51 protein-coding genes (2 of these 51 cut by a window edge) are annotated in these 57,671 nt (G+C 43.7%); 25 read left to right on the top strand and 26 right to left on the bottom strand.

Going from position 1 to position 57,671, the window contains the following annotated elements; genetic code table 11:
• Positions 1-828: the 5' portion of a sodium/proton antiporter NhaB gene (gene nhaB, locus C7Y69_RS00280; protein WP_013783451.1), read on the bottom strand. Its footprint begins 756 nt before the window's first position; the window shows 828 of its 1,584 coding nt (coding positions 1-828); its start codon is at positions 826-828; its stop codon lies off the left edge, out of view.
• A gap of 441 nt (positions 829-1,269) precedes the next feature.
• On the opposite strand from nhaB, the gene fadR reads away from it, so the two are divergent.
• From fadR to C7Y69_RS00305, 5 genes are all read left to right on the top strand, one after another.
• Positions 1,270-1,980: a fatty acid metabolism transcriptional regulator FadR gene (fadR, locus tag C7Y69_RS00285; RefSeq protein ID WP_013783452.1), complete on the top strand. Its 711-nt coding sequence runs from the start codon at positions 1,270-1,272 to the stop codon at positions 1,978-1,980.
• 311 nt (positions 1,981-2,291) lie between these two features.
• On the top strand, positions 2,292-4,397 hold the full coding sequence (locus C7Y69_RS00290) for a S9 family peptidase (protein ID WP_126871490.1): 2,106 nt from the start codon (positions 2,292-2,294) through the stop codon (positions 4,395-4,397).
• A 115-nt stretch (positions 4,398-4,512) separates the two neighbouring features.
• Positions 4,513-4,905 (top strand): VOC family protein, encoded by a 393-nt coding sequence (locus C7Y69_RS00295; RefSeq protein ID WP_013783455.1) that lies wholly within the window; start codon positions 4,513-4,515, stop codon positions 4,903-4,905.
• A 91-nt stretch (positions 4,906-4,996) separates the two neighbouring features.
• Positions 4,997-5,356, top strand: a complete 360-nt coding sequence (locus C7Y69_RS00300; RefSeq protein ID WP_013783456.1) for a phasin-related domain-containing protein — start codon at positions 4,997-4,999, stop codon at positions 5,354-5,356.
• Positions 5,357-5,516: 160 nt separating this feature from the next.
• Positions 5,517-6,257: a hypothetical protein gene (locus tag C7Y69_RS00305; protein WP_126871425.1), complete on the top strand. Its 741-nt coding sequence runs from the start codon at positions 5,517-5,519 to the stop codon at positions 6,255-6,257.
• 204 nt (positions 6,258-6,461) lie between these two features.
• On the opposite strand, the gene C7Y69_RS00310 is transcribed toward C7Y69_RS00305, so the two are convergent.
• Both C7Y69_RS00310 and C7Y69_RS00315 read right to left on the bottom strand, forming a co-directional pair.
• On the bottom strand, positions 6,462-7,895 hold the full coding sequence (locus tag C7Y69_RS00310; protein WP_126871426.1) for a hypothetical protein: 1,434 nt from the start codon (positions 7,893-7,895) through the stop codon (positions 6,462-6,464).
• Positions 7,896-7,954: 59 nt separating this feature from the next.
• Positions 7,955-9,415: a DUF3336 domain-containing protein gene (locus C7Y69_RS00315; protein ID WP_126871427.1), complete on the bottom strand. Its 1,461-nt coding sequence runs from the start codon at positions 9,413-9,415 to the stop codon at positions 7,955-7,957.
• Between the two features lie 215 nt (positions 9,416-9,630).
• On the opposite strand from C7Y69_RS00315, the gene C7Y69_RS00320 reads away from it, so the two are divergent.
• From C7Y69_RS00320 to C7Y69_RS00330, 3 genes are read left to right on the top strand one after another with little or no spacing between them, the layout of a single operon-like run.
• Positions 9,631-10,839: a DUF445 domain-containing protein gene (locus tag C7Y69_RS00320; protein ID WP_126871428.1), complete on the top strand. Its 1,209-nt coding sequence runs from the start codon at positions 9,631-9,633 to the stop codon at positions 10,837-10,839.
• Positions 10,840-11,514: a TetR/AcrR family transcriptional regulator gene (locus tag C7Y69_RS00325; RefSeq protein ID WP_126871429.1), complete on the top strand. Its 675-nt coding sequence runs from the start codon at positions 10,840-10,842 to the stop codon at positions 11,512-11,514.
• Positions 11,515-11,517: 3 nt separating this feature from the next.
• Complete coding sequence (locus tag C7Y69_RS00330) at positions 11,518-12,957, top strand: wax ester/triacylglycerol synthase domain-containing protein (protein WP_126871430.1); 1,440 nt, start codon at positions 11,518-11,520, stop codon at positions 12,955-12,957.
• Here the strand turns inward: C7Y69_RS00330 and C7Y69_RS00335 are convergent.
• Positions 12,954-13,667, bottom strand: coding sequence for a DUF1439 domain-containing protein (locus C7Y69_RS00335; RefSeq protein WP_126871431.1), 714 nt, complete (start codon positions 13,665-13,667; stop codon positions 12,954-12,956). The two genes, C7Y69_RS00330 and C7Y69_RS00335, sit on opposite strands and share 4 nt — an antisense overlap.
• 293 nt (positions 13,668-13,960) lie before the next feature.
• Between C7Y69_RS00335 and C7Y69_RS00340 the strand changes: the two genes are divergently transcribed.
• Positions 13,961-15,607 (top strand): GMC family oxidoreductase, encoded by a 1,647-nt coding sequence (locus C7Y69_RS00340; RefSeq protein ID WP_013783463.1) that lies wholly within the window; start codon positions 13,961-13,963, stop codon positions 15,605-15,607.
• Positions 15,608-15,615: 8 nt separating this feature from the next.
• Here the strand turns inward: C7Y69_RS00340 and C7Y69_RS00345 are convergent, their stop codons facing one another.
• Positions 15,616-16,224 (bottom strand): TetR/AcrR family transcriptional regulator, encoded by a 609-nt coding sequence (locus C7Y69_RS00345; RefSeq protein ID WP_013783464.1) that lies wholly within the window; start codon positions 16,222-16,224, stop codon positions 15,616-15,618.
• Positions 16,225-16,348: 124 nt separating this feature from the next.
• Between C7Y69_RS00345 and C7Y69_RS00350 the strand changes: the two genes are divergently transcribed.
• The gene (locus tag C7Y69_RS00350) at positions 16,349-17,215 is read left to right on the top strand and encodes a crotonase/enoyl-CoA hydratase family protein (protein WP_126871432.1); all 867 of its coding nucleotides are present in this window, start codon (positions 16,349-16,351) and stop codon (positions 17,213-17,215) included.
• Positions 17,216-17,304: 89 nt separating this feature from the next.
• A complete protein-coding gene (locus C7Y69_RS00355) occupies positions 17,305-19,347 on the top strand; it encodes an NADPH-dependent 2,4-dienoyl-CoA reductase (RefSeq protein ID WP_013783466.1) in 2,043 nt (680 codons plus the stop codon).
• 317 nt (positions 19,348-19,664) lie between these two features.
• Here the strand turns inward: C7Y69_RS00355 and C7Y69_RS00360 are convergent, their stop codons facing one another.
• From C7Y69_RS00360 to C7Y69_RS00420, 13 genes are all read right to left on the bottom strand, one after another.
• The gene (locus C7Y69_RS00360) at positions 19,665-20,249 is read right to left on the bottom strand and encodes a tetratricopeptide repeat protein (RefSeq protein WP_409513409.1); all 585 of its coding nucleotides are present in this window, start codon (positions 20,247-20,249) and stop codon (positions 19,665-19,667) included.
• Between the two features lie 136 nt (positions 20,250-20,385).
• Positions 20,386-21,234, bottom strand: a complete 849-nt coding sequence (locus C7Y69_RS00365) for an SDR family oxidoreductase (RefSeq protein ID WP_126871434.1) — start codon at positions 21,232-21,234, stop codon at positions 20,386-20,388.
• 43 nt (positions 21,235-21,277) lie between these two features.
• Positions 21,278-21,958: a TenA family transcriptional regulator gene (locus tag C7Y69_RS00370; RefSeq protein WP_013783470.1), complete on the bottom strand. Its 681-nt coding sequence runs from the start codon at positions 21,956-21,958 to the stop codon at positions 21,278-21,280.
• Positions 21,959-21,961: 3 nt separating this feature from the next.
• On the bottom strand, positions 21,962-23,467 hold the full coding sequence (locus tag C7Y69_RS00375) for an AMP-binding protein (RefSeq protein ID WP_126871435.1): 1,506 nt from the start codon (positions 23,465-23,467) through the stop codon (positions 21,962-21,964).
• Positions 23,457-24,209: a thermostable hemolysin gene (locus C7Y69_RS00380; protein WP_013783472.1), complete on the bottom strand. Its 753-nt coding sequence runs from the start codon at positions 24,207-24,209 to the stop codon at positions 23,457-23,459. Before C7Y69_RS00380 ends, C7Y69_RS00375 begins: the two co-directional genes overlap by 11 nt.
• A gap of 181 nt (positions 24,210-24,390) precedes the next feature.
• The gene (locus C7Y69_RS00385; protein ID WP_013783473.1) at positions 24,391-26,079 is read right to left on the bottom strand and encodes an ArnT family glycosyltransferase; all 1,689 of its coding nucleotides are present in this window, start codon (positions 26,077-26,079) and stop codon (positions 24,391-24,393) included.
• Positions 26,076-26,768, bottom strand: coding sequence for a TVP38/TMEM64 family protein (locus tag C7Y69_RS00390; RefSeq protein ID WP_013783474.1), 693 nt, complete (start codon positions 26,766-26,768; stop codon positions 26,076-26,078). Before C7Y69_RS00390 ends, C7Y69_RS00385 begins: the two co-directional genes overlap by 4 nt.
• Positions 26,758-27,495 carry a glycosyltransferase family 2 protein gene (locus tag C7Y69_RS00395; protein WP_013783475.1) on the bottom strand — a complete coding sequence of 246 codons (738 nt, stop codon included), beginning with the start codon at positions 27,493-27,495 and terminating at the stop codon, positions 26,758-26,760. Before C7Y69_RS00395 ends, C7Y69_RS00390 begins: the two co-directional genes overlap by 11 nt.
• Positions 27,496-27,579: 84 nt before the next feature.
• A complete protein-coding gene (locus C7Y69_RS00400; protein WP_126871436.1) occupies positions 27,580-28,275 on the bottom strand; it encodes a hypothetical protein in 696 nt (231 codons plus the stop codon).
• The gene (locus C7Y69_RS00405) at positions 28,272-29,036 is read right to left on the bottom strand and encodes an FTR1 family iron permease (protein ID WP_126871437.1); all 765 of its coding nucleotides are present in this window, start codon (positions 29,034-29,036) and stop codon (positions 28,272-28,274) included. Before C7Y69_RS00405 ends, C7Y69_RS00400 begins: the two co-directional genes overlap by 4 nt.
• Entirely contained in the window at positions 29,026-29,391 is a 366-nt protein-coding gene (locus tag C7Y69_RS00410; protein ID WP_013783478.1) for a cupredoxin domain-containing protein, read from the bottom strand. Before C7Y69_RS00410 ends, C7Y69_RS00405 begins: the two co-directional genes overlap by 11 nt.
• A complete protein-coding gene (locus C7Y69_RS00415; RefSeq protein WP_013783479.1) occupies positions 29,375-30,664 on the bottom strand; it encodes an ATP-binding protein in 1,290 nt (429 codons plus the stop codon). The genes C7Y69_RS00410 and C7Y69_RS00415 overlap by 17 nt, the downstream gene beginning before the upstream one ends.
• Before the next feature lies 1 nt (position 30,665).
• The gene (locus tag C7Y69_RS00420) at positions 30,666-31,331 is read right to left on the bottom strand and encodes a response regulator transcription factor (protein WP_013783480.1); all 666 of its coding nucleotides are present in this window, start codon (positions 31,329-31,331) and stop codon (positions 30,666-30,668) included.
• Positions 31,332-31,854: 523 nt separating this feature from the next.
• Between C7Y69_RS00420 and C7Y69_RS00425 the strand changes: the two genes are divergently transcribed.
• Positions 31,855-32,724, top strand: a complete 870-nt coding sequence (locus tag C7Y69_RS00425) for a DMT family transporter (RefSeq protein WP_013783481.1) — start codon at positions 31,855-31,857, stop codon at positions 32,722-32,724.
• 129 nt (positions 32,725-32,853) lie between these two features.
• Here C7Y69_RS00425 and C7Y69_RS00430 read toward each other — a convergent pair whose 3' ends face one another.
• Positions 32,854-33,885 carry a fatty acid desaturase family protein gene (locus C7Y69_RS00430; protein ID WP_409513410.1) on the bottom strand — a complete coding sequence of 344 codons (1,032 nt, stop codon included), beginning with the start codon at positions 33,883-33,885 and terminating at the stop codon, positions 32,854-32,856.
• Positions 33,886-33,998: 113 nt separating this feature from the next.
• Entirely contained in the window at positions 33,999-35,057 is a 1,059-nt protein-coding gene (locus tag C7Y69_RS00435; RefSeq protein ID WP_244360669.1) for a flavin reductase family protein, read from the bottom strand.
• A gap of 569 nt (positions 35,058-35,626) precedes the next feature.
• Between C7Y69_RS00435 and C7Y69_RS00440 the strand changes: the two genes are divergently transcribed.
• Positions 35,627-37,618: a serine hydrolase gene (locus C7Y69_RS00440; protein ID WP_126871439.1), complete on the top strand. Its 1,992-nt coding sequence runs from the start codon at positions 35,627-35,629 to the stop codon at positions 37,616-37,618.
• A gap of 177 nt (positions 37,619-37,795) precedes the next feature.
• Here C7Y69_RS00440 and C7Y69_RS00445 read toward each other — a convergent pair whose 3' ends face one another.
• Genes C7Y69_RS00445 through C7Y69_RS00455 form a run of 3 tightly spaced genes read right to left on the bottom strand, consistent with a single transcriptional unit; the run spans position 37,796 to position 40,247 of the window.
• Positions 37,796-38,998, bottom strand: coding sequence for a TIGR02281 family clan AA aspartic protease (locus tag C7Y69_RS00445; protein ID WP_126871440.1), 1,203 nt, complete (start codon positions 38,996-38,998; stop codon positions 37,796-37,798).
• A gap of 27 nt (positions 38,999-39,025) precedes the next feature.
• A complete protein-coding gene (locus C7Y69_RS00450) occupies positions 39,026-39,481 on the bottom strand; it encodes an acyl-CoA thioesterase (protein WP_126871441.1) in 456 nt (151 codons plus the stop codon).
• A 49-nt stretch (positions 39,482-39,530) separates the two neighbouring features.
• Positions 39,531-40,247 (bottom strand): FFLEELY motif protein, encoded by a 717-nt coding sequence (locus C7Y69_RS00455; RefSeq protein WP_126871442.1) that lies wholly within the window; start codon positions 40,245-40,247, stop codon positions 39,531-39,533.
• 205 nt (positions 40,248-40,452) lie between these two features.
• On the opposite strand from C7Y69_RS00455, the gene C7Y69_RS00460 reads away from it, so the two are divergent.
• The 7 genes from C7Y69_RS00460 (at position 40,453) to C7Y69_RS00490 (ending at position 45,120) form a co-directional block, all read left to right on the top strand.
• Complete coding sequence (locus C7Y69_RS00460) at positions 40,453-40,977, top strand: elongation factor P hydroxylase (protein ID WP_126871443.1); 525 nt, start codon at positions 40,453-40,455, stop codon at positions 40,975-40,977.
• Positions 40,974-42,104, top strand: coding sequence for an ATP-NAD kinase family protein (locus tag C7Y69_RS00465; RefSeq protein ID WP_013783488.1), 1,131 nt, complete (start codon positions 40,974-40,976; stop codon positions 42,102-42,104). The genes C7Y69_RS00460 and C7Y69_RS00465 overlap by 4 nt, the downstream gene beginning before the upstream one ends.
• A gap of 40 nt (positions 42,105-42,144) precedes the next feature.
• Positions 42,145-42,447, top strand: coding sequence for a YfcL family protein (locus tag C7Y69_RS00470; RefSeq protein ID WP_126871444.1), 303 nt, complete (start codon positions 42,145-42,147; stop codon positions 42,445-42,447).
• 55 nt (positions 42,448-42,502) lie between these two features.
• Positions 42,503-42,685, top strand: a complete 183-nt coding sequence (locus tag C7Y69_RS00475) for a hypothetical protein (protein WP_126871445.1) — start codon at positions 42,503-42,505, stop codon at positions 42,683-42,685.
• A 218-nt stretch (positions 42,686-42,903) separates the two neighbouring features.
• Complete coding sequence (locus C7Y69_RS00480; protein ID WP_126871446.1) at positions 42,904-43,617, top strand: FlgO family outer membrane protein; 714 nt, start codon at positions 42,904-42,906, stop codon at positions 43,615-43,617.
• 4 nt (positions 43,618-43,621) lie between these two features.
• Positions 43,622-44,401 (top strand): FlgO family outer membrane protein, encoded by a 780-nt coding sequence (locus C7Y69_RS00485; RefSeq protein WP_126871447.1) that lies wholly within the window; start codon positions 43,622-43,624, stop codon positions 44,399-44,401.
• 2 nt (positions 44,402-44,403) lie between these two features.
• Complete coding sequence (locus C7Y69_RS00490) at positions 44,404-45,120, top strand: FlgO family outer membrane protein (RefSeq protein WP_013783492.1); 717 nt, start codon at positions 44,404-44,406, stop codon at positions 45,118-45,120.
• 155 nt (positions 45,121-45,275) lie between these two features.
• On the opposite strand, the gene mnmC is transcribed toward C7Y69_RS00490, so the two are convergent.
• The gene (mnmC, locus tag C7Y69_RS00495) at positions 45,276-47,402 is read right to left on the bottom strand and encodes a bifunctional tRNA (5-methylaminomethyl-2-thiouridine)(34)-methyltransferase MnmD/FAD-dependent 5-carboxymethylaminomethyl-2-thiouridine(34) oxidoreductase MnmC (RefSeq protein WP_126871448.1); all 2,127 of its coding nucleotides are present in this window, start codon (positions 47,400-47,402) and stop codon (positions 45,276-45,278) included.
• Between the two features lie 36 nt (positions 47,403-47,438).
• Positions 47,439-48,458 (bottom strand): GGDEF domain-containing protein, encoded by a 1,020-nt coding sequence (locus C7Y69_RS00500; RefSeq protein ID WP_126871449.1) that lies wholly within the window; start codon positions 48,456-48,458, stop codon positions 47,439-47,441.
• Positions 48,459-48,917: 459 nt separating this feature from the next.
• Here C7Y69_RS00500 and fabB point away from each other — a divergent pair, with 459 nt between their 5' ends.
• Positions 48,918-50,132 (top strand): beta-ketoacyl-ACP synthase I, encoded by a 1,215-nt coding sequence (gene fabB / locus C7Y69_RS00505; protein ID WP_126871450.1) that lies wholly within the window; start codon positions 48,918-48,920, stop codon positions 50,130-50,132.
• Between the two features lie 204 nt (positions 50,133-50,336).
• Here the strand turns inward: fabB and C7Y69_RS00510 are convergent, their stop codons facing one another.
• The gene (locus C7Y69_RS00510; protein WP_126871451.1) at positions 50,337-51,035 is read right to left on the bottom strand and encodes a Crp/Fnr family transcriptional regulator; all 699 of its coding nucleotides are present in this window, start codon (positions 51,033-51,035) and stop codon (positions 50,337-50,339) included.
• Between the two features lie 78 nt (positions 51,036-51,113).
• Between C7Y69_RS00510 and C7Y69_RS00515 the strand changes: the two genes are divergently transcribed.
• The 4 genes from C7Y69_RS00515 to C7Y69_RS00530 form a co-directional block, all read left to right on the top strand.
• On the top strand, positions 51,114-51,869 hold the full coding sequence (locus tag C7Y69_RS00515; protein WP_013783497.1) for a class II aldolase/adducin family protein: 756 nt from the start codon (positions 51,114-51,116) through the stop codon (positions 51,867-51,869).
• An 81-nt stretch (positions 51,870-51,950) separates the two neighbouring features.
• A complete protein-coding gene (locus tag C7Y69_RS00520) occupies positions 51,951-53,153 on the top strand; it encodes a 4-phosphoerythronate dehydrogenase (RefSeq protein ID WP_126871452.1) in 1,203 nt (400 codons plus the stop codon).
• Positions 53,154-53,212: 59 nt separating this feature from the next.
• The gene (locus C7Y69_RS00525; RefSeq protein ID WP_126871453.1) at positions 53,213-54,229 is read left to right on the top strand and encodes an aspartate-semialdehyde dehydrogenase; all 1,017 of its coding nucleotides are present in this window, start codon (positions 53,213-53,215) and stop codon (positions 54,227-54,229) included.
• 422 nt (positions 54,230-54,651) lie between these two features.
• On the top strand, positions 54,652-57,671 hold the 5' portion of the coding sequence (locus tag C7Y69_RS00530; protein ID WP_126871454.1) for a FimV/HubP family polar landmark protein. Its footprint extends 1,465 nt past the window's final position; the window shows 3,020 of its 4,485 coding nt (coding positions 1-3,020); the start codon lies at positions 54,652-54,654; its stop codon lies off the right edge, out of view.

A 57,671-nucleotide genomic window follows, 5' to 3' on the forward strand; every position in this document is an offset into this window, starting at 1 on the left:
ATTTGGTAGTTTTGCACCATAAGTAAACCAACCCGTTTTCTCTAGGATCATGGTGGTTAACAAGCCGAAAACGAAAACAGGTAAGCTAACAGGGGCCATGCGGATAAAGAATTCAACGAAATCCCATCCAGCCTTATCAGCAATAATTAGGTTTTGCGGTTCACCTACCATGGTCATCACGCCGCCCAGTGCGGTACCTACCGCAGAGTGCATCATTAGATTACGAAGGAAGGCACGGAAGTTTTCTAGGTCATTACTGCCTAGCGAATCTACACCGTCGTCACTCGTGTGGTCATGATCTGAGTGGAACTCTTTACCTGAAGCGACCTTGTGGTAAATAGAGTAGAAACCTAAACCCACACTGATGATTACTGCCACTACGGTTAGCGCATCAAGAAATGCCGATAAAAAGGCTGATGCAAAGATAAACGACAGTGACAACACCATTTTGTTTTTAACCCCAATCACTAACTTGGTGAATAAAAACATCAGCAGGTCTTTCATAAAGTAGATACCGGCAACCATGAAGACCAGAAGTAATAGTACTTCAAGGTTAACCTCAATTTCGTGCATCATGTGCCCGGGCGTAGTCATCCCAATGAACATAGCCTCAATGAGTAGTAAACCACCTGGCTGCAACGGATAGCATTTGAGCGCCATGGCGAGAGTAAAGATAAATTGGATCACTAATGTCCAACCCGCCAAGTAGGGGTCAACCATAAACAATACTGGGTTGATAATGAGGAAGGCAATTATGGTCTGCTTATACCAATTTGGTGCGTGTCCCAGAAAGTTACTAAAGACCGCCGAGATCATTGAGGTTTGCATGAGTTCCTATTCCTTTTACAACAAAGCCGCTAACATTGCGTCTTTACGTTTTGAATTTCTGGTTATTGCACACATAAACTGACTTTCATCGAGGGCAAGTGATTGCAAGTTGTCGATAATCGGGCAGTTTTGCTGCTTTCATTATAATAGTCCGAAATTAAGCGTACATGATATTACAACCTTGAGAAAGCAATTCACAGACCCCATAAAAGGAAAGTTAGCGGAATTTCTCACGTTAGGTTGTTAATCAACCTAACAATGTAGTTTATTGCGTTGAGTAAGTCTGCTTTTGCGTGATAAAAAACGATTAACGCAAAAGTTTTAGGATTATTTTAATGAAATGTTAACAAATGTTGTTGGCAGGGGATTTTTCATTGTGATAATAAAAGCGCATCTGGTACAATCAGTCGCAGAATAACAATAACGTGCAGGCGATTAGTTATGATTTATAAGGCGCAGAGTCCCGCTGGATTTGCCGAAGAATATATTGTTGAATCGATTTGGAGTGGACGCTTCCCGCCGGGTACAATTTTGCCTGCCGAAAGAGAGCTTTCAGAACTTATTGGTGTAACACGCACAACCTTACGTGAAGTTTTGCAACGTTTGGCTCGTGACGGTTGGTTGACCATTCAGCATGGTAAACCCACAAAAGTGAATAACTTTTGGGAAAGCTGTGGCTTGAACATTCTAGAAACGTTAGCGCGTCTTGATCAAGAAGGCATTCCTGAGCTAGTAGACAACCTCTTAGCGGCACGTACAAATTTAAGTGCTGTGTTTATCCGAGGTGCAATTCGTAACAACCCCAAAGAATCAGCTGAGATTATTGCTCGTTATAAAAACGTGGAAGAAGACGGCGCTGCTTTTGCGCAATTCGATTATCAAATGACCCATGATTTAGCATTGGCATCAAATAATAATGTGTTCGTGTTAATGATGAATGGTTTCAGAGGTATGTATTCGCGTATTGGTGGTTTCTATTTCGATCATGAACAAGCGCGAGATGTGGCTAAAGCTTATTACGCGAAATTGCTTGATGCTGCAGAAAACGAAAGACACGATAAAGTACCTGTTGTAGTAAGAGACTATGGTATTGAAAGTGGTAAAGTTTGGCAGCAAGTACGTGACAGTATGCCTAAAGATATTGTGGATTAGCGCAATGGCTGTAGGGGAAAGCGAATTCACCTTCAAGCTAAAATCGTAGTTATTAACGTATTATCAAAAACGTCCTTTCAGGGCGTTTTTTTGTTTTAAGACACAGCTTGTAACTATTTACTACTCAGTTTGGCTGCATTAGTGCTTTTTAACCCTATATAAACCTTACAAATTACCTATACTTTGGGGTTAAGTTTTGTCACATATCATCTCCCGGAAAAGGAACTATCATGAAATCTTTATGGATAGCATCGTGTATGACGTTGACGGCGAGTCTTTCGCTTGGAGCGTGCAGCGATAATAGCACTAGCATGAAACAATCCTCTCAAATAGAAAAACAGCAAGGCGTTAAATTGATTACTGATACTCCAGCACCGGTTGCACAGAAAATTCCTCATGAGTTAACAGCTCACGGCGTCGTTCGTAATGATGACTATTACTGGATGCGAGATGATAGTCGTGAAGACGAGAAAGTGTTAGCGCACTTAGAAAAAGAAAATGCGTATTTAGAAACTGTTATGGCGCCATTAAAAGATAACAGAGAAACCTTGTACGAAGAGCTGATTGCCCGAATAGAGAAAGATGACACAACGGTTCCCTATTTAAAAAATGATTATTGGTACTTCACCGAATACTCTGGGGAAAATGAATACCCTATTTATCTGCGTAAACCATCGATGGATGCAGAGGAACAGGTATTACTGAATATGAATGTGATGGCCGAAGGCCATGACTACTATAATATTGGCGACTACTCAGTAAGCACCGACAATAACTTACTCGCGTATTCTGAAGATACATTGAGCCGTCGCGTTTATACTATTCTTGTAAAAAATTTAGCCACGGGTGAGTTGCTGTCAGACCAACTGACAGGTACCTCTGGTGCTGTAGAGTGGGCCAACGACAATAAACACCTTTTCTATGTGAAGAAAGATCTGCAAACCTTATTAGGCTTCCAGGTTTATCGTCATGTGCTTGGTACACCCCAAGAAGACGATACGCTAGTGTTTGAGGAAACTGATCCTACGTTTTATACCTACATTAGTAAAAGCAAAGATGATGACATGATTTACATTCATCATAGTCACACAGACAAAAGTGCAGTGACCTTAATAGATGCGAACCAACCTACTAAAGCGCCAATTCCATTCTTGCCTATTAGAGAAGATGAGGAATACAGCATTGAAAAGTCGGGCGATAGCTACTTTGTTCTGACTAACAATGCAGCAACTAATTTTCGAGTTATGAAAGCGCCAGCTTCTGCAACCGATGATATGTCCAAATGGGAAGAGGTGATTAGCCACAACCCTGATGTATTCATTCAAGATATTGAAGTGTTAGGCGACTTTTTGGTAGTAAAAGAGAAGCAAGACGGTGTGTTACGTCTGGTTGCGCATAATCTAAACACTGATAAAGCCACAGTAATACCTACCGATGACCCTATTTACGGCGCTTACTTTACCGGTAACACTCAGCAAAATACCAATACCTTGCGTATTTATTATAGTTCGTTAACTACGCCCGCAAGCATTGTAGATATCGATTTAAACACCTTCGATAAAGAAGTCCTTAAACAAACTAAGGTCTCTGACACATTTTCTTCAGCGGCTTATACCTCTGAACGTGTCATGATTATAGCGCAGGATGGAGCAAGTATTCCCGTTTCGTTGGTTTATCGTAATGATATGTTTAACAAAGATGGCACTAATCCACTGTATCAGTATGCGTATGGTTCTTACGGTGCCACGATTGAGCCAACATTTAGAAGTAGTTGGTTATCGCTAGTAGATAGAGGCTTTGTGGTAGCGATTGCCCATATTCGCGGCGGGCAGATGTTAGGCCGACAGTGGTATGAAGACGGTAAGATGCACAGCAAAATTAATACATTTACCGACTTTATCGACGTATCAAAAGGCTTGATTGAAAAGCAATATGCCGATCCTAATCGTGTGTTCGCGATGGGCGGCAGTGCGGGTGGTTTGTTAATGGGCGCGATTGCGAATATGGCACCTGAACTTTATTTAGGGATTTCTGCTCATGTTCCGTTCGTGGATGTTGTTACTACCATGAGTGACGACTCCATTCCTTTAACCACTGGGGAATATACAGAGTGGGGTAACCCTGCGAATAAAGATGAATTCGACTATATTTTATCTTATTCACCGTACGATCAAGTGAGTGCCCAAGATTACCCTCACATGTTAGTGACAACAGGGCTTCACGACTCACAAGTGCAATACTTTGAGCCGATGAAATGGGTTGCGAAACTACGTGACTACAAAACGAATGATAATTTGTTGTTGTTTCAAACAGATATGGAAGCTGGCCACGGTGGTGCATCTGGTCGGTTCAAACGTTTTGAGTCAACAGCGCTAGAATATGCATTCGTGTTTTACCTGGCAGGTATAGAAATCTAGCTGACGAGATTTAAGCTAGCACCACTATGTTTTACTGACATAACGAACAGGCAAATGCTTCAGCATCTGCCTGTTTTTACATTTGGCATTTGTTAACACTAAAAGGAAACATGCTATGAACAGTAATCCCGTTGGTTGGTTTGAAATTTATGTTGAAGACATGCCTCGCGCGCAGGCTTTCTACGAAAGCGTGCTGACGGTTTCCTTGGAAGCACTGGAAGACCCCTCAGCAGATAAATCTCAAGGCGCATTCAGTATGATGACGTTCCCCTCTGACATGGAACACTATGGCGCCAGTGGTGCATTAGTTCATATGGAGGGTGCCCCAGTAGGTAAAAATAGCACCTTAGTCTATTTTGCATGTGAGGACTGCGCCGTTGAAGCGGGTAGGGTAGTTGACGCAGGAGGCGTTCTTGAGAAAGAAAAAATGGCGATTGGTGAATATGGATTTATTGCGTTAGCCATTGATACAGAAGGGAATATGATTGGGTTTCATTCCCAAGCGTAAACTTTTTACGGTTTTGTTTTTTTATTAGTATGCGGTTTCTAATTGTACTTTGTATAGTGATTCTGTAATCGAACATTCACAGGAGCTGACGATGACAACCACTGATACCATTAAAGGTAAAATTAACGAAGCAGAAGACATGGCTCGCAAAATTTGGCTAGCAGGGCTTGGCGCGTACGGAAAAAGCGTAGAAGAAGCACAAGGTCGTTACGAAAAGCTAAGTGAAGACGCGAACAAAATGTTTGATGACTTAGTAATCAAAGGTGAAACGCTAGAAGACGATGCGCGTAGTAAGTTTAAGTCGACCACCAATGATGTTGAAAACCGTGTGGCAGATGTACGTAAAAAACTGGGCTTAGATACCGACCCCGCCGATCATCGTATTGAAGAGCTTTCAGCAAAAATTGATGCGTTGACGGAAGCCGTAGCTAAGCTAGCGGCGAATAAATAGCACTTAAGTTTTATTGTTGCTATTTTTTAGCAAGGTAGTTGCTGTCGTTTTTTGTAGTCCTGTTACTTACAAAGGTATTAGTGCCAATGCTGGTGCTAATACTGATACTAATAGAACGTAATAACTACCTTGCCCTATTCGTTTTGAAGCGGGAGGTTACATGCCTAATAATCACAAATCATCACCACTATTTGGATGGCTTACAGCGGGTTCTGATTTAATATCAGCGCAACTTGAAAGTACAGCTAGTACAGTAAGTAAAAAAATTGATGATACTCACTCCTCAATTGAGGCTATGCAGCGCAAGGGCGCTGAAGTAGAAGGTGAGTTGAAACGTCGATTTAACCCAGTTTCATTAGTTGATAGCGCACAACAGTTGGTGATGTCTACGCCACTGTTTAGTTTACTTTCTGGTGGGAAAGCACGGGTTGAAAGAGAGCATCAAATAGAGTTACTTTCCGCAAAAGTTGACTTGTTGGTAGAACAAGTAGCATTACTTGCCGCAAAGCGTGCTGCAGAAAAAGCTGCGGGGAAAGCCCAAACGCCAACAAAAACGCCTGCAAAAGCCCCAGCAAAGGCCGCGCCAAAATCTACTGCGAAAGCCACCCCAAAAACAGCGGCAAAAGCTACCCCTAAAGTAGCCTCAAAACCTGCCACCAAAACAACAGCTGCATCAACTAAGGCAAGTGGAACGGCCAGTAAAACCACCACAGCTAAAAAAGCATCTTCCGCGACTAAATCAACCACTACGGCTTCAACTGCATCGAAGCCAGCAGCGACGAAAGCGACCTCGGCTAAGGCTACAGAAGCCAAGCCCCAGGCAGCGCAGTCTTCAACATCAAGCAGCACATCAGCGGCCACCAAAGCCACTGGCGATAGCAAGACCGATAGCGACTCGTAAGTCTGTAGCACGATAGTGTTTTGCAGAGAGATAGTGTTCGGTAGTACGTTGCTGGCTACCCCGTTAGGCGCAATAAAAAAGAGAGTAGGTACTCTCTTTTTTGCAGTCGCACTCGATAGCGTTATCAGTGCTTCGCCACAGGCGTTAATACTTCGCCACAGGCGTTAGTACTTCGCCACGGGCGTTAACGCTTTCGCAACAGGGCTAGCTTGATTTGCTCCACAGATTCTGGTGTTTCTTATAACTAAAATAGTCGTGGGGTTCCCAAAAACTGGGGATCAAATCATCTACCGCGTCTGAGGTGAAATTGCTAGAAAGCTGGCTCATGATTTCTTTCAAGCGCGCTTTATCAACACTCATCAATTTCTTTCTGCTAGCGGGGAAGTAGAGGTTTCTGCCTTTTTCAATCACTTCGATATGACCGCTGCTGATATGCTTTTGATTGCGCGTGGTTACTTTGCAAATTGGCTCGCCAGGTTTAGTTGGATTTAATCCTATCACCACCGCACATTCATATTGGTCTTTTTCTTGGCCGTTTTCATTAACAGGAATGAAAGTAATGCCGAAGCCTTGCGGGAAGTAACCGACCAAGTCAATAAAATCCTCCGCGAGCTTTTTATTTAACGCGCCTTTTTTAGATAGCTGCTCTATAAGTAAGTAGCCTTTAGGCAGGTTTTTACGGCTGTAATCGTTTTTAGTTGAAAAAATCACAGACGCATAAATTTGCGGTATTTTAATTAGCTCACCTAAACCAGTTTTAGACACAAAGGCATCTTTTACCAACTGGCTAACAAAGTCATTGGCCTCATTGTGGGTCTGCACAAATCGGTCACGTTCTTCTTTCACGTTTCCCACATAGGCTGGAATGCCTAACCCTTCAGTAAGGTATTTCATGGTGAAGTGATAGTTAAGCTTCAACAAGTCTTTTCGCTGAGATTCTTCTAGTAATCGGAATTCATCCAACTTATTGTCTGCGCCACGTAATATCGTTAATGCGGCGGGGCTTTGTAAGCCTACATCTTGTAGCAAAGAGGCAGTAATTAATGGTCGCCCTAATTCTATACGCCACTTTTCGCGCCAATAGCGGTTACCACGCATCCGAGAAATCGCATCACGATATTTTGAAAGGTACTTGTGCGCAATGGTGTCGTGATCAAGTAACTTATCAGTAAGTCTTAATACTAAAACGGCTTTATACAAAGGCTTAAAGCGCTGGTGAATGCGGGCAAATTTACCTTCTGGGCCTTGGGTAAGCAACATTAAAGTGCCAAGAAACTTTGCACTTAGCTGCTGAGTTTCTTGCCAGCTATCTCCCTCGCATAGCTTGATAAGCTTAGTGCTCACTTCATCAATTCGAGTAAGCCGCGCCAAGCGTTCCTCTTCAAGCTTTTGACTAGAGTTTTTGATTTGTTTTTTGAGCTGATCTACAAGAACTTCTTTCTTAGTTGAAGCTTTCGCTTTTTTTAGCTGTACCTTCAACTCCTCAACATGGGCTTCTAGCTCAGGGGTTAACGAAAAAAAATGTTTCGCATCTTCAAAGACTGAGCCATAGCCAACCTCTTGCGGGTACACCATGTTTATTAGTTGTTTTACTTGCTGCGTGTAGATGCTGTCAGGGCTTTGAATTTGTGCGCTCACCGATATCCTTTGTGTATGTTTTCAACCCCAATCACAGTCAAATTCCTGCGTTGGGTGGGTTAATAGGCACTGTGTCCTAATTCAACCGCTTCTCTTTGTTTCAATTTACCAAGATAATACCGCAAACTTTCGCTAATTTTGGTATTTTTTTCAATAACATCGAGCTGTGGCCAAGTTGATTTTTCTCCGCTCACTATGAGCGCATTTATACTTTCAAGGCTTGGATTAGCAATAACTTGTGTCAAATTACGAATTTGTTGTTTGGGGAGAATGTTTATGTTTCCTACATATTGTTGATCGATAATAGACTTCACTTTATGAATAGTAAGTTTAGCACCTTTATTGTCAGTCATATTTTCAATAATATCGATGGCAAAAATACTGTTACTTTTTAATAGCTGCCCCACGTGACGCGTTGATAACCCCCACAGTGATTGAGGATTGATACGCGCAGATTGGATGAAGGGCACGGCGAGTGGATTGGTTTGGCTAACAATACTATGGTTAACACCGTACAACCTAGCAAGCCTATCAAAGGGTAAGTCGGCCATTAGCGAGCCGTCAGCGAAACGTCGGTTAGGAATATAGGGAACGATATCACCTGCAGGTGTTTTAGCGCGAAGTTGTACAGGGCTAAATACTACTGGCACGGCACAAGACGCTCTTACCGCTTGGGTGATAATGGCGTTAGGCGAAGTTTTGGCATTTAGTAGCCTAGAATGCTGGTGTAAATCTGCAGGCGATACGGTTACGGTTACATGGCGACGGGTCTTTTTATACGCTTCTTCAAAGGTGGTTAAATCAAAAAGGCTGATTAACGCATTCTCTAACGCAGTGCTATCAAACAAACTATTTTTGCCAAAGCCCGCCCAACTTCGCCATTTTTTGAAGGTTTCATAAATATTTTCAGCGCTTAATGCATCGAGTAGTTCATCATGAGTACGTGTGCCTACCAAGGCTGCAATAATAGAACCCGCACTTGCGCCTGATACAACAGAAGGTAACAGCTCTTTCTCATTTAGCGACTTTACCACCCCGCAATGAAAGAACCCCAACCCAGCTCCTCCCGATAACATGAGGCAGCTGCGCCCGAATGCATGGGCGGTTTCTTCAAAAAATGACAGTTTCTCGTAAAAGTCTACGTCGTCTTCATTCGCTTGGTAAATTTGGTCAAGGGCAAGCTTCACCTCTTCAATGAATTGCACGATAAGATATTTAGTGCCCATCTTGCATTTGCGGCGTATAGCTGGGTTTGCAATATTGCCTAAATTCCCATGCAAGCCTTCATGAATAATTGACATAAGCGCATGCATGTCGCCATTGCCTCTGGCAATTTTCAGGCGTTGTACCCGTTTCTGAATAAGTATGTAGTCGTAATCATCTGATGCATCATCGGCTTTCCACGCTTCTGCACCGGAAATTTCGTCATGCGCTAAGCAAGCTTCTTGGTACGCTTGATAGCTTGAAGCATGGGCAATGTCTTGGTCTAATTTTTTTAAACGTAAGTCAAATAAAGCCATATTTTCAGTGTCTCAAGTGAGCATACAAAAAGTGTACAAAGGAAATTTAGAATGCGCTACCTAACAAAAGTTAATCAAAATTAAGAGGGTTTTATTTGATGTAATCTAATAAATTTCACAAACCTTGGTGCATTTAGAGATAAAACATTGACCAATTCGTAAGCACTCAGTAGCCTGAAAGAGAAGAAAAATAATTCGAGCAAGTTGTTCGCCATATGGAATGGAATTTAGAAACACTGAGTTTGCTGTCAATTCCGCTAATAAGCGCGCTGGTTGGCTGGTTAACGAATTACCTCGCGGTAAAGATGATGTTTTATCCCATCGAGTTTGTCGGGATCAAGCCCATATTTGGTTGGCAGGGTTTAATTCCTGCCAAGCGCAGACAAATGGCGGAAATTGAAGTAGAGCTTGTTTTAGGCAAGTTGTTGAGCGTCGAAGAGCTCGCACAGCGTATCGACCCTAGCGATCTCACCAAAGCAATAGAACGACGGCTTGGGCAAGTTACCCGCAAAGTCGTTAACGACGTTATGTCTGAGTCTGCCCCTCAATTGTGGGCAGCGCTTCCCGTGCAAGGAAAAAACCTTGTATATCAACGTATCGAAAATGATATTCCCAATGTGGTTCACAAGATGGTGGATGACTTTCAGCACAATGTAGCTGAAATTCTCGACATAAAAGAACTTGTGGTTGAGCAACTGGTAAATTCACCTTCGTTAATTAATGAAATTTTTCTTACCGCAGGTAGTAAAGAGTTTCCCTTTATTGTGCGCTCAGGTTTCTATTTTGGTTTCCTGTTCGGGCTACCCACCATGATTTTATGGTACTTCTTTCAAAACTGGTGGATTCTACCCCTCGGTGGGCTTTTAGTGGGCTACGCAACAAATTGGATTGCGATAAAAATTATATTTGAGCCTAAACGCCCCGTTAAATTTGGCCCAATCACCATACAAGGGATGTTTCTTAAACGGCAAAAAGAAGTGTCTGAGGTGTACGCCGAGATTATTGAGCAAAAGTTGATCACGCCTAAAAACATCACCCACGTTATATTGCATGGCTCTGGTTCAGCTCAACTCCTGGAGCTTATAGAGCTACACGTTAACGATGCTATAGAGCGCTATGTCGCTATTACTCAGCCATACTTTGCCCTAGGTGTGGGGTCTGAAAACTATCATAGGATGAAAGCGTTGGCGGTAAAGCAGATATTTGATAACTCTGATAAATATCTGTTGTATGCCTATGATTACGCTAACGATGCTTTGCACGTCGGCCAAGATTTATGCGAACGAATGCAAGCCTTAAGCGCTGAAGAGTTTGAAGGGGTGTTACGCCCCGCTTATCAACAAGACGAGTGGAAGCTCATCGTCACAGGTGCCTTATTAGGCCTACTCGCTGGCTTCGCGCAATTATATTTGGTGTTTTTGTAAATGAAGACATCGCAGCGGATTTTACTGACGGCGCTCACCCTGTTTAATCGGCATGGCGAGAATGGTGTTACCAGTGTAGACATAGCCATGGAGTTAGATATTAGCCCCGGCAATTTGTATTACCACTTCAAGGGCAAAGAAAGCATGGTGAGTGCGCTTATGCGTATGCATGAAAAGCAAATGCAGCGTGTGCTGGTACCCAACGCTTTAGATTCGCTTACCGCCGAAGAGGTAATGTATTACTTGTATCTGCTGGTAGACAGCTTGCACGTATTTCAGTTTTTTTATCGAAGCCCTGCGGATATTGTTGAAAAATATCCGTTAATTGAAAAGCCCCGTAAAAATATTCTTTCAAGTTTACACAAGCAGCTTTCTCAATTACTGACTACATTAAGCCATAAGAAGGTATTGGTCGCATCACCTTCAGATCTGACGTTGCTGGCAGATTTGCTTAGCCTCATCATTACTCAGTCTTGTCAATTTGATGAAACTAACAGCCATATGGATGAAACATCTCAGCGTTATCATGCGCTGTCGCTCATGATGGTGAGCTTACTTCCACGATTAATACTCAGTGAAGCACAACAAAACAGTATTTTAGAGGCGTTGCATTCACATGCATTAGCCAATGTCACAGAGCATGTGCCACAGGATATGTTTAATACAAAGGAATAGTCGATGAGTAAAACACTTAGTTTTCTTGATAAGTCCTTTTGGATAACGGAATCCGACGACAACCCTAAACATGTTGGATGTCTTCAGCTACTAGAGATGCCCGAAGGCGCGAAAAGCCCTGAATATGTACCTGCTATTTATAATGAAATTAAAGGGTTTGCAAAAGGGACGTCACCGTTTAATTGCGTTGTAAAAACCGTGCTAGGCTATCCGGTAGGGCTTTCGCCAGTGAAACATCTGAACATGGATTATCATGTTCAATTGCATCACATTGACGATGTGAGTGACCGACAGAATCTAGATGATTTTGTTGCGCAATTGCACGCTGCACGATTAGACCCTGATAAACCTCTGTGGCAATACCATTTCATCTTCGATACTAACAGTAGTACTTATGCCATTTACGCCAAGGTACACCATATGTATGGCGATGGCGCGACCTTAGTAAGGTGGTTTCAATCTTGTTATGTTTCTGCTTCCAATAATTCTGAATTCACGCCTATTTGGGCGGTGAAACGACTCCGTCATAAACGCAATGATTCCACCAGTTTCTACAAACGCTTAGTGAGTGTAGGAAGCGCCATAAAAACGGGCTTCGATTTACTTATCATTTTAATACGCATTTTTTTAAAACTGTTGAGAGTGAACCCTCATTACATGCCTGTGCCTTTTTCAGGTACGAAAACCGTGCTAACGGGGCAGGTGGTAGCGGGAAGGGTAGTCACTACCACAGATATCGATTTTAAACGGGTAAAAGCCTTAGCTAGACGCACGCGAGCATCAGCCAATGAAATTCTTCTGTGCGCTTTTGATATTGGGGTTCACCGGTTACTTCAGGATCATGGTCAGGTTTTTAAAAAAGCACTGTATACCAATATGCCTATAAACCTTCGAAAACCGGGAGAGAAAACCACAGGCAATAAAATTGCTATTGTGCCGGTACAGCTAGCCCATGGCGATCAAGACCCTTATCTTCGTTTACGCCAGATTATTATTAACCATAGAATCGTAAAACATGCCGCGATGCGAGCCCGCCCAGCTTCCTTTAGTGGCTACACCATCGTGATCCAATCTTTAGCCTTGGTATTTGAATGGCTTAAAATTTCCAATGTGGTTAAACCTATCGCTAATATTTTGGTATCGAACATACCTGGCCCACGAGATACGCGGTATTTAAAAGACAGTAAGTTACTTGCCTGTTATCCCATTTCCACCATGACCCCAGGCGGCGGGGTAAATATCACATTGATGACCTACGCAGGGGTGGCCAATGTAGGTATTGTTTGCTGCAACAAAAATATAAGTACACTGAAGCCGTTAGCCGGTTATGTGCAAGAAGCTTTCGAGATGTTGGAGGCATGCATAGATAACCCTCGGCTGCGCATTACTGATATAGGGGAACATGAAGAGTCGGTGCCTGTGTCGATTGTTAGCGAACACTAAAAATAGAACCGAAGCGAAGATGGTTCGACCCTAACTGTTTTTCCATAGCGTGCAAAAAGTACTTCCCGCCATTGATCTTCGCGCATTATATGGTGAAGAGGAAGTGTAGCCATTTTATCCAATATGGCTTTTTCAATTTGAGGCTTATGGAAATCAAGTACGGCTTGTTTCGAGCCGCTTAAATATAGCTTCAAATATTCTACCGCTTGGTCGGAAGTACCCACGGTTACCAGTGATAATATATTTTTTAACGAGCGACCCAACAGCGAATCTAAATTGCCGGGTACAAAGCGAGAAAGTAAAAATTGGGTGTCTTTTAATAAGGCGTAGTCGTCGTTCACCATAATAATGTTGTCTACCTGCTTATCGATAAAATAAAGGGTAGATTCATGTTTGTTGTAATCCGGTGAGGCACTTAGCGTAATGATAAGGTGGGCACGGTAAATGGTCGTTTCAGCAACGTTAATGGTTATTGACGCTAATAATTGAATGCATAGGCGGTTGTCTGGGGCATTAAAGGTCAATTTACCACTGTTTACCGCCACATGTGCTTGGCCTGCGGGTATGGCTAAGGGGAACGATTGAGGCAGATTTTCAGACAATAAAGCATTGAGCTCATCGGCTGAAAACTGGTCGTAGCGAAGCCTTCCTAGCTTGATTAAAAGCTGGGAAATAAGAAGCATACCTTTGTCGCGTAAACCTAGTTTCATTTTTTCATGCTATGCGTTTATTTACTTAAACGGGGTGTGATGGACTTAACTCGTTATACATAAAACAGTTTTTAAAATATATAACATATCACTTTTGGATGGGCTGTTTATTTTGATAGTCTGGTCTTACCACAATGCTGCATATCATTTTATTTTTGACAATAAGTGACTAATACTAAGCATCTAATAATAAGAGTCGGCACAGCTCAGTCATGCGCCTACAATTCGTAATTGCATAGTAATACAGGCATTAACTGAGTATTTCACCGCGTAAAAGTGTTTTGGAGCAATGCATGAATGAGATTCAGGGTAAGTATGACTATATCATCGTAGGTGGTGGGTCTGCAGGTGCGGTATTAGCGGCACGATTATCTGAAAACCCAGCTCTGAAAATTCTTATGCTAGAAGCCGGTACGAAAGACACTAACCCGCTTATTCATATTCCTTTTGGTTTATCGCTATTAAGCCGATTTGAAGGCATAGGGTGGGGGTATCATACCGCACCACAAAAAGAACTATACGATCGTGAGCTATTTTGGCCTCGAGGAAAAACACTAGGCGGCAGCAGTTCCGTTAATGCTATGTGTTACATTCGTGGTCAAAAAGAAGACTACGATTATTGGGTAGAGCAGGGCGCAGCTGGCTGGGGTTTTGAGGACGTACTACCTTACTTCAAGCGCTCTGAAAACTTCTTCAAAGGTGAAGACGAGTTTCATGGAGAAGGTGGGCCGCTGCATGTTTCTCAACTTAAGCACACCAGTGTGCTTTCCGATGCTTTCGTTGAAGCCGCAAGCCACGCAGATTTTAATGTTGTAGATGATTTCAACCGCGATATACGTGAAGGCATTGGCTATTATCATGTTACCCAAGTCAACGGACAGCGCTGCTCAACCGCAAAAGGCTATTTAAGCCAAGCACTTCACCGCAATAATCTTACTGTACTTACCGGTGTGGCCGCGGAAAAAGTACTATTTGACGACAACAGAGCCATTGGCGTGCAAGTACGAGAAAAAGGCAAAATTGCGCGGTATTCTATTAACCGTGAAGCGGCTAATAGCGAAGTAATACTCTGCGGCGGCGCTATCAACTCTCCCCAACTACTTATGCTTTCCGGTATCGGGCCAAGAAACGAATTGGAAGACAAAGGCATTTATGTCATGAATGACCTGCCAGGGGTGGGGCAAAATTTACAAGACCACCTAGACGCTATTGTTCAATTTACCTGTAAAGCACGAGAAGGTTATGCGATTGCTGCTGGTGCATTACCCTCTTACCTAAAGGCCTCGTACGATTATCTTTTTCACCGTAAGGGAATTTATTCTTCTAATGTGGCTGAAGCGGGTGGTTTTGTAAGTTCAAGCCTTGCTACCCGAGGCCCAGACATTCAATTTCATTTCTTGCCCGCTATATTAGATGATCACGGGCGAAAGTTTGCCTTTGGTTATGGGTACGGCGTGCATGTGTGTTGTTTGTACCCTAAAAGCAGGGGCAGTATTACGCTGCAAAGCAGCCATCCTGCCGATCACCCGCTTATCGATCCAGGTTACCTCACGGAACCTGAAGATAGACAAGTAATGATTGAAGGCATACGAATGGCAAGAAAGCTGTTAGCTGCACCTACGTTTGATAAATTTGAAGGCAGTGAACTGCATCCAGGCACTGATGCTGAGTCTGATGAAGCGCTTCTTGAGTTTCTAAGGGAGCGGGCTGAAACCATTTATCATCCTATCGGTACTTGTAAAATGGGGAGTGACGACGACCCTATGGCCGTGGTCGACAATCAGCTTAAAGTGCGCGGCGTAAAAGGCCTGCGTGTGGTAGATGCCTCTGTGATGCCAAGCCTTATTGGCGGAAATACCAACGCGCCTACCATCATGATTGCAGAACGAGCGGTAGATTTTATTAAAGCTGAGCATGAAGGGCTTACTGCGCCCATTTAACTGATGTCTTAGCTTTTCGATACTTGCATGAACAAATCGGCGGCGCAGTCACACATTTCATCAATGTGGCTGCGATCAGCATATATCCCATCAATTAATAACCGTGCAATACCATGCAAGGTGCCCCATGTTACCTGAGCCATGCGAAGTGCGTCTTGCCCTGCTGGTAGTAGGCCTGTTTGCTGCCAGTATTTTGTCATATCTACTTGGAACTGAAAGCAAGGGTAAGCCACTTCTTTTAGCCCTTGTGTTGCGCCATTGTCGTGCCAAATAGTACGACCAAACATCAGCTCATACATTTGCGGGTTGTCCGCTGCGTAGCCTATATACTCATGAATAAACTGACGAAACCGCGCTTGTGGTGTCACGTCGTGTTGTTCGAAAATTCGCTTGGCGTTGGTATGCCACTGGCTAAAACCTTTGGCCGCAATGGCGCTTAACAAGGCGCTTTTATCTTTAAAGTGATGATAGGGCGCGGTTCGCGACACACCAGCATCTTCCGCAAGCTTTCTAAGTGATAAGCTGTCTATACCGAATTCTGCCACCCGTTTCGTCGCCGCTTCTAATAAAGCGGTGCGCAAATCGCCATGATGATAAGTTTGTGCTGCGTTTGTCATACTGGTGTAAACCAAACCCTATTTTATGGTTGAGACGAATAGATAACGTTTTATCTTGACAGTGTCAACATTGCATTTTATCTTGACGCCGTCTAGTTTGCAAAAATGTTAACAGGAGAGTGAAATGGAAGCCGAGTCAATGTCGCAAGAAAACCCGTATTCTACCCTTGAAGTGATACAAGAAGGGTATATTGCAAAGGTCGTGTTAAACAGGCCAGAAGCCATGAACAGTATGAATCCTGCCTTTTGGACAGAATTCCCCGCTGCCATTCGCGCGATAGACGACGAGGGCACCGCCCGCGTTATTATCATTTCTTCTACCGGAAAGCATTTTTCAGCTGGCATGGACTTGTCGGTATTTTTGAATATGGCGAAAGACTTTAAAGGCGACCCATCAAGGCGTGCAGAGCGCATGCGCCGTATGGTGATGCTATTGCAAGATAGCTTTACGGCGATAGAGCAAGCTCGTATGCCTGTTATTGGGGCAGTACAGGGCGGTGCCATTGGCGGCGCAGTAGATTTGCTTAGCGCCTGTGACATGCGTTATTGCACCAGCGATGCCTTCTTTACTATAAAAGAAACGCAATTAGGCATGACCGCCGACGTAGGTACTTTACAACGTTTACCTAAGCTTATTCCTATTGGTGTTGTGAAAGAGTTGGCGTACACCGGCCGTAATTTTGGCGCCCAAGAAGCCCAGCAGTTAGGCTTTGTGAATAAGGTATTTGATGACCAAGATATCATGCTTAGCGAAGTGACTAAGTTAGCGCAGTCTATCGCGATGAATTCTCCCGTTGCGGTAGCAGGCACTAAAACCATGATTAATTACGCGAACGAGCACACTACTGCTGAGAGCTTAACTTACATGGCAACGTGGCAGGCAGGCATGTTCCAAATGGAAGATGTGATGAAAGCCATGGAAGCACAGAAAACCCAATCGCTTCCTGATTTTGAGCCACTTCATGGCGCAGTAAATAAGATGAAAGACTAGCGTGCAGGCAACCGAATAGCCTACAAGAAACACGCTGTAAAAACAGAATATAGAAGCATTAAGAAACAGGCACTAGTTAAGGATTTATGATGAATACGACCGTTACCGATCATCCTGTATACCCAAGTTTATTTCGCCCGTTAGATTTAGGTTTTACCCAGCTTAAAAACCGTGTGCTAATGGGCTCTATGCATACTGGCTTAGAAGAAATGCCAAAGGGCCATAAGCACATGGCTGCGTTTTATGCAGAGCGTGCCAGAGGCGGTGTCGCCCTTATTGTTACCGGTGGAATTGGCCCGAATGAAGAAGGCTCAACCCACCCTTCAACTCGCCGACTAGATACAGACGAAGCTATCAATCACCATAAAGAAGTGACCGATGCCGTGCATATTGCAGGTGGTAAAATTTGTATGCAAATATTGCATACCGGTCGTTATGCTTATAGCGATAAATTGGTGGCGCCTTCTGCAGTGCAAGCGCCCATTAATCCGTTCAAGCCAAAGGCATTAGAAGACGACGAAATAGAACAGCAAATTAAAGATTTTGTATTTTCAGCCACTCAAGCACAGCGTGCTGGTTACGATGGCGTTGAAATTATGGGCTCTGAAGGTTACTTCTTAAACCAATTTATTGCTAAGCGCACCAACCATAGAGATGATGACTGGGGCGGCGAATATGAAAACCGTATCCGCCTACCTATTGAAGTGGTTCGTCGAGTACGCGAAGCAGTGGGTAAACACTTCATTATTATTTACCGTTTATCAATGCTAGACCTTGTTGAAGGTGGCTCAAACTACGAAGAAGTGGTTCAGCTAGGTAAAGAGATTGAAAAAGCCGGTGCAACTATCATCAATACCGGTATTGGTTGGCATGAAGCCCGAATTCCTACTATTGCGACAAAAGTACCCAGAGCCGCTTTTACCTGGGTAACAGCGAAGTTCCGTGAAGCCTTGAGCATTCCGGTGATAACGTCAAACAGAATTAATACACCGGAAGTGGCGGAAGAAGTGTTGGCGCGCGGCGATGCCGACATGGTGTCGATGGCACGCCCTTTCTTGGCCGATTCGGATTTTGTACGTAAAGCGCAGCAAAATCGCGCAGACGAAATAAACACCTGTATTGGCTGTAACCAAGCCTGCCTTGACCATGTATTTAATGGCAAGTTAACCAGCTGTTTAGTTAACCCTCGTGCGTGTCACGAGTTAGAGCTTAACATTGTGCCGGCCGACACCAAAAAACGCATTGCGGTAGTTGGGGCAGGGCCAGCAGGTTTAGCGTCAGCCGTAACGTCTGCCCAGCGTGGTCACGACGTAGTAATTTACGATAGTGCTAACGAAATTGGTGGTCAATTCAATGTAGCGAAACAAATTCCGGGTAAAGAAGAGTTTTATGAAACCTTGCGTTATTTTGCTCGTCAAATTGAGCTGCATAAAAATATTACGTTAAAGCTAAACACCAGAGTTGATGCAGCCATGCTTAACGACGAAGGCTTTGATGAAGTGATGGTGGCCACCGGTATTAAACCGCGCACGCCTGCCATTGAAGGCGTTGAGCATGAAAAAGTGATGAGCTACTTAGACGTGCTTAAAGCGAAAAAGCCAGTAGGGCAGCGCGTAGCCATTATTGGGGCCGGTGGTATCGGCTTCGATACGGCCGAGTTCTTATCACACGGTAAATCGACCCCAAGCCAGGATATTCCTGCGTTTATGAAAGAGTGGGGTATTGATATGACCTTTACCGCGCGTTCAGGGATTGAAGGGGTCAAGCCACAGCCTGAGCCGTCTAGTCGCGAGATATTCTTGCTACAACGTAAAACCAACAAAGTGGGGGCTGGCTTAGGTAAAACCACGGGCTGGGCTCACCGCGTAGGGTTGTTAGCGAAAGGGGTTAAAATGATTCCAGGCGTAACCTACGACAAAATTGACGATGAAGGCTTACATATTACTGTTAATGGTGAAAGCCAACTACTTCCTGTCGATAACGTAATTATTTGTGCTGGCCAAGAGCCGATGCGCGACATCGTTGAAGGGCTTAATATGCCTTATCACCTAATTGGTGGTGCCGATGAAGCATTAGAACTAGATGCAAAACGTGCTATCGACCAAGGTACGCGAGTGTGTGCTGCGGTTTAAATTGATGTTTGGGATTTTGCAGCAGGGTTAGGAAGATACCTTAATATTTACTAACCCTGATATAGATGCCAACATTGATAATTGTCTAAAAGGCCTATTCCTGCGGGAATAGGCTTTTTTATTTGCTGTGGTATTTTATAGGTAGCTAAGCGCAGTAAGAGCCTTTCGGGGCTATTTTGGTATGCGGCGGTTGTGTACGTAAACCGGACATTTTCACCTTAGGCTTTCTTTTTGAGAACGGTTAGTAACTTTTTTCGTAACAGTGAAAGTAAGCTCGTAACATTTAAATTACGAGCAATATTTAGACGATGAAAGCGTTAGCTCTTTTGAGCTAACTTATCTTCAAGTCGAGAGATTTCTTGCTTTCTTCCCAAGTCGGCAAGCGGGCGTTCTGCTCTGGCAGGAGCTTGTTTCGCTTTTTTTGCATACGCTCGTGCTTGGTCGTACTTACCATTGTCATATAAAAATTCAGCGTAAAAGTAGTTGGGATCAATGCCATTAGGGTTGATTTCAAGGGCATGCTTTAACAGTTTCTCCGCTTTCTTGTCATTGCCAAAGCTTATCGGCCAACCCGGTAGCTTATGATAAAGTACCCCGAGGCTTGTCATGGCTGATCCTGCCAAGGCATTTTCTTCTAATCGCATAGCATGCTCAAAGCTTTTACGCGCGGCTTTAGCGTATTCGAGTGCACCTAACCCGCCTTTAGCCCCTGCTGCGCTAGATTGAATAATGCCTTGCCAAATAATCAACTCAGGATTGTTGGGATTTTTAGTAACGAAAAGCTTCGCTTTTTCCATAAGTGTGACAAAGGCTTTTTCTTTTTGCTTATCCTCCAACTCATAGTTGATATGAGCCCATTCGTGTTGAAGTATGGAAAGAGGAGACTGAATCTCTTGCTGCATCGACGGGGTTGATACTTCGTTTACGGACTGTCTTACGTTATCTTGGGCAAATGTGTAACTTACAAAGCCCAGAGATAATGTAAGTAAAGTAATTCGGGTTACAAAGGCTAAATTTTTCATCATGATCGCTCCGGTACTAAATCAACTTACTAGTTAATTCGTTAGTATTTTGCGCGTTGTCTATGCACGCACTCTGCTCTCTTTTGCTGAATGTGTGGTGTTTAATAATGGGTAGCTTTTTCGCCAACGCGTTATCTACAATGGTGGGAAGAATGCCATTCAATTTGGCAAAGATTCGCTCAGCAAAGCCGATGCTAAAGCGAGTTTTGTTTTGCTCTACTAATTTAATAAGCGCTTGTGCAACAACTTCTGGAGTATCAACTTGATTACCCAGCGCTTTATTGAGTGCAACAGCTCTCTCGTCATTTATTGCCGTTGAGGTCGCTCTTGGAGCCAAATAGTGAAACCGAATGTTGCTGTCGTGATATTCGCGGTGCAGGGCTTCACTCCAACCTTTAAGCGCAAACTTCGTCGCGCAATAAGTACTGTGAGCGGCAAAACCAATGCTACCGAATGCTGACCCAACATTGACGACATGCGCATGAGGACGTTGCGCCAAAATGGGAAGTAAAACTTGGGTAAGCAACATGGGAGACAAAAGGTTAGTTGTCACCACTGACTCAATAGGGGCACTGGTAAATTCACCGACATGGGTTGTACCAGCATTGTTAATCAGCATACTTACCGGTAAACGTTCGCAAATGTGAATAAGCTTTTCTCGACCTACATGGTGCGAAATGTCTGCAGCGACAATAGTATGTTGGTGTTTGAGGGACTGCTGTAACTGTTTAAGCTTTAATTCATCTCTACCAGTTAGAATGAGGTGCGCACCTTTTTCATCAAATGCTTTAGCAACGGCGTGTCCAATGCCACCACTGGCACCTGTTACTAGTATTACTTGATTTTGCCATTGAATATTCATCATACTTTACCTTGTGTTATCCCTACCTAAAACAGTGTTCAACAAGTTACGCAGTTTGTGCAACGGGGCGTAAACCATGTTCTGGCGTAAGTTCGCGAAAAATATCACCATACAAGCGATAAAACATGTTAGCGCTGTGTATGATCATGGCCTGCTCTTGCGGGGCGACTATTTTGTTCATTAACCCCTCAAAGAACACTATATGCTCTTGGTCAAGCGCACCATGTGAAGTCAAATATTTGAAAGCTGACTTGGGGAGCGACAGCTTATCTTTGATTTGCTTTGCCGTAGCATCAGCGAGCGCAATACTTGTGCCTTCCAGTACAAACACCATTCCAAAAAAATAAAGTGGATTTTTACGCGCAATGGCGTCAAACGCATAGGCAACCATAAGTTCAGTAGCAGGTGCAGGCTGGCCGTAGCGAGCTTCGTTCTTATCCACCCCACATGCTGCTAAGTCGTTTAAAATCCACTCTTGGTGTCCCATTTCCTCTTCAATATATTCGCCAATTGCTTCGCGAAGCCATTCTTTGTCTTCGGTTAATTTCGCGCCAGTAGCCATAAGAAGCGGGACGGTGAATTTAACGTGGTGATAGGCCTGTTGAAGGAACGCGATATAATCATCAAGAGAAAAGTCATTATTAAAACAACGTTGAATTATTGGCACTTGTAAAAACGCATTTCTAGCTTGCTCGGTACTTTCTTGAAGTTGTTGATAAAATGACACTATTTACTCTCCAATGTTAATCTTTTGAGACGCACTGTTTCCAGTATGCGAGATAATATGAGGGGGTGAATACAGTGCGCCTAAAGTGCAGCTGTAATGAGTGATTACATCGTCCCGTTTGACCTTACCTGTTTGAGTTAATAACCCATTTTCTGGTGTAAACGGCGCAACGACATCAAAGTTTTCTATTTGTGCATAGTCGGGTAATTGTTGATTAATCAGTTCAACGGCTTTTCTAATTCTGTCCGTTGAGATCTGAGGTGATAAAGGCACTATCAAAGCAACACAGTGGGGGCGAGCTTCACAGAAGACGAGCGCCTGACGCAATAATCCACTCCCCATCAGTAAAGATTCGATCCATTCCGGCGACACGTTTCTACCTGCGCTGTTAACCATAATATTTTTCTTACGGCCACTTAACGTTAGAACGCCATCGTTAATAACACCTAAGTCCCCAGTTCTCACCTCGGGTGGATAAAAACTTTCTGGTTGATTCAAATATCCTAAAAAGTGATTGCCCGCCACGACAACTTCGCCTTTGTCTATATAAAGAGTATTGTGGCCAAGCGCTTTGCCTGCAGAACCAGGCACATTGCAGTTTGGTGTATTGAGTGTCGAGACCGAAACAGCCTCTGACAGGCCATAGCCTTCATAAACCGGTAAGCCTCTGGCTCGTGCTTCAGTCAATAAGAAAGGCGAAACATGAGCACCGCCAACTGCTATAAACGATAACGACGTCGGTGGCAGCCAGCCTTTTGAGCATGCTTCGAGAAGCACCATGAGCAATTCTGGCACTAAGATAATTGATGTTGGCTGAACACTGTCTATGAGCTTTAGTAATGCTTGCGGGTTTACAAGTCGACTACCTTCAAAACCTCTCGCACTTGCAGATGCAAGCTGTACAGTACCGCCATGAAGTAGTGGCGCGTAAATACCCGCTATATTTTCAAGCAATGTGGAAAGAGGCAGTATGCATAAATGATTGACTTCGTCCTGTTGAAAAGCGCTATCAATAGACTTTGCAACTTGCCACTGAGATTCGCTAGAAAGGCACACACCTTTTGGCGTGCCTGTAGACCCTGAGGTAAAAGTAATCTTATTAGTGTCTTTAGGCATATTCACAGATGTTGCGAACGGAGTTAGTGTATATCCAGTAATGTTTAAACTATCACTTAAGGTTTCTTTTTTAGCCGCCGGAAATAAGGTTAATGTTCCGCTCGAAAGTAGGCATTCACACTGACTCTCTTCGATAACATGTCGCTGCTGCGTCTCACTGAAAAACAGTGGAATAGGTACGCAGCAAACTTGTGCTTCTTGGCATGCAAGGTCAGCTACCACCCACGCAAAACTATTGTCAAAGGCGATAGCAATGCGACTCACATTGTTGTTTATGATCCAAGTGGCGAGGTGAGTAACTGCTTCTTTAAGTGCCAAGTACGTCAACGATTTATCATTATGCTTCAGCGCAATAGCTGAGTCGTCACCGTTTAAGTAGTGTTCAAGCAACATGCGAGGCTCCTTTTGGGTAGCAAGCTAAGGCATCGTTTAGTTGTTGTTCGAAATTTGAACCAGTGATGAGTCCAATTGCCTGTTGATAGTATTGACGAAGAAGTACACTGTTCACTACCTGATGAGTAACTTCTTTGAGGGACAGGGCTATTACCTGTGGTGCTGTATCGTAATACGTACCCCAGTTATCTTGACTGGATATCAGTTTTCTTGCATCAGCGGGTGCCAAGAAAATAAGCGAAACACCTGAATTTTGAAGAAGTTTTTTTACCTGTTTCGTCGCACTAAAGACCACGTGCTTTTTACCAAGCTGAGAGAATAAAAAGAACAGTGACAGTAAAAGTGGTAGCGTATATCGCGGTGAACAACTAAATAAGTTACCTACTTCTACAATTTCGTGTCTTTGCGTGCTAATTCCATGACGTAATAATTCTCCCTCAATAGTGCTATCTAAGTACTGCTCGATGAAAAGTGCGTGGTTGGTGCTGTCAGTAGCACTACATCTCGCACCGGCGGCAGCCTTTACTCCGTTAAATTCAAGTGCAAACAACATAGGCATGAATGAAGTGATATGCGCGTTATAGCGAGTAGCGAAGCCATTAGCGATAAAGGTTTCAATTTGTTGCCTTGCTGGGTAAGTAAGATTTGCAGCAACAAAAGCAAGTGATGTGCGCTGTCTTCTGTGCTGAAATGCCACCCCATCGTCGAGGGGGGTTGGTGCTACCGATAAAGTAAGGCTCATACGTACACTCTTGTGTTCTTCGATAGTATGAGTATTACCGCGCTACCTTAAGAGTACCTTAAGTGGGTCACTTTTTTAGAAAAGCTAAATCAAAAACTTGCCGTGCTAAAATAATGCTGGACATTATACTGGCGTTGACGGGCACTCTATCCATAACAGTCGATTTCGTTTTCACTCCTTACTAACGGTAAACAGGAGCGTCTGAAGGTAGACTACATGTCGCATAAGCAGCATCTGAAGAGATAAGTAACCACTCGTCTCGATGTGCAAAACCTAAAGATAATGCCTTTTCTAAATCAACACATTGAAATAGGTAGTCCTTAGGGGCTAACAAAAAACGAGCGGGCCGCGCTTTAAGCCACGCCCAAGCAGTGCCATTCTCTCTTTCTTTTTCGGTATGGTAACCAAAGTGAGCTAGGGGAAATGGTGAATATAGTAAGTATTGTTCCTTAACGTCGACAATGCCCACATCGAAGTTACCAATGCTGGTCGAAAGAAAACTCATCTGCGTTTGAGCACGCACTAACAGTTGTGATGGGGTGCGTATTTCATTGAGTATCCATACGCCCATTGTCGATGGGATGACAGTTATTATCACTAACCACGATACGAGATGTTTAGATAAATTTAAAAACTGTGTGAACAAACCCATCATACCTATTAGAAGGCATATGGCCCCTAACTTGGTAATAGTACTTAAGTCGCTGTGAAAGCGTAAAATTAAGGAGCTTGCTGTTTTTTCATTCAACAAAAGCACGGTGCCAGTAATGAAGACAACTAGCGAAATCACAAGAGTCACAGAACGCGCAAAATTACCAATCGCTTTTGAGATGCCACTTCGAGAGAGTAATAACCCCGAAATCATAGCCACAGCAGGAAGTGCTGGAAGTACATAAACACCGCGCTTCCCAGGGCTAAAACTGAAGAATGCAACGACTAATAATACCCAAACTGCTAGCGCTAAATAGGCAGGGTTGTCGCTTAAGAGACGTTTTATGCCTTTACCTTTAAATGCTAGTACTATGAGGGCGGGGAACCAAAACACTGGAATAACTTTGAAAATATAGTAGTACCATGGCTCAATATGGTGCCAAGCATTTGCATATCGCTGCGCTGTCTGCTTCAGCAAAATATTTGATAAGTACTGCTGAATCGTTGGGTCTTGCTGATGTGCGCCTAAATAAAGCACAGGCCCAAGCCAAACTAAGACCACACCTAGCATAACCAAGGGCCCTAGTAATGCGCGTTTTTTCCATCTTGTTGTGGGGAGTTGTTTTTTGAAGGTTAAAAAAGAAAGGGGGATTAAGATAAAAATAGGCAAAAAACCCACGCCTTTAGTAATAATTCCCAGACCCATTGCGCCCCACGCGATGAAATAGCAGCGCCAGCTTTCGGCTATACAAAAATGGCGAATAAAGCCATAAATGCCAACCCAAATAAAACAAGCAACCAACGCATCTATTTGAGCAAACTTGGCTTGAATTAGAAACTGTGGGCTCAACAATAGCAGCAACATGCTGAGTATAGCTGTTCTCTCATCAGCAAGAGCTCGTGATAAACGATAAGTGACTGTCAACGTTACGAGGCTTGCGATGGCATTAGGTAAAAGCATTGCAACGCTTAAACTGCCAGTCAAAACGTAGAAAAGTGCGATACCCCACATAAATACAGGGGGCTTATCAGGGTAAATCTCTCCCCCACGCATTGGAATCAGCCATTGACCACTTGTCACCATCTCCTTGGCAACTAAAGCAAAACGTGGTTCGTCCGGCGGCCAGGCATCGCGAAAGCCTAAACCACTGAAAATAATGATGGCTGCAACAACAAAAAGTAAGAAAACCTTACGCTCGTGACGAAATATATTTGTCACTTGGCGTTGTCCTTGTGAGTAAAGCGCAACATTGAAAGTATTAGCAAAACGCTAACTACTAGGCCTGCTATATGAATAGGTTTTTCAACGGCATTAATATAACGTGAGCCACCTCCTAGCATTGAGAAAAGTAAGGTTTGCGGAATAAATCCTAGCGCACTTGCCGAAATGAAAGGAATAAAAGGTACTCGAAACGCACCAGCTAAAGCATTGGTCGCAACATTAGAGCCTATTGGAAATAGTCGAACCATGAGTATTGTTCGAAAGCTGCTCTTCACGAGTTTCACGCGCATTTGTGAAAAACGGTTCTCAAAAACTTCTGATTGAATGGCTTTGGCTATGAGCTTTCTAAAAGGACCGCGTACCAATAGATAGGCTGTACTTGCGGAGATACAGGTAAGTAGTAGCGCTATAATACTACCCTCAAATGAGCCAAAACCAACCCCACAAAAAAAGCTAACAGCTTGCCGGGGAATACCCAGTGTCATTAATACAACAAAGGCACTTAATACCAAGAATACTTCTTCCGTGCTGAGTTTCGCTATGTAAGATATCAACCAGTTTGGATCGGCGCTATGTGCAAGAATGTCACTGGTTACTTGAACTGATAGGTAACAAACCACTGCCATCAAACTGGTACTCACCAAGATACTGACAGTACGCATAAGAGGAAAACACTCACTTTTCATGCGTGAATATCTCGTTGATGGAACCGAGTTTATTGCGATACATCAACCACCTGACGCCGAGCATATCTACAACACCAGCCCAACCTCTATTCCAAGCATTGTAATTTGATTGACCTTCATGGCGAGCTCGATGATTCACAGGCACACACACTATATTGCCACCTAGACGTTTTGTGAGGGCAGGTATGTATCGATGCATATGATCAAAATAAGGAAGCAATAGGAAGGTACGTCGTGGAAGCAGCTTTAAACCACAACCCGTATCAGGTGTATCATCATCTAAAACATACTGACGAATGCGATTTGCCACTTTAGATTGCACGCGTTTCCATCTTGTATCTTTTCTTTTTTGTCGATAACCAATGACGCAAAAGTGGGGACTGTTTACTTGTTTAGCTGTTTCGATTAACTTTGGGATATCCGCAGGATCGTTTTGACCATCAGCGTCTAATGTAATAACCCATTTTCCGTGAGCAGCGAGAACGCCGTGATAAACAGAAGTGCTCTGTCCGCAACTGGAGGGATGCACTATTACCCTTAGAGTAAGGGGGAATGATCCTGCCAACGTGGCCAGTAATGTAGATGTGCCGTCATCACTACCGTCATCGACTACGATAACTTCAGTTTGTTCAGGAGTTACTGAATGAGTAATTTCCCATAGCAATGAAGGAAGATTTTTTGCTTCATTTTTTGCAGGAAGAACTACACTAACTTCTATCTGGTGCATATGGCGCGTGTATGAAAGTAAAGATGCGCAGTATTGTATGTAAAAAACCTTAAGGAAAACTTAAGCCCTTAATACGTCTGTGCATTAAAATTCGTATTCCAGTGACATACGCAATGTATGATCTTTACTGTCACCATTGAGCCCTGCGATAAAGCCAAGCTCCCATTTTAACTGCTTTTGCCTGTCGAAGCGTTTAATTCCCATAAAAGCCGGACCAGCACCCACATAGTCCTCTCCTACATATATCTCAATTCCGGGTTGAACCTCTGGGATCCAGCGATAGCGAAATTTCGTTTTGAATTCGCTTTCCCACTCATCGGTAATGGTTTCACCCCATTCATATACTAAGCTTACGTTAGTAGTTAGACTAAACTGGCCAAACTCTTTTTCAGTTAGAATGCCGGCCTTAGCCGCCCAGTCGTCCGTATTGTGTTGCTTTTCTAATTCAAATAAGGCTCCCCAATCAGCCCAATACTTTCCTTGTTCAGTGACCATCCAACGAAGCTCAAGCTCATAAGATTCGATTCCAAAATCTCGGTTTTCATCGCGAGCTCCTACAAGGTAAGCTTCCAGGACTACAAACTCAGAAAGGGCGTGCCCAAACGAATAGCGTTGCATCAATACATTACCGTTGTCATTTTGACGTGAGGTTAATTGCCACTCGAATTCGCGTTCAAAAGGCAATACGTAAGGGTGGTAGACTCTGTCTACTGTAAAATTGTCAGCGCTCACAGAAAACGCAGCAAGAAGAACCAACAATAATAAGATAGCGCGCTTCATTGTGTATCCTCCACTTGTTGCCACAACGCAGGTATGCGCTTCCGTATTGCAGCAATACCATTGGGCACAACTAGGGTAAATATAAATAGCATTATGTAACTCATAGATGGAGTGGCTTCATAGCCAATTAGCGCGTTCAATAAATGCCCATACTCACTGTTGTCATTGATGATCTGACTACTATCCCAAACTTGTTGTGGGGTAGGTAATATATCTATTTGTTCCAGAAGAAGCGCAATGTTTGCAACTTGCGCGGCAACAAAAACTGTAGTGAAAAAAAACGTCGCCTTATGGCTTAAAAAGTGAGTTAGAGCGATATTAAGCAAAATAGCAATGCTGATACTGATCCCCAACCCAATTGTAGTACCAAGAAAAAGCAATGTGCTATCACTGTTACGCGAGAGCTCTGATACAAAGTACACCATAAAATGCAAACTGTTAGGTAACCCAATACCAAGCACAAGCAACGTAATGCCCACACTCACTAAGTAACATCTTGAAAGAGGAAAAATCACAAGCGTACAAATACCTATCCAGGCAGTGACTAATAGCAGTGATTTTAGTAACTCAAAGCCAGCGCCCTCTGCCAGTTGAGAGATAACGCCTAGATAAGAATATGTCATTGCTGCGGTCACTAACAGTGAGGCTATTCGCCATACTAGCGACAATCGTGAAACGCCAGGTAATGCAAGAAGTACACTGAGCAATAGAAAAATAGGTAATGTGTCTCTTAAGAAGAGTACGACCGTATTAATGAGCATCAGGCTTCTCCTCTTGTTCCTTTACGACTACTTTGCCCACTGCACTGTTAGGGTGGAATTCTCCAAAGAAAGGATATTCACCTTGTGTCAGCGGTCCAATGTAAATACTGCCTTTGCTTTTGGCAAAAATCACTTTTTCTCTGTTAAGGGAAAAACTGTCTATTTCCTCGGGGCTATCGTCGAAATTGATGAAAGTAAGACGTACCTTTTTCCCCGCTGGAACCACTACATTCTGCGGGTAAAAAAGATGATCTTTAATTTCTATCACGACTTCAGTTAGTGCAAACGCACGAGGAGAGAAAAATGATAAAAGGCCAATAAAAAGGCCAATAGAAAATTTAAAGTAAGAGTTCATTTTCAAACTCCACCTTCACTTCAAGGCCTCCGATCTTAGCATCATCAAGCACAACATTGGCATTATGCAGAGCAGCAATTTGCAATACTATGGCCAAACCAAGGCCGCTGCCTGTTGTCGTCTTAGCTTGTGCTGCGCGGTTAAATCGCTTTAATACGCTGGCTCGTTCACTTATTGGTATGCCAGGACCCGAGTCCGCGACACTCAAAACTACGTTTGATGCGAGTTGTTCAATTCGAACAACAATTTGTGCCCCTTCAGGGGAATAATTACTGGCGTTGGTAATAAGATTTTGCAATAAGGTGTACAACATAAAATGTACGCTGTTTAACCAAATCTCATCGCCTTCTAAGGATATCTCTTGCTGTTTGGTTTCAATTTTTCCATATAGATCGCTAATCACTTCTTGCGCAACAAAGTGCAGATTAACTGCCTCTTTTTGTTCTACAAATGTCTCCGGACTGGTACGTGTCAGTAACAAAAATTGATTCACCGCGTCAATCATCCGATCGGTGTCGCGTTGAAGCGTTTCAAGTAGTTTACCGCTATCTCCTAATTCTTCAGCAATATTGTGAATATTGATTTTCATCACACTTAGCGGTGTACGCAGTTCATGTGCGGCGTTGGACGCAAACTGCTGTTCTCTTTCAAACGCAGCACTTAGTCGAGAAAACATTGAGTTGAGCGTAGAAACAACAGGTTTAAGTTCACTGGGTTCTCTATCAAGTGCAATGGTAGAAAAGTTATTACCTGTTCGTTTAGCCAATTTTCGAGAAAGCTGTTTTAGGGGGGCAAGCCCCCAGGTTATTCCTAAAAACAAAATTACGACAAGAAGGGGAACACTGACAATAAAAGGAGTAATGGAAGCAACGGTTAATGCATCTGCTAACGTAAAGCGATTACTCAATGGTTGCGCCACCATGTACCAAGAGCCATCATCTTTTACATAAGAGGTATGCACACGCCATCGTGTTCCAAGAGCATTTTTTTCTGAGAAACCGTCTTTAAAGTCAGAGAGTGGGGCCTTTAACACTTTGCTTGAACTTTTTATCAGCTTATCGTCCTGCCAGATTTGAAATAACAAAGCGTGATCTTTACCTGGTGAGCCACCATTGAACGAAGCAACGGCACTACTTAACGCGGTGAGTTCATTGTCTAGTAGCGTAGTTGATATACCTATTGTGGCACGATAGCCGTGGAGCGCCGCACTGAAGACAATAAGGACTAAAGCACTGGTAAGAGTTAAAATAAGAAAGCGACGAATCGACGTCACGTTAATCTCCAGAGTTGGATATGCAATACCCTACGCCTCTAATGGTTCGAATGAAGTTTTCTGGCATCTTTTTTCTTAAATTGCTGATATGCACTTCTATTGTATTGCTTGAAACTTCCTCACCCCATTCATAGAGTTTGCTCTCAAGTTGATGCTTACTCAATATGCGACCCGCGTTTTCAATTAGCGCTTTCAAAAGCATAAGCTCTCTACGCGGAAGATGTACTATGTCACTATCAATAGTCAATGTATGGTGCTTTGTATCAAGGCTGACGTTCTGCACAGTGATCACACTTTCTGAAGACGTACCTAATCTGCGCTCTAAAACCCGTAAGCGCGCCAGCAACTCATCAATTTCAAAGGGTTTGGGGAGGTAATCGTCTGCACCCGCATCTAGCCCTGATATTTTGTCAGAGGTCTTGTCTCTTGCGGTCAGAATTAAGACTGGCAGTACTGGATTAGTTTTTCGAATACTCTTGAGAACGATTAATCCATCCTGGTCTGGTAGACCTAGATCCAAAATGACAATATCATTTTGCGATGGGCGAAGTGTACTTATTGCGCTGGCACCATCGTAGACACAGTCTACAGTATAGTTTGCCTTTCTTAATGAAACTTTAAGCGCGTTGGACAAAGGCTTATCGTCTTCAACTAACAGTATGCGCATAACACTCCCATAATTTCTCAGTAAATTTAAGGATATACAAAAAAACTTAAGAAAACCTTAAGCATTTTTTATTACAGGTCTGAATCGAGCAGGTTTTTTCAGACCTTTCATAGCTTCTAATAATCGTCAAAAATGCTACCACACACTTCCTATGGGCTTTTATGACCTCAACAATTACGTTGGCTACAGAGGAGATATCCGCAATTAGTACAAAACTCAAAAAAGCCAATAATCTGTTTGTCCGATAATTGTCTACAGCAGTCGCTTAATACCTACAAGGGTAATGAAGCGGCTATGAAGTATGTTTCTACAAACTATCTGCCATTCATACAAAACTGTCTAGTAAATGCGTTCTTTAGCTACGCTAACGCTTTCATCTAGTTGAAATAAAATAATCATCAATAAAGCATATAATGAAACAATAGAATCCTAGACATCTATAAATAAAACAGGTTATTAATTTATAGGCGCTGCTTTTTCAATTTAAGCTATTAAATCATTACGAACATGAGATTCATTTATTATGTGGATTGTTTATGCGTTGCTCGCAACATTTTTCTTTGGTTTGCGAGGGATCTTGTATCAATGGACATCGCAGAAAAACTTAAATCGCGATCTACTACTATTTGGTGTTTTCTGTATAGGTTTTATCATCAGCGTAGTAGGGGTACTGTTGTTAAATCAACGATGGTACGGCTGGGCAGATGTCGCTGTTGGTATAGGGCTAGGCTTTGGATCTTTTGCCGCTAATGCTGTTTTACACAAAGGGTTTTCAGTAGGAAAAGCATCACTCATCAGCGTTCTAGCAGGGTTGACGCCTTTGTTTGTCCTCATCTTTGCCTTTTTAATTTGGAATGAGACGTTAACATCTATTCAATTAATTGGGTTTGTTATTATTTTTTGTGGCCTTTGTATTCTTAGATATTCTTCAGATATCTCTATTGATAATTTAAAAGGGGCGCAATGGGGGCTACTTGCTGCATTGTGTTTTACGTTTACAGATTTAATGGGTAAACAGTCCACACTTTTAGAGGCAGATGTTTTTGCGACGTTAACGTCTATGTTCGGCTTTGGAAGTTTTCTTTTTGCCATGAGATGGTTAGCAAAGCGTAAGAAATTTATAGGGTCTCAATATTCAGAGAAAACTAATTGGTCGGAAATAAAAACCTTTTCTTGCGGACTGATAGTAGGGGTCGCAAATGTAAGTGGAATGGTTGCAATAATATCCGCTTTTTCTATTGGTAATACCGGGTTAGTTTCCGCAATTTCAGGAATGAATATTTTACTTATTCTCCTTTATTCTCATATTGTTTTGAAAGAAACATTTAGCCGTCAAGAAGTGCTAGGCTTAACCGCTGCTTTTGTCGGTGTTATCGTGCTTAGATTGAATTAAAACTTTTTTGCCAGTAGCTTTTTCTGCCAGTACCTTTAACTGCAAGCACCTTTTTCTGTAAATACCTTTGCGCGCAAAAATACCAGCGCAATCGCGATGGTCGACTGGTAGGTTTTTGCGCTTAAGGGCTTAAGGAAAAGAGTAGCGAACAATGCGTTTTAGTACGCTAGTGTACTGCTTCCAAAAACTGCCTGTATTGTAGTGCATACCGTGCTGTTTAAATACGGCTTGTACTTTAGGAGCCATTTCTCGGTATCGTCTGGCGGGAATGTCAGGAAATAAATGGTGTTCTACCTGAAAGCTTAAATGCCCAGTAAGTATGTGAAATAAATTTCCGCCCTTGATATTTGATGAGCCTAAGGCCTGACGATAGTACCACTGGCCGCGTGTCTCATTTTTGCAATCCTCTGCTTTAAAGGTTTCCACATCACCGGTAAAGTGCCCGCAAAAGATGATGGTAGATGTCCATAAGTTACGTAGCAAGTTGGCAATAAGGTTGCCTGACAATACCCATAAGAACAGCGGGCCAGCCAGCAAAGGGAAGAGCACATAATCTTTTACCAACTGCCGTGCGCCCTTACTGAAAAAGCGTTTTTTAAGCTCGCTATGGGTTACTTGGTTTTTGCGGTTTTTTTTCTTCTTGCCGAAGAATACGCGCTCTGCGGCCATCTCGTGATACGACACACCCCACTGAAACATTACGCTAAGCAAAATATAGGTAGCGAACTGCCAAAGGTTTTTTACCCGCCATCTAAAATCATTCGATAAGCGAAGTAGGCCATAGCCAAAGTCTCTATCCTTGCCAATAATATTGGTGTAGGTGTGATGTTCGTAGTTGTGCACCCGGTTCCAACTTGCCCCATCGCAGGCAATATCCCACTCATAGCGCTTTGAATTTATATGACTGTCGTTCATCCAGTCATACTGACCGTGCATCACGTTATGGCCAATTTCCATGTTATCCAGTATTTTCGCTGCTGCTAAACTTAGTACGCCAGCTACCCAAAGTAGAGGCTGTAAGAAACCAAGCATTAATAATATGCGGCCACTCCATTCACAAATACGCTGGATAAGTATAATACGTCGAATATAGGCTGCATCTTCAGCGCCGATTTTATCTTTTACTTCCGACTTTATTGCATCAAGTTGAGTTTCCAACATGTCGTAATCGGGTTTGCTTACGCTCTGCGGTGGGGTAGTTGCTTGTTGTAATCGCGCGTCAGTTTTACTAGGCGCTTGTTGTCGTTCCTCGGTATTAATTAAGACGCGAGTGTTCATAGTTGAATCTCCAAATCGGTTACGGCTTGCGATACACACAGCTGAATAAGTTGCTCGGCACTATCGGATAACTCGCCGGTGCGGGTATCGCGCACTACGCCCCGCTTTTTCACACATTGGCATTGATGGCAAATACCCATACCGCAGCCATACGTTACAGGCTGTTTGGCTTCTTGAAGCTGCGAAAGCAGAGATTTCTGATTATTCACCGATAAATGCTGGCCGTTGTGCATCAAAGAAAAGGTTTCTTTTTCGCTCAAACTTCCAATGTTCACAGTGGGCAATGCGGCAAAATGTTCACTGTCTAACGTTGCCCTCACCAGTTTTGCTACTTCACGTACCTGCTCGTACATCGCATTAGGGCCACACACCAACCAGTGGGCATCAGCAAAGTGGGATAGGTAATCCTTTACATCGCCATCTTTTTGTCGAGTCAACACGGCAAAAGTAAAGTTGTTGGCGCGTTTTTGAAGTGCTAGTAATTCGCTTTGCAACACGTGCTCGTTGGGCTTTGCAAAGTAAAGCAGATGAACAGGTGCGCGGTGTATTAGGTTATTTTCAATGGCGTCTTCAAGCATAGCGATAAACGGCGTTATGCCCGATCCGCCCGCAACCATAAGTACGGGTTTATCGGTATTAGGCAAGGTGAAATTCCCCTTAGCCGCCGAAATATTCACCCATGTATTGGGTGTTATCGAGGAAAGAGCCGGGGTAAGTGCACCTTCGTTATTGACCTTAGTGATAAGCCGAATATTTTTCGTCTCGCGGTGAAAGCTTGCCCCGCAAGCAACGGTAAATACGCGGGTAGTAAGCCTTCCATTCACTTCAATGGTTAGCGCGATATGTTGCCCTGCAATATGACTAGGCCAAGCTTTTTCGGGCGTTAGAATAACTTCCAGCATGTCAGAACTAAGATTTCTGACAGCTTCAACTTGCGCTCTGTAATAGCCATCTCGCCACGCAGGTTTAACCTGCTGCACAAGCACTTCCCAATATCCTCTCCATGAACTGTGATGGAGCAAGCGATGGGCTAGATTATCGAGTAATAGTTTCAACGTTGAGATCACACCTATTAATTTTTCAAAACAGACTTAGCTAGAGAGTAAAAATAATTTAAGCGTACAAGTGTATGCTCAGTCAGCGCACAAGTGTAAGCTTAATTTTATTCTCGTCAAGTGAATAGTTAAAAATACGTACTCACGTAGGTAGATTTTTGAAAGGTTTGTAACGTGTATTTGATGGGGGCTACAGGGGATGAGTTCGAGGCGCGTGATACCGACATTGATTAAACAAAATTTAGATGATCTTACTGCTCGACGCTGACATTGAGCCGCCTTGAACGTGGCGCAGAAGTGTGTAGCATGATTTATAAGAACGCTTAATCTGAGGGATGAACGAAGGCGTCTGTGGTCCCACTTAATAGCAAAGTAGGGCGGTAATTATTTCTTGCAGTTTAATTTTGGTAAGGCGTATTCGCGAAGTATTTAAATTATAACTTGCGCAACAAAACCCTCGTAAATATCTATCTTGAAACCTTTCTTCTTTGTGCTATATCTTAAAACACGGTGTAAATTTTCTAATTAAAAAGCTCAAATCAATATTTAATTCAGTAAAGGAATACAGAATGAATTACTTAATCGTATTAGGCGCTCTATTCGTTTTAGTAGCGCCGCCTATCCTTAGCGCTAAAGAAAATCCAGTGCTGCAAACACTTGATAGTGTGAAACGGGAATTGAAAGAGGGGGAAACTCACAATTACCTCATTAAGGCCACAGAGAAGCACTTTTTTTCTGGAGAGGTTAGGCAAAACTCAGTAGATGTTAAAATTCAGGTCTTTGATCCCGAAGGCACGGAAATTAGATCCTTCAATAGTACTAAAACTGGTTTTGAGCCTTTCACCATAAATACCAAGATGACTGGCGACTATAAAGTAGTGGTAAGTCCCTTTGGTGAAAGTACCTCTGGTCTATATTCAATACAGCTCGTGCGTAACGAAGCTATCGCTAATAATCCTTCGAAACGTCTAGCGCAGTTGCTTAGTCCCTATGATAAAGAAGCTACTCCTGGTGCTGTAATTGGCGTTTTTGAAGGCGGGGAAGTCACCCACATTCATTCTGTAGGTATGGCGAACATTGCGCATGATGTCGCATTTACTCCTGATATGCCAACCAATATTGGCTCTGTTTCAAAGCAGTTTACTGCAATGGCAATACTACTGCTTGAACAACAAGGTAAGCTAAGCTTAGACGACAACATTCGTAAGTATCTCCCAGAACTCCCTGAATTCACTACTAGTATCACTCTCAAAAACGTCCTTACACATACATCGGGTTTACGAGAAATATTCAATTTATTAGGGATGCGTGGTTGGACCGGCGAAGAATTCATTTACAAAGATCAAGCTATTGACGTGGTTAAGAAGCAAACAAAGTTACAAGCTGCGCCGGGCGAGGAAATGAATTACAACAATACAGGCTTCATTCTGCTGTCACTCATTGTTGAGAGGGTTAGCGAGCAGTCATTTCCCGAATGGATGAAGGAAAATATTTTTGTACCACTTAATATGAGCAGCACTTATGTAAGACGGGACCCTGGCCATATCATCCCTAATGCGGTTCAAGGATACGACACTGACGAATTTGGTTTTCGAGAAACTGGTGACTTGTATTCAGCACCGGGTGCTGGCGGTATTTATACTACTGTCTCAGATATGGCTAAGTGGTCGCAAAATTTCATCACGGGCGCGTTGGGAGGCAAAGAATTAATTACTAAATTGACAACCCCTAATGTACTCACTAACGGTGAAGAACAAACTTATTCTCTAGGACTGGGAGTAACAGAATATAACGGATTATTGGAGTATTCTCACAGTGGTGCTGATATGGCACATTACACTAACTATGCTTTTTTTCCCAAGCTTGAAAAAGGGGTATTTTTAAACACTAATAACACAGCCTTTAACATGGGTATGTGGAACGATATTGTTGACCTGATTTTTGGCGAGCATTTTATAGAGCCATCAGAAGATGACGATAACAAAGAAGGCACAAGTAGTCTTAGTTTACCCGCAGAATATTTGGATCAGTTAGCTGGAAAGTATAAATCTGAAATGCTTGGAATGACACTGGAGATAATTGCTTCAGACGGACAGCTAAAAATGGCTTTTAATGATGAGAACAATTTGCCGATGATTGCGCTATCTGAGACAGAATTTACGGTTAACGATGGGCAATACAATGTACTCTTTTTAATGGACAATGAGGAAATAAGCGGCATCTCGATCAAAGCCAATTTCAGTACGCAGCGCTACGAGTTCACAAAGCTAGAGCTATTTGAGCCGAGTAAAGAGCAATTGGCCGACTACACTGGTAAATACTTTTCCAATGAATTAGAGGTTCTCTACACAATAGAAATTGACGAAGAGAATAGTCTTACACTCAAACTGTACAATCTCCCAGAATTGACGTTGACTCCCTCAGAGCGGGATGTCTTCAGCGAAACGTATTTCCTTTATAGTGATTTGAGTTTCATTCGAGATGAAAACGGCAAGGTAACTAAAATAGATATTAGTAACGGTAGAACGCAGGGGGTAATGTTTGAGCGTATGCCATTGTAGTTTTGAGCTTACCTGCATGGAAAGCCCAGTGATTGCTGGTGTAGTCAGATAATTTCGCAAAGAAAGCCGGTTTTCGTTCTAAGAAAATCGGCTTTTTAATGCTTACGCAAAAGATGAGTTTGACATTACGCTGAATTGAGCCAGAGACGAACGAGTAGAAGTTAGGATGTACTTGGCCTAGTCTAAAGCTTTACTTTCTTCTCTTACTTTTAAGGTCAGCTCGCTGTCTTGGGGGCTAATGGAAAAGTCGAATTTACCTAAAATATTCATGCCTAACAGCCCATCTGCGTTGGGTAACGCGTCTGTTGGTAGTACTAAGGCAGAAACTTCTTTAAATCGATAGCCCGCAAAAAGGAAACTAGGGATATGTACCAAAGGCGCATTAATGGTGCCCGACGCGGTATTTACGTCAAAGTTACCAATAAAAGTAAGGCGTCCCAAACCGCCTAAGCGGTTGAATAAGTCAGTGGTGATAGCAGTAGTGCTTGCTCCAGTATCTAACACCATGTCGGCGGTTTGATTGAGTGCTTCAACGTTTACCCGGTACTGATCGCCTTCTCGAAGGAGTGCCACGCGAGTAACGTCCTTAACTAAAAGTTCACTTCTTGCCAATGTCTCGTCTGTAGCAACTTCATTGTCATAGTTTCTTTCTCTATACGCGATATTTCGTATAGCATTGGCGGCGTTATCATCGTAAGCCAAGCTTGCAAGAACATCTTCCATTAAGGTTATTTTTTGCTGTCTAGCATAAGCTTCGGCAAGTTGAAGCGTATAACGTCTGTTATCTGGCACTCGCTGAAACAAAGGTTCATTCAAGCTTGCCACTAAATCCCACTGCCTATTTGCTTTAAGCTCTTTTTGCGCGTTGTCGTATAGGCTAGTAATCCGGCTTTCAACGTTATCTTGCATGTTAGGTGATAATGGTAGTTCAGCTAAATCGTGAAAATAAATAAGCGCTTCGGATAATGGCTGAGTTCTTAGTACCAACTCTGCCTCTAACAGTAAAAGATCTTCATTGTTAGGGAAGCGCTGTAATTCGTAGTTAAGTTGTTGATTGAGAAGTGCGTAGTTACCACTACTTAACAGTTGATGTAATGCATCAATGTTCGTTTCAGATATACCTGCCTCACGGTATGCTCTCGCATTATTGGTTGACGAGATGACCCCCTCGCTATTACCTTCGCCGTCAGTTGACGTCGAGCGCTTTGTACCTTCTGCATTCACAGCATTTTCTTTGTATGTAGCGATTTTTTCATAATCAGACATACTATTAGACGTAGCTATATCTACAGCCTGGTTTAATGACAGCCATAAATAGCCGTTCAGAAATACGGATGCAGTAAGTACCACAACTAAACATGCTAATAGCCCTTTATTCATAATGTAAAACTCCGTTGGGCTTCGCAATTAAAAGTTGGGTTTAATGCATGCATTACCATAAATTTCCTTAAAGGGTTCAGGCAAACGCTTGGGAGCGCCAGTATCTAAACTCACGCAAACAAAAGTGGTTAGTGCTTCAAATACGGTTTTTTGTCTGCGCTCACAAATAAATTGAAAGTGTCGTTTTAGGGTTAGCTTGTTATCACAACTCACAATCCACGTTGCGCATTGTAGATTGTCACCTTCGTGAGAGGGCAGGTGGTAATCAAGTTCATGGCGTTTAATCACCATGGCGCGGTTGAGCGACTGATAGTCAGAAAACTGCAATCCGAGTGAATTTGAATGGGCCCACGCCAATGCTTCTACTTGGGTTAAGTAAGCCACATTATTAACGTGGTTATAGTGATCTAAGTGACTAGCATCTATTTGCCAAGATTTGATAAAGGGCGATTGATATCGCCATGGTAATAAAGACTCTGGCATTCGGTGTAAACTCAGTTGCTACCTTGGTGCGACCGTGTAGAAGACCACATCAGGCTGTTAAATTAGTAGAAACGATAGGAAGCGGGTTATCTTCTGGCAAGGGGACTGACTCATCAAACAACACATGCATCAGTGCTTCTTCTCGTTCAAGTACAGGATGAATAAAGCTTTGCACATCGCCGATGGCTTTAAATGAGTGAAAACCATTTTCTAGTAGTTCGTGCAGCGACAATAGTCCAGCCAGTTTGGCGGGGCGTCTTGATAAGCTAATCAGCATGCCAATCCCCCTAATTTTAATTACATCGCCAAGTTGTTCGCCAAGGTGCGCAATAATATCGAGCTGGCGTTGCCTGTCTGTTTGCCGGCCTGTGTTGCGATAGGCTAGGGCGTAACTATCTCGATTTAATGGCGCTCCTTTGAGTTGATGCACCATTTGCATATCTAAATCGAAAGACAGGGCGTTCAGTGCTAACGCATCGTTCATGGCATTCATGGCTTTGGCGGGAAGCACTTTAGCAAGTTTGGGGATGACCCGAACTAAATCGGCGTCACGCTGGCTGAAATCTTTGGGGCCATACAGTTCATCTACAAAAAACTGCATGGCTTTTTGATATCGCGGTTGTTTGGCTAAATCATCGTGAGACACTAACAAGCGCTCACATTGCCAATGCTGAAGTTCGTGAATATTATCCATAATACTCACTTTATGCGCTAGGTCTCGAAGCGCATTCACTCTATGTATATGCTTAACGATATTCTGTGGCACGCAAATAACATCCTTCCGTAGTGCTTTAATACTAGCTTGACGCAAGCGAGTGGCGCATGCAAGCCGCTAAGCCTATTCCCGCCATATTTTCACTGTTATAATACCCGCCCTTAAATGTATGGCTAACGGGAAACGTCTTTGAATTTTAGTACTTGGTGCAATATAACACGGCTAACTTATTTACTCGCTACTGGAGCTGTACAGCGTGGCGAATAAGATAGACCCTGAAGTACCTGCGCTTATTACTTTGTTTAACAGCACCTTTACCGACTTTAAAACGCAGCTGGTATTAGGTGATGACGAGCCTATTTATCTTCCTGCCAATGAAGATACTCCCTATCATCGTATTGTATTTGCCCACGGCTTCTTTTCCAGCGCGCTGCATGAAATTGCCCACTGGTGTGTGGCGGGTGAGAAGCGTCGTTTACTTGAAGATTACGGTTATTGGTATTGCCCTGATGGGCGAGATGCCAAGCAGCAAGCTGAATTTGAAAGTGTAGAGATTAAGCCGCAAGCTATTGAGTGGGCGTTTACCGAAGCTGCAGGGCGCCAATTTCAAGTGAGTACCGATAATTTAAATGGTGCAGAGCCCGATAGAAAAGGTTTCACTAAAAATGTAGAAGCCCAGTTAGCGTGGTATAAAAACAATGGCTTCCCCCCAAGGGCGGCACGCTTTATCGATGCTTTAAAAAAACACACAGAAATTAACGGGAGCGCAGTAACCCAATGAACAAGCCGGTATTTCGATTAGGTGTGGTAGTTAACCCTTTTGCAGGTATAGGCGGCGCGCTTGCATTAAAAGGCAGTGACGGTGCCGATGTGCGTGAAAAGGCGTTAGCAATGGGCGCTGAAAAAAAAGCTAACGAAAAAATGGCTAAAGCGCTGTCTATAGTAGAGGCCTTGTCAGAACAGTTCACTATCGTTACCGCCGCTGGAGAAATGGGCGAAGACGTGTGTGCATCGTTAGGATTACCCTTTGAGGTGGTGTACAAGAGTGCATCGCAACAAACAGAAGGGGAAGATACCGAGCGTGCTGTACAGGCTTTCCTTAACTGTAATCTTGATGTTATTTTATTTGCTGGTGGCGATGGTACTGCCCGCAATGTGTGTAAAGTTGTGGGTGAAAAAGTGCCGGTGTTAGGTGTGCCGGCGGGATGTAAAATCCACTCGGGCGTGTACTGCGTGACTCCGTCTGCCGCAGGACAGGTCATTAGCCAAATGATCAAGGGCGAAATTGTCAGTGTGATGGAAGGCGAAGTGCGAGATATCGATGAAAACGCATTTCGAACCGGAAAAGTGATAGCAAAACACTATGGCGAGATGCGAGTGCCCGCCGAACTAACCTACGTGCAAGCCGTAAAAATGGGTGGTAAAGAGGACGAGGCGCTAGTCCTCGATGATATTGCCGCTACCATTAGCGAATTAATGGACGACAACCCAGACACCTATTTTGTTATGGGGTCGGGCTCTACCGTTGGCGCGGTTATGGAGTTTCTGGGTTTAGAAAATACCTTACTAGGTGTTGATGTAGTGCTGGATAAAACGCTTGTAGCTAGTGATGTAACTGCATCTGAATTGCTTTCGCTTACCCAAGGAAAGCCAACCCAAGTGGTATTAACCGTTATTGGTGGGCAAGGTCATATTTTGGGGCGTGGAAATCAGCAGCTTAGCCCAGACTTTATCCGCGCTATTGGCAAACAAAATATGCGGGTTGTTGCGACTAAACAGAAGTTACAATCGCTTGGTAATAAACCATTACGATTAGATTCTGGCGATGCTGAGTTAGATGCATCGCTACAAGGTGCGTTCACCATTATTACCGGTTACAAAGACAAGGTTCTTTATAACGCCGAATAGTTTAGAAATTTTAGATTACGTTTAAGAATAGGAGAAATACGTGTTACCTCCGGCTTCAGCCCCCCAACAAGTAGTAAACCAAATTGCAGCGATAGAGGCTGCGTTAGATGATGTGGTTAATCATGGTAGTGACGATGAGCTGTTTACAGCCAGTTACTTACAAGGCCATTTCGCAGTGGTATCTCGTCAGCTAGAAATGCAAAGCAGCGCAACTATGCAGCAACTAGATTCAGATATGGCAGCAAGCTTGCAAGCCGCATTTGATAACAAAGAACTAGAGGGCGAGGATGCTGCCCAGGTTAAGGGCCTTTGGTCACGATTATTCGACCAAGCGCGCAGCTAAGCGGCCAAATGTCGCACAACAAAGCGCGTAACAAGCGCACAATAAAGTGCTATGTATGAAAGCTGGAAACGGAATAATTATCCGGCAAATTACGCCTGAAAGCGGCATGGCCTTGCCGCTTAGGCACCCTCACTTTCTTTCAAGTGTTGGTGTTATTTTAAACCCCCCAGCCACGTTGACTGGCGTTCCTTTTCTAACGTTAGCTAAAAACAATATTTTCCCTCTAAGCGCCAAGTAGCGGAGTAATGCGGCTTACGGCTGTGTTTTATAGGCTTTCTGACATGGCTTGCTTTAGTTCGGCACTTTTCAGCGTTTACCTTTTCTCAGACTTTACGCGCTACATGTCATGCCCCCACAGGTTGTGGTGCGAATATTGCTAATCTTGTTGTTGATAAGAAAAGACAACAAGTGTGACGTAACGCGCTTTTTACAAATGGCTTATTTCTAGGTGAATATATGTTCGGTTTAATTCAACTTGCGAGTTACAAGCGTAGCGCTAGTAACGCACCCAAAATAGCAGGGTACTGCACGGTGCGCTGTACCTTTCGCTGTATCTTGCGCAACACTTCGCGAGCGATTTCTGCCGGATTAATACTTGCCATCATTGGGGGCTGTCAATCGTCGGACGACCCTAAAGCCCAAATGTCACAGTCTGATCCCTTGGCGGTTCCAGCCCTTGGGAATGTTGAATATCACACCTACATTTTAGCCAATGAGCTGTTTGCTGATTTGCGACCTTCTAGGCAAGCGCGCTATGCCGTGGCGGGATTTGTGCCTGTTGATACCATGAAATACAACAAGAATGATCAACATCCATTGATGATGTTAGGGCATCAATTAGAGCAGGGCATGATGACCGAAGCCACAAAACGTGGTTTTACTACTCAAGAATTTAAGCTTTCGAACGATATAATTGTTAATGACGAAAGCGATAGAGTACTTACGCGCAATATCGACCAATTGTCCGATATTGAACGGGTCGACTTCTACATAACGGGTACCTTGGTTTACCAACAGTCTGGGGCTGTGGTTAACGCAAGAATTATCAACGTAAGAAATAAAGACGTGGTGGCGGCAGCTACCCGCTTTTTCCCAGCGGAGATTTTTTGGGAAGAAGAGCGAGTAACGAGCCGTAATGGTCGACTGTACAGAACTGAAGGTGGAAGGTAACGGGATGAACGCACTATTTAAACGCACGGCTAAATGCACGGCATGTATCCTAGCAACATCAACGCTAGCCTTGAGCGGTTGCTCTATGATGTTAGGCGAAGAAGAAGTGGCAGTTGAAGAAACGTCTCGACCGGCCATGAATGTAGTAGATATTATGGCGATAGACCGTCCTTCACCAAAAAAAGAAGACGATGACGAACAGTCAGACGAGCAAGAGGGTATGGATGCGTTTGGCGCTATAGGTCAACCTACACTTTATTCCAGTGTCCAAGGGGCCTATAAAGGACGACCGCTAACTAAGCATATTGGTGATTACGTAAAAAATATGACCCAAGACCTTATCGCAAATATGGAATATGTGAATGAAAAAACGCCTATAGGCGTAACGCATTTCGCGCTTATTGATACCAATCTTCAAGAAACGGATTTGCTGGGTAAGCAAATGGCAGAGTCATTTGTTCACGAACTGCATAAATTTCGTGTGCCCGTTATCGATTTTAAAGCCACAGACTACATTCGTATTACCGACGGTGGCGACTTCGTTCTTAGCCGCGACTATTTAGAATTAAGCAGCAGTTTACCCATAGATTACGTACTTACGGGCACCATGGCTAAACACCAGGGCGGCGTGTTAGTTAACGCCAGAATTTTGGGCATAGAATCTCGCGCGGTAGTGGCGAGTGCACAAATGCTAGTGCCATTTTATGTGGTAGAAGCGCTAATCCCTAGCGACGGTAGCCAAAAGAACGGCATGCGTGATGGCGTAAAATTAAGTAGAGGTTAATCATGAAAAGGCTTATTGCTTTGCTGGCAATGGGGGTAGTCGCTAACCTCACCGCGTGTACCAGTACTGAATCAATCGGCTCTTTTTGGCTAGGTGATGACGGAGAAATTTCTCACTCTGCTGAGCCTGTTCCTGTGCCAAGGGGATCAGGCCTTGAGTACCACCCAGACTCTCGTGACCGTGAATATCAGCAGCACATTGCTGTGGATCCAGGCTACAGAGACCCTTTGCACCAAGGTTTTTCTCCTTCACAAACCCACAAACGCTTAAATGACTACGCATCGCAATTGGCGATGGACTTAATGGATAACGCAACCCGCCTTACACAGCAAGACATGGTGGGGGTGACCAGTTTTGTGCGCTTGAATGAATCTTTAGGTGATAGCACGGTGTTAGGAAATCAACTTTCTGAATACCTTATTGCCGAACTTCAAGAATTTGGGCTAGCCATTGTAGACTTTAAAATGGCTGGTGGCGTGACAGTAACGCCCTTTGGTGATTTTGTATTAAGCCGCAAAGCGAATGCACTGGCCAAGCAAGTGTCGATGGACCATGTAGTGACAGGCACTATTATTGAAGACGACAGGGGCGTTCGCATTAATGCCCGTATTGTCTCAATGCAAAACAAGCAAGTTGTTGCCAGTGCGAACATCTATATTCCCGCGTTCATCGTGACCGATTTAAATAAAGGCTTAACGGCGCAGGTGCCAGTACAATAACGGGTTACGCATCGGTGAGTTTCTAACTGCCGGTGACAATCGAATTTAACAAAAAAGCGCAGTCTGAAGTGGCCCAGTAAAATAGGCGTTCAGCACTGCGCTTTTTTATTGCAGCTTAAAAAATTGCTGCTTAAAAATAGCGATAAAAGCCATCGCTATTCATCAAAGATACTTCGTATACAGTCTCTCACCATAAACCGTGCAGGATGTACCGCCTGACACAAGTCGTTGTTTAACGGCAAAGGCTCATGAGTTAACGTGCTTGCTAATAATTCCGCCATTAAAGGCGCGGTAGTGAGGCCGCGTGACCCTAAGCAGCATAATGTGCTTACTGGAGTTGCTGGCAACGGGGCTGCGGTAGAAAGCGGCTTACCTAACGACAAACCAACATATTGAGTTTTAAGTGCGGAAAAATCTGCAAGCATGCCAGATACAGGTTGATGATCCGGTGAACCTAATCGCGTGGCAGCCCTTGCTTCGCCGTCATGCTCGAGCTGTTGTACAACATCGGTATTCGCCATGGCTTGCTGGTGGGTTTGCAGGTTTTGTTCACTTTCCTGAGCTCGTACTTCAGTAGATAGGTCGTTTTTGATGTAGGTTGAGCCAAGCGCATGTCGGTTATTTAATGCAGGAGTCATATAGCCTTTGTGGCATATCACAGTGGTTAATGCGTTTATGGGCGCTTGAGTGGTAATGGCTTCTACTTGCCCGCGCACGGGGCGCAGCGGTAATGAAGCAAAGGCATTACTGCCCACAGCACCAGCACCTGTGGCCAAAATAAGATGATCAGCAAACAAGGTCTTATTATTTGATGAATCCTTTATGCCCGCCGTTACACTAAACTCCACAGCAAGGTGGTGTGCTTGGGCAAGCGCATCTGATAATGATGTTTTGTCATTGTCATTCAGTACCGTGTGAGAAAGGTACTCATGGTGACATAATACGGTCACATCTGCGTACTGTTTTGCTTGCTCAATTAGCGCTTGCACTAAGTCAGGTGGCGATATCCAGCCCCCTTGCTCTATAAACAGTCCATCATAAGGTAAGGCAATGCTCGCTTTTTCCGATAGCGCCTCAGGGCTTATTGGTTTAATTAACGCTTCGGGCCATACACCATTAGCCTCCAGTTTTTTCTGCCGAACGGCGACCTTCTCGTTAAAGTTAAGCTGCGCAACACCGCAAAAGTCGTGTGCCACAGGCGTTTTTTTCAACGTAGTACTTGTTGGGGTATCTTTATCATCAAGCAAGGTGTGGTAAATATGCGAAGCATACAAAAAGCCATGCGCTTGAATACGGCTGGCAATACTGGCCTCGGAATGAAGCTGAGGGAAAAATCCCCCTTGTGGGTTGCCTGACGCGCCTGAGGCTAAAGCCTCTTGATCATGACATACCGTAACGTTAATGCCGCGCTTAGCTAAAGAAAGTGTCACCGTAGCTGCCGCAAGGCCATTGCCCACCACAATAACGTGGCTTTTAGGAGCAATAGCAGCTTGGTTGTATCGATAGTAGGGGCCTTCGAAGGCACGCTTTTCAGCTAATGTCGACGCAGCTTCTGTTTCATAAACACCCACCAACATATCGCGTTTTCTACCAAAGCCTTTACGTTTTGATACGGTAAATCCAGCGGCAGCCAATCCACGCTTTACAAAACCCGCTGCTGTAAAGGTGGCAAAGGTAGCGCCTACTTTCGACAACCGCGCCATTTGCTCAAATAACGTGTCGGCCCACATGTCAGGGTTTTTACTGGGGGCGAAGCCATCTAAAAACCATGCATCAACCAGCCCAGAAATTGGACTATGCCATTGGGGCAATAAATCGTGTACATCCCCAATCCACAAATCCAATGTGGTATCAAATTCATCGAAATGACGCCTATGGCAGCCATCTAGCTCCATAGGGTAGCGCGTACTTAATGCGCCAGCTTCTTCTTTCAAAGCGGGAAATGCCAGTAATGCCTTTTCCATATCTGGTTTGGGTAGTGGGAATTTTTCCGTACTTAAAAAGAATAACTGTTTAAGCGGGTGGCTGGGATTGGCGTTTCTAAAGTGTTTAAACGCTTGCATGGCAACCAGAAAATTAAGCCCAGTGCCAAAGCCGGTTTCAGCAATCACAAAGCTAGGGGCGCTATGTGCCTGCCAGCGTTCGACAATGCTATTTCCACCCATAAATACATACTGGGTTTCATTGATGCCACTGTCATTGGAAAAGTATACGTCGCCAAAATGGTCGGCGACAGGGGTGCCGTTTTCATTGAAATGCACGCTTGCTTGTTGAGATTTCACCGGTGTAATTTAACTCTTAATGCGGTTGATGATTAACTATTTAGAGACTGTCTGATTGCGACCTTGTTCTTTGGCTTTATACAGCCTCTCGTCGGCGACCTTGTAGATTTCAGATAACGCGTTACCATTTTCAGGCCAGCGGGCCACGCCGATACTTACGGTCATTTTAGCGTCAAAGCCTTCTACGCTTAACGTGTGTTCGACTGAATGCCGTAAACGCTCTGCAATGCTATGCGCCTGAGAAGGCGTCACATCAGGTACAAGTAAACAAAACTCTTCGCCGCCGAATCGAAAAGCCCAATCGTTTCGTCTGCGCATACTATTGATAATTCGTGATACGTCAACGAGTACGGCATCTCCTACGCCATGGCCATATTTATCGTTTACCCTCTTAAAATGATCAAGGTCGACTAACACCATAGAGACAGATTTTTGTTTTTCGGGCAACGTTTCGCAGAGCATGTCGAAAATTGAGCCTAGAAGCAAGCGGTTGTTTAGCCCTGTGAGCGGGTCTAGTGAGGCCATTTCCTGCAAACGCTTGACGGTCTCTGCCCGCTTTCGTTCATAAGTGTAAGATAGCGCCCAAATAGCAGTAAGCGTTAACGCAATATTGACAATGGCAATGACGGGCGTGTCGGGATTATGCACAATATGTCGGTAGGTTAGGATACCGCAGCCTGATAATACATATAATACAGAGTATATGGTGCCTAATTGGGTGCCCAACAGTAAATAGGATAGAACCGGAACAATGAAAAGCCAGCTGTACAGTGCTGAGGTAAATGAAGCGCTAAGAATGCCAATAAGAATCACGGTGTACAGAGCGAATAGAAACACAGAAGACCATAATTTTAGGTTCGTTGTCTTTTTATGAATCGCTAAAATAGCCAGAGAAAGAACGACAACCAGTAACTCAACAAACGCTAATACTTTGTGGCCTACTATCCAATTATTGATAGTAAAAATGACACCTGCAACAATGATAACAAGTAGAACAACTCTCAATACCGTACGACGAAACTCGAGTTCGTTGCCCCACAAATTAGAAGTGGCCATGGTGATGTGTATTCCCTTACAAATTTGACTGAAGATTTTTGTCTTTAAGAACTGCACATAGTAGAGGGCGCAGGAGCATAGTGACACAACACAATGTTATCTGATTTGGCTCACGGTGTTTATCTTAATTGTTAAAGATAGACGAATAGATAAGAGATGTGACCAGTTTGATGAAATTAAACTGGTATTTCGATTATCTTCAATGCATGAGCCTTGCCGATAACCACAGTGAATAGGTTAATAATTAAGTGAAGCTTTTGTGAACTTGCTATTTTCTTCTAGTATTTGAATGTGCCTTTCATGGTACATTGCATGAAGCAATTCACGTGGCGCAAAAATAATTAAAGCAAATGCATCAGGATGCGGTTAAAAAGTGAAGTGCTAGGTCTTAAGTTGCAAAGCAGACCACTTTACCAATCAAAATCGTTACCATAGCCGCATCAACGCAAAGGGTAAACTATGAGAAGAGCAGTTATCACCGGTCTTGGAATTGTTTCAAGCATCGGCGTCAATAAACAAGATGTACTTGCTTCACTAAAAGCAGGTAAGTCAGGTATTACACACTCTGAGCAGTTCGCTGAGATGGGCCTAAGAAGCCAAGTGTGGGGTAATATCGATATCGACCTTAAAGAGCACATCGACCGCAAAGCTATGCGGTTTATGGGTGATGCAGCGGCCTATGCTTATGTTGCAATGCAACAAGCCATTGAAGATTCAGGCCTTGAAGATAGCGACATTTCAAACGATCGCACCGGCATCATTGCTGGCTCTGGCGGCGCGTCTTCTGAAAACCAAGTACTTTCGGCAGACATTCTGCGTGAAAAAGGCGTAAAACGTGTGGGCCCTTATATGGTGCCACGTTGTATGGCGTCTACGGTTTCAGCGTGTCTTGCTACGCCATTTAAAATTCGTGGTGTGAATTACTCAATCGCATCAGCGTGTGCCACCAGTGCGCATTGTATTGGTAACGCCATGGAGCTTATTCAACTGGGTAAGCAAGACGTTGTATTTGCAGGTGGCGGTGAAGAATTACACTGGGCACTGTCAAGTCAGTTCGACGCCATGGGCGCACTGAGTTCTAAATATAACGACAATCCTTCAGTAGCATCACGTACTTATGATGCAGCACGCGATGGCTTTGTAAGTTCAGGCGGCGGCGGTATGGTTGTGGTTGAAGAGCTTGAGCACGCATTAGCCCGTGGCGCAAAAATTTATGGTGAAGTGGTTGGCTACGGCGCAACTTCTGATGGCTTCGACATGGTAGCACCATCAGGCGAGGGCGCAATCCGTTGCATGAAAATGGCCATGGCGAATGTATCTGCACCCATCGACTACTTGAATACCCATGGTACTTCAACCCCAGTTGGTGATGTAAAAGAACTGGCGGCTATTCAGGAAGTATTCGGCCAATCTGGTGTACCAATTAGTGCAACAAAGTCACTAACAGGTCATGCATTAGGTGCTGCTGGCGTTAACGAAGCTATATACAGCTTATTAATGATGGAAAATAACTTTATTGCACCGTCAATTAATATCGACACATTGGATGACGCAGCTGCTGGTCTCGACATTGTGACACAAGCACGTGAAGCAACGTTGAACACGGTTATGTCTAATAGTTTTGGTTTTGGCGGTACTAACGCAACGTTGGTGATGCAGCGCTACCAAGGCTAATAAAGCAGTTAGTTAACTGGTTTGAATTAGCGTCGACAGTCGGCTTTAAAAACAAACCAGATACTAGACTACTTAACAGCAGCTCACTTTCAGTCGCTAATTTTAAAGGCTCGATGATGGTAATTTAGGTTACTGGTATCGGGCCTTTTTGCTTCCAGCGCTTTTTTTCATACCTTTAAGTAAGACAGTAGACGTACGTCAAATTCACTCTTTATCTTTTAAAAGAGCAAACAGGGCACTTGGTCGACTAATTGTTATTTTCCCATAATGTAAATGCAGTAACCCTTGGTTTTGTAAATCGCCTAAGAGCTGATTTACGGTTTGTCGGCTGCTATTTATCATTTGCGCTAAAGATTCTTGCGACAAGGTTAAGGTAATGGCGCTGTCTTGCGGTAGATGCTGACCATAACTGGTGGTTAGCATAAGCAAGCGCTTAATTAACTGGTGTTGTAAGTTTAGTCCAGCACTGGAATCAATAAATTGAAATGCACTTCTTACTCTTGAGCAAAGCAAGCGCGCGAAGTGTGGATAAAGCTCGGGGTGGGCCTTTAACATTGCGTTAAACGCAACTTTGGGAATAACGGCAATAACGGTATCGATTTCACACACACTGTTATGAGTGCGGGGTAAATCATCGAATAAGGATATTTCACCAAACCACGTACCCGGACCCAGCAAGGCAAATAGCATTTCTTTCCCGTTTTCCCCTATGTTCACTACGCGCAGGCGTCCTTCACACACGCCATAAAAGCCAATTCCCTCTTCACCTTTTGCATGTAATTGTTGGCCTGCCTTTAAATGGCGAATACGCACTTTATCGAGCAAGGCACTTTGCAAGTTTTCAGGGAGTGAAGAAAACCACATCGAGCTGGTTAAAACTGGAGTGTATTGTTGATTTAACATTTTTATTACAGTGTCGTTTATCCGACAGTTTAGCCTGTAATTTAGGCGTAAGGTAGCAAAAAATGTAGGAGATCTATGATGAGTTCAAAAGTAAAAGCACAAGTGAGCGAGCAAGAGTGGCAAACTCGTGTGGATTTAGCCGCCTGTTATCGCGCAGTGGCCATGTATGGCTGGGACGATTTAATATTTACCCATATTTCGGCACGAGTGCCGGGACCCGAACATCATTTTCTGATAAATCCATACGGCATGATGTTTGATGAAGTTACTGCATCAAGTTTGGTGAAAGTAGACTTACATGGTAACAAAGTGATGGAAAGTGAATACGATATAAATCCAGCGGGCTTTACTATTCACAGTGCGGTACACGAAGCCAGAGACAATGCGAAGTGCGTTATGCATTTGCATACTACCGAAGGGGTAGCGCTTTCAGTATTAGAGGAAGGATTGCAAGCGTATTCACAGCAGTCTTTGTTTCCGTTAGCGTCGCTGTCTTACCATGCCTATGAAGGGGTAGCCTTAAATCCTGATGAGAAAGCGCGCCTAGTTCGTGATTTAGGTGATACGCAATTTATGATATTGCGCAATCACGGGCTGCTTACCTGTGCCGATAACATTCCTGATGCATTTTTATTTATGTTCATCTTTCAGCGAGCCTGCGAAATTCAGTTAAAAGCGCAAGCCACAGGCCAGAAGTTAATCCCCATTCATTCTGCTATTTTACAAGGGATCCGTGCCCAAGCGTCTGAGGTAACGAAGCAAGCGGGTGGAAGCCTAGCGTGGCCGGGTATTAAACGGCGGGTTGCTCGTCGATTCCCTGGTTTCGATGAATAAGCGCTGAATTAGACTAAAAAACTGTATTGATTCATGGTGCTCAAGGTTACTAATCCGAAGGATTGAGGTAGACTTAGCACCATGAAAATACTCTTTGAAGACACTATCCCTTTAGGCCGTGAATACTTCAGCGGCTTAGGCGATGTTAGCAGTTACGCATGGCAAACCCTTACTCCGGAAGATATCAAAAACGTAGATATCTTGGCTGTGCGTTCCACTACCAAGGTCAATGAAGCCTTGCTTAGCCAAGCATCGCAACTTCAGTTCGTTACCACTGCTACCTCTGGCACTAACCACATGGATAAAACCTGGCTTAATAGTCAGGGGATCAGCTGGAATTCCGCGGGCGGTTGTAACGCCGTTGCCGTGGCCGAATATGTGCTAAGCGCATTATTTTTAGCTGACCGTGCAGGTAAAATAGACATTAATGCTATTACTGTTGGTATTGTGGGGGCAGGGCATGTAGGCACTGCGTTGGCTAAACGATTAGCGGCATTGAACATTGAATATAAGTTGTGCGATCCCCCATTAAACGAGTCGGATGACCCACGTGGTTTCGTTGATTTTCAAGATATTATCGATTGTGATGTCATCACGCTTCATGTGCCTTATGTGAATACAGGCCGCCACACTACAGGTAAGTTGATTAATGCTGATGTGCTAGGGCAGCTAGGTAGCAATAAGCTGCTAATTAATGCATGTCGCGGTGAGGTGATTGATGAACTGGCTTTGTTAAATAGGCTTAAACAACCCAACGCGCCCACAGTAGTGTTAGATGTCTTTGAAAATGAGCCCGCCATTAACCCTGAACTATTACAATACTGTTGGTTGATGACACCTCATATAGCTGGGCATTCTGTTGAGGGCAAAGTCCGTGGTACCCAGTATGTTTACGAACAAATATGTAACTTATTGGAAGAACCAAACACGAAAACCCTCGGCGACTATTTGTCTGCTGTCGAACCCATTAAAGTAGCATTGGCGTCGGCGTCAGCTTCTGCATTATCGAAACAAGATTTGATAGGATTAATGCTACAGGTTTATAACTTGCGTATTGATGATGAAGCGTTTCGCGAAAAGTTAGGGGAAGCGTTGGAAAGACAGCAAAATGAAAGTGCGCAAAGCGAAGAAATTAGTGCCAGCATTAGCCATACCTTTGCTACTATGCGCAAAAGCTATCGAGTAAGACGGGAATGCAGTGCATACACGTTGATATTGCCCCGTCACACATCAGATGGAATTAAACAGCAATTAAAAGGGTTAGGTTTTTTGTTGCAAGCCTAGCTTGCCAGCCTAACGTCTTCTATTTTTAAGCAATACTATTTACAGGAGAAACAACACTTATGTCACAAGCCTTTGACGTTGCCGTATTAGGCGCGACCGGTCTAGTTGGGCAAACTATGATAGAACTACTGGCGGAGCGTGGCTTTCCAATAAATCGTTTATATCCACTAGCCAGCAAACGTTCAGCGGGAACCAGTATTAGCTTCAAGGGCGAAGATGTAGAAGTGTTGGATGCAGATACTTTCGATTGGTCGTTGGTACAGTTTGGCTTCTTTTCAGCGGGCGGCAGCATTTCTGCGGAATTCGCGCCACGTGCTGCTGATGCAGGCTGTATTGTTATCGATAACACGTCTGAATTTAGGTACGAGCCAGACATTCCGCTTGTCGTGCCAGAAGTTAATGCTCATGTATTGGCTGACTTTCGTAACAGAAACATTATTGCCAATCCTAACTGTTCAACCATTCAAATGATGGTGGCGTTGAAGCCGATACACGATGCTGTAGGTATTGACCGTATTAACGTGAGCACGTATCAGTCTGTATCGGGTGCAGGAAAAGAAGCGATGGAAGAGCTGGTGAAACAAACTGCTAGCCTGCTCAATGCGCGAGAGCTTGAGACAAAAGCGTTTAGCCGTCAAATCGCCTTTAACGTTATTCCTCAAATTGATGCGTTTCAAGACAACGACTACACCAAAGAAGAAATGAAAATGGTGTGGGAAACACAAAAAATTATGGGTGATGACAGTATCTTGGTTAATGCGACCGCAGTCAGAGTGCCTGTGTTTTATGGCCACGGTGAAGCCATTCACTTAGAAACTCGCGCGCCAATAGATGCTGAACAGGTTAAACAGTTACTTGCAGATGCCCCAGGCGTTAAAGTTTATGATGCTGCCGACGAGTTTCCTACTCAGGTAAGCAGTGCTAGTGGCAATGATATGGTTCACGTTGGGCGTATTCGAAACGATATTACCCATCCCTGTGGTCTTAACCTTTGGGTTGTGTCAGACAATATCCGTAAAGGTGCGGCAACAAACAGTATTCAAATTGCTGAAACCCTAATTCGCGATTACATGTAATCATAGGGTAAGTAAGCAAAGCCTCAAATAGGGCATATGACATTGATTTCGCCGAGTAAGTAAACATTTTGCTTACTCGGCCGATAAGCAGTTATATCGATATTCAACAAATAGATACCGAAAACAGAAGGGCTAACTAGATTGCCATTAATAACTGGTTTATAGTTTCCTAAACCAGATTGGAAATACCACTGGCCTTAGTGATGTTGTCGATACATCAATAAAGGTAAAAAAATAGCGGTAAGCAATGTAGAAAATCTGTATTGATAGGGCATTTTCATTCGTGCGCACGCGCTATCAAATGATAAGAATAAAAAGCTGAACCCGTTTGCTGCATTTAAGCGCAAATGAAAAGAGGTTTAGCTACGAATCTCCACCATTATACTTGGTGGTGTTGACGCTTGAGGGCATATAGGATTGCTATGAAATTGCATTTGACGGGCTTAGTTTTACTTACTTTATGTTTACTAGCCCCCCACAATAATGTCGATGCACAGGAACGCGCTACCCTGCTGAAAGGGCCCAAGAACGCGACCAGTCAGTATTCTGGGTTAGAATACGGCCCCATTGATTCTCAAGATACCCTTTGGCGTATAGCTGAGCGTTATCGCCAAAATGATAACCTGTCAGTTTATCAGGTTATGTCCGCTATTTATGAGCTAAACCCCAATGCATTTGAACAGCAGAACTTAAATCTATTGGTTGATGGTTCTATGCTGAAGTTGCCATCAGAACGTTATATTTCTCGTATTGATGCAAGACAAGCACAGATTCGAGCAGAAAGTGACGAGCGAACCTTCGCTGAGTTGCTAAACAAACCCGGTAGCAGCGTACGAAATATTAAACCGCCTGCGCCTTTGGTGAATCAAAACGATTTAAGCCAAACTCAATCCAATATAGAACAAAAAATTACGCGTTTAGATCAAGAGCAAACCCGTCAATTTGATGAGCTTCGGATGCAATTTGCTGCGTCGTTAGAAAACGTGGAAGCCTTGTTAAACGAAAATCGCAAACTGTATGAGCGGGTTGACGAGGTTAATGGTGAACTTCAAGAGCTTCGTAATCAGGTTGAAGGCGATGTTAAAACACAAATAGATACACAAGTAGCGCTGCAACAAGAGCTGCTCGACATGATGAAAGCCGAGCAAACGCAGCGAGAAGCAGAAAAACAAAAGTCGATGTGGAGTTCGCTTTCTAGCCCAATGCTTCTCATTATAGGCTCCGGCATTATTACCTTATTATTGGTTGGCGGGCTAATTGCGTGGTTGTTGAAACGCAAACCAGCTGAAGCTGCAGAAGCACCCGAAGTACCAGAAATCTCTGATGATGTACCTGTACCAGATACTGACATGGCTGACTTGGCCAGCGCACTAGAGCCTGATCTTGGCGATAGCATGGAGCTGACGGATGACGATCTGTTCAACGACGACGACTTGCTTGATGATGTGCTTACCTCTGAACTAGAGGAAAGTCTTGATGATGATTTAGAAACCTTCGGCGACCTTGACGATGACATGTTGGTGCCTGAAGACGATACCGATGACTTATTTGAGTCGGGCAGTGATGAGCTTGACCAGAATGAGCTAGACAGTTTGTTCGATGATGACGATTTATCCGATAAGCTCAGTGAAGATGAAAACAGCAGTTTAGAAGGGTTTGATTTATCTGGTGATGACGATGATGACTTGGCTAACTTTGACGATTCGCTTGATGCAGACCTTGGTGAAGAATTAGACGAAGCTCAAGAAGAAACCGATATTGAAGAAGCGCCAGATGCGTCTGAACCCGATGCCTTAGATGACGACTTTGATATCGATGATATTTTAGATGGCGCAATGGCAGAAGCTGCAACGAGTGATTCGGTAGACGACATTTTTGAAGCCGCTCAGTCAGCATCGAATGAAAGTGAAGAAGATACTGCCACCTTACCCAGTGTTGATGATGAAGACGAAACGCCTGAGATCAGCATTGATGATTTGCTTGAACAAAATGCACCAGAAACAACGCTGCTTGATGAACTAGACAGTAAAGATGAGCTTATTAATGAAGAAATGATTGATAAGCTTGATGATGAGATTAATCAGCAGAATCAAGAACTCGATCGTATTACTGATGATTTGCTTAACGAGATTGAGCAAATCGAAATGATGGGTGGCCTAGACGAAGGTGACGAAGACAGCGAAAGCGAAGAGGATACAATAGAGTCTGTTGCTTCAGCTCCTTCACCACAAGCCATTCAAAGCCTAGACAGTATTACCGATGACCTAGACGAAATTGATGTTGAAGACATGGAGAATGCTGATGATTTCTCTGATCCTTTGTCGGATGACTTAATTTCTGAATTGCAGGCTGAAAGTGAAGAAGAGTTGGGATTCGATGAAAATGCATCTGACGAAGAGCTGGCTCCTGAAGTAGATGAATCTGCAGATGATGATTTTTCTGACCCTTTCACAGATGACTTGCTGGCCGAGCTTGAAGCTGACATTGAATCGGATGATGACGATGTAGCGCCCGAATCAGCAGACGCTCAGATAGATGGCGAATCAGACAATGATAATGCTGACTTTGACGACCCGTTAACAGACGATTTGCTCGCCGAGCTTGAAGCGGGAATCGACTCTGAAGATGAAGCTTTAGCGCCCGATGCGGATGAGGAAACTCAGCCTGACTTTGACGAAAGTGGCGATTTTGATGACCCACTTACTGATGATTTGTTAGCAGAGTTAGAGGCTGAAAATCAACCAGATGACGCGTTTGAAAACGAGTCAGAAGAAACCTCTGAGGCTACTGAAGCTCCAGAAGCTAGCGATGACTTTAATGATCCACTTACCGATGATTTACTCGCTGAGCTAGAAGCAGATATTGAATCCGATGAAGGTACTGATTCCGGCGATGCGCTTGCAGATGAACTTCTTGCTGAGCTTGAAGCTGATATCGACATTGACAGTGATATCGAACAGACTCAACCCGATGCGCCGCTAGACAATGATGAAACACCATCTAGTGACGACCTGAGCGATGAAACCGATGCTCTCCATGAGGCTCCCGAAATCGATGCGCTTGAGAATGATCCCATCGAAAATGAAGTCTTAGAGGCCGAAAGCACAGACAGTGAAATCGAGCAGCAAGAAACATCAGATTTTGACGAAGCTGACCAAGATGTTGCTGATGAATTACCTATTGATGAAGCACTAGCTGAAGATGATTCTAGTGATGAAGAACTTGAGGCCGATGCGCTAGCGCCAGAGCCCGAAGAATTAGCATTAGACAATGAAGATGAAGCAGCTTCCCATGAAGAGCTTGTTGAAGAGTTACTCGCCGATGAAGAGGACGGTGAAGAAGTACCCGCCGAAGACGAGCGTGCTGAAGATGAGTCAGAAACAGACGCAACAGATTTAAGCAATGATGAACCGCTAGATGAACTTGAATCTTTAGGTTCCGC

The organism is Alteromonas sp. KS69, assembly GCF_003989595.1.
In the GTDB taxonomy this organism is placed as follows: Bacteria; Pseudomonadota; Gammaproteobacteria; order Enterobacterales; family Alteromonadaceae; genus Alteromonas; species Alteromonas naphthalenivorans.

Coding starts and splice junctions, on each gene's coding strand:
- fadR (WP_013783452.1), top strand. CDS start 1,270: ATGATTTATAAGGCGCAGAGTCCCGCTGGATTTGCCGAAGAATATATT.
- C7Y69_RS00290 (WP_126871490.1), top strand. CDS start 2,292: ATGAAACAATCCTCTCAAATAGAAAAACAGCAAGGCGTTAAATTGATT.
- C7Y69_RS00295 (WP_013783455.1), top strand. CDS start 4,513: ATGAACAGTAATCCCGTTGGTTGGTTTGAAATTTATGTTGAAGACATG.
- C7Y69_RS00300 (WP_013783456.1), top strand. CDS start 4,997: ATGACAACCACTGATACCATTAAAGGTAAAATTAACGAAGCAGAAGAC.
- C7Y69_RS00305 (WP_126871425.1), top strand. CDS start 5,517: ATGCCTAATAATCACAAATCATCACCACTATTTGGATGGCTTACAGCG.
- C7Y69_RS00315 (WP_126871427.1), bottom strand. CDS start 9,415: ATGGCTTTATTTGACTTACGTTTAAAAAAATTAGACCAAGACATTGCC.
- C7Y69_RS00320 (WP_126871428.1), top strand. CDS start 9,631: ATGGAATGGAATTTAGAAACACTGAGTTTGCTGTCAATTCCGCTAATA.
- C7Y69_RS00325 (WP_126871429.1), top strand. CDS start 10,840: ATGAAGACATCGCAGCGGATTTTACTGACGGCGCTCACCCTGTTTAAT.
- C7Y69_RS00330 (WP_126871430.1), top strand. CDS start 11,518: ATGAGTAAAACACTTAGTTTTCTTGATAAGTCCTTTTGGATAACGGAA.
- C7Y69_RS00335 (WP_126871431.1), bottom strand. CDS start 13,667: ATGAAACTAGGTTTACGCGACAAAGGTATGCTTCTTATTTCCCAGCTT.
- C7Y69_RS00340 (WP_013783463.1), top strand. CDS start 13,961: ATGAATGAGATTCAGGGTAAGTATGACTATATCATCGTAGGTGGTGGG.
- C7Y69_RS00345 (WP_013783464.1), bottom strand. CDS start 16,224: ATGACAAACGCAGCACAAACTTATCATCATGGCGATTTGCGCACCGCT.
- C7Y69_RS00350 (WP_126871432.1), top strand. CDS start 16,349: ATGGAAGCCGAGTCAATGTCGCAAGAAAACCCGTATTCTACCCTTGAA.
- C7Y69_RS00355 (WP_013783466.1), top strand. CDS start 17,305: ATGAATACGACCGTTACCGATCATCCTGTATACCCAAGTTTATTTCGC.
- C7Y69_RS00360 (WP_409513409.1), bottom strand. CDS start 20,249: ATGCAGCAAGAGATTCAGTCTCCTCTTTCCATACTTCAACACGAATGG.
- C7Y69_RS00365 (WP_126871434.1), bottom strand. CDS start 21,234: ATGATGAATATTCAATGGCAAAATCAAGTAATACTAGTAACAGGTGCC.
- C7Y69_RS00375 (WP_126871435.1), bottom strand. CDS start 23,467: ATGTTGCTTGAACACTACTTAAACGGTGACGACTCAGCTATTGCGCTG.
- C7Y69_RS00380 (WP_013783472.1), bottom strand. CDS start 24,209: ATGAGCCTTACTTTATCGGTAGCACCAACCCCCCTCGACGATGGGGTG.
- C7Y69_RS00390 (WP_013783474.1), bottom strand. CDS start 26,768: ATGAAAAGTGAGTGTTTTCCTCTTATGCGTACTGTCAGTATCTTGGTG.
- C7Y69_RS00395 (WP_013783475.1), bottom strand. CDS start 27,495: ATGCACCAGATAGAAGTTAGTGTAGTTCTTCCTGCAAAAAATGAAGCA.
- C7Y69_RS00400 (WP_126871436.1), bottom strand. CDS start 28,275: ATGAAGCGCGCTATCTTATTATTGTTGGTTCTTCTTGCTGCGTTTTCT.
- C7Y69_RS00405 (WP_126871437.1), bottom strand. CDS start 29,036: ATGCTCATTAATACGGTCGTACTCTTCTTAAGAGACACATTACCTATT.
- C7Y69_RS00410 (WP_013783478.1), bottom strand. CDS start 29,391: ATGAACTCTTACTTTAAATTTTCTATTGGCCTTTTTATTGGCCTTTTA.
- C7Y69_RS00420 (WP_013783480.1), bottom strand. CDS start 31,331: ATGCGCATACTGTTAGTTGAAGACGATAAGCCTTTGTCCAACGCGCTT.
- C7Y69_RS00425 (WP_013783481.1), top strand. CDS start 31,855: ATGTGGATTGTTTATGCGTTGCTCGCAACATTTTTCTTTGGTTTGCGA.
- C7Y69_RS00430 (WP_409513410.1), bottom strand. CDS start 33,885: ATGTTGGAAACTCAACTTGATGCAATAAAGTCGGAAGTAAAAGATAAA.
- C7Y69_RS00440 (WP_126871439.1), top strand. CDS start 35,627: ATGAATTACTTAATCGTATTAGGCGCTCTATTCGTTTTAGTAGCGCCG.
- C7Y69_RS00445 (WP_126871440.1), bottom strand. CDS start 38,998: ATGAATAAAGGGCTATTAGCATGTTTAGTTGTGGTACTTACTGCATCC.
- C7Y69_RS00450 (WP_126871441.1), bottom strand. CDS start 39,481: ATGCCAGAGTCTTTATTACCATGGCGATATCAATCGCCCTTTATCAAA.
- C7Y69_RS00465 (WP_013783488.1), top strand. CDS start 40,974: ATGAACAAGCCGGTATTTCGATTAGGTGTGGTAGTTAACCCTTTTGCA.
- C7Y69_RS00475 (WP_126871445.1), top strand. CDS start 42,503: ATGAAAGCTGGAAACGGAATAATTATCCGGCAAATTACGCCTGAAAGC.
- C7Y69_RS00480 (WP_126871446.1), top strand. CDS start 42,904: ATGTTCGGTTTAATTCAACTTGCGAGTTACAAGCGTAGCGCTAGTAAC.
- C7Y69_RS00485 (WP_126871447.1), top strand. CDS start 43,622: ATGAACGCACTATTTAAACGCACGGCTAAATGCACGGCATGTATCCTA.
- C7Y69_RS00490 (WP_013783492.1), top strand. CDS start 44,404: ATGAAAAGGCTTATTGCTTTGCTGGCAATGGGGGTAGTCGCTAACCTC.
- C7Y69_RS00500 (WP_126871449.1), bottom strand. CDS start 48,458: ATGGCCACTTCTAATTTGTGGGGCAACGAACTCGAGTTTCGTCGTACG.
- fabB (WP_126871450.1), top strand. CDS start 48,918: ATGAGAAGAGCAGTTATCACCGGTCTTGGAATTGTTTCAAGCATCGGC.
- C7Y69_RS00510 (WP_126871451.1), bottom strand. CDS start 51,035: ATGTTAAATCAACAATACACTCCAGTTTTAACCAGCTCGATGTGGTTT.
- C7Y69_RS00515 (WP_013783497.1), top strand. CDS start 51,114: ATGAGTTCAAAAGTAAAAGCACAAGTGAGCGAGCAAGAGTGGCAAACT.
- C7Y69_RS00520 (WP_126871452.1), top strand. CDS start 51,951: ATGAAAATACTCTTTGAAGACACTATCCCTTTAGGCCGTGAATACTTC.
- C7Y69_RS00525 (WP_126871453.1), top strand. CDS start 53,213: ATGTCACAAGCCTTTGACGTTGCCGTATTAGGCGCGACCGGTCTAGTT.